Annotated in this window: 54 protein-coding genes and 1 pseudogene; 20 read left to right on the forward strand and 35 right to left on the reverse strand. The window is 60.7% G+C overall.

Going from position 1 to position 56,724, the window contains the following annotated elements; all coding sequences use genetic code 11:
* The first annotated feature begins 218 nt into the window (after positions 1-218).
* From FHT69_RS22705 to FHT69_RS22735, 7 genes are all read left to right on the forward strand, one after another.
* Positions 219-1,511, forward strand: a complete 1,293-nt coding sequence (locus FHT69_RS22705) for a flagellar hook protein FlgE (protein WP_127431839.1) — start codon at positions 219-221, stop codon at positions 1,509-1,511.
* Positions 1,512-1,524: 13 nt separating this feature from the next.
* Positions 1,525-2,985, forward strand: a complete 1,461-nt coding sequence (flgK, locus tag FHT69_RS22710; RefSeq protein ID WP_183906005.1) for a flagellar hook-associated protein FlgK — start codon at positions 1,525-1,527, stop codon at positions 2,983-2,985.
* Positions 2,986-2,987: 2 nt separating this feature from the next.
* Entirely contained in the window at positions 2,988-4,034 is a 1,047-nt protein-coding gene (locus tag FHT69_RS22715) for a flagellar hook-associated family protein (RefSeq protein WP_168333750.1), read from the forward strand.
* 10 nt (positions 4,035-4,044) lie between these two features.
* Entirely contained in the window at positions 4,045-4,419 is a 375-nt protein-coding gene (locus FHT69_RS22720) for a hypothetical protein (RefSeq protein WP_063473689.1), read from the forward strand.
* A gap of 153 nt (positions 4,420-4,572) precedes the next feature.
* Positions 4,573-5,466 (forward strand): DUF6502 family protein, encoded by an 894-nt coding sequence (locus tag FHT69_RS22725; RefSeq protein ID WP_168333749.1) that lies wholly within the window; start codon positions 4,573-4,575, stop codon positions 5,464-5,466.
* Complete coding sequence (locus tag FHT69_RS22730) at positions 5,463-6,536, forward strand: DUF5666 domain-containing protein (RefSeq protein WP_183906006.1); 1,074 nt, start codon at positions 5,463-5,465, stop codon at positions 6,534-6,536. Before FHT69_RS22725 ends, FHT69_RS22730 begins: the two co-directional genes overlap by 4 nt.
* 188 nt (positions 6,537-6,724) lie before the next feature.
* Positions 6,725-6,973 (forward strand): hypothetical protein, encoded by a 249-nt coding sequence (locus FHT69_RS22735; protein ID WP_047619707.1) that lies wholly within the window; start codon positions 6,725-6,727, stop codon positions 6,971-6,973.
* 181 nt (positions 6,974-7,154) lie between these two features.
* Here the strand turns inward: FHT69_RS22735 and FHT69_RS34330 are convergent.
* Positions 7,155-7,405: pseudogene (locus tag FHT69_RS34330) on the reverse strand (plasmid stabilization protein).
* Positions 7,406-7,621: 216 nt separating this feature from the next.
* Here FHT69_RS34330 and FHT69_RS22740 point away from each other — a divergent pair.
* Positions 7,622-9,439 carry a methyl-accepting chemotaxis protein gene (locus FHT69_RS22740; RefSeq protein ID WP_168333747.1) on the forward strand — a complete coding sequence of 606 codons (1,818 nt, stop codon included), beginning with the start codon at positions 7,622-7,624 and terminating at the stop codon, positions 9,437-9,439.
* A gap of 37 nt (positions 9,440-9,476) precedes the next feature.
* Here FHT69_RS22740 and doeB read toward each other — a convergent pair whose 3' ends face one another.
* The 10 genes from doeB to FHT69_RS22790 form a co-directional block, all read right to left on the reverse strand.
* Positions 9,477-10,484, reverse strand: a complete 1,008-nt coding sequence (gene doeB / locus FHT69_RS22745; protein WP_168333746.1) for a N(2)-acetyl-L-2,4-diaminobutanoate deacetylase DoeB — start codon at positions 10,482-10,484, stop codon at positions 9,477-9,479.
* Between the two features lie 7 nt (positions 10,485-10,491).
* On the reverse strand, positions 10,492-11,673 hold the full coding sequence (gene doeA / locus FHT69_RS22750) for an ectoine hydrolase DoeA (RefSeq protein WP_097596214.1): 1,182 nt from the start codon (positions 11,671-11,673) through the stop codon (positions 10,492-10,494).
* 32 nt (positions 11,674-11,705) lie between these two features.
* Positions 11,706-12,698, reverse strand: a complete 993-nt coding sequence (gene eutC, locus FHT69_RS22755; RefSeq protein ID WP_183906007.1) for an ectoine utilization protein EutC — start codon at positions 12,696-12,698, stop codon at positions 11,706-11,708.
* Positions 12,695-13,696, reverse strand: a complete 1,002-nt coding sequence (eutB, locus tag FHT69_RS22760) for a hydroxyectoine utilization dehydratase EutB (RefSeq protein ID WP_097596212.1) — start codon at positions 13,694-13,696, stop codon at positions 12,695-12,697. The genes eutC and eutB overlap by 4 nt, the downstream gene beginning before the upstream one ends.
* Positions 13,697-13,700: 4 nt before the next feature.
* Positions 13,701-14,480 carry an ectoine utilization protein EutA gene (eutA, locus tag FHT69_RS22765; protein WP_183906008.1) on the reverse strand — a complete coding sequence of 260 codons (780 nt, stop codon included), beginning with the start codon at positions 14,478-14,480 and terminating at the stop codon, positions 13,701-13,703.
* Between the two features lie 2 nt (positions 14,481-14,482).
* Positions 14,483-15,142: an ectoine/hydroxyectoine ABC transporter permease subunit EhuD gene (gene ehuD / locus FHT69_RS22770; RefSeq protein ID WP_097545047.1), complete on the reverse strand. Its 660-nt coding sequence runs from the start codon at positions 15,140-15,142 to the stop codon at positions 14,483-14,485.
* A gap of 4 nt (positions 15,143-15,146) precedes the next feature.
* Positions 15,147-15,806, reverse strand: coding sequence for an ectoine/hydroxyectoine ABC transporter permease subunit EhuC (gene ehuC, locus FHT69_RS22775; protein WP_047619689.1), 660 nt, complete (start codon positions 15,804-15,806; stop codon positions 15,147-15,149).
* 152 nt (positions 15,807-15,958) lie between these two features.
* Positions 15,959-16,807 (reverse strand): ectoine/hydroxyectoine ABC transporter substrate-binding protein EhuB, encoded by an 849-nt coding sequence (gene ehuB, locus FHT69_RS22780; protein ID WP_047619777.1) that lies wholly within the window; start codon positions 16,805-16,807, stop codon positions 15,959-15,961.
* 55 nt (positions 16,808-16,862) lie between these two features.
* Positions 16,863-17,648, reverse strand: a complete 786-nt coding sequence (gene ehuA, locus FHT69_RS22785; RefSeq protein WP_047619687.1) for an ectoine/hydroxyectoine ABC transporter ATP-binding protein EhuA — start codon at positions 17,646-17,648, stop codon at positions 16,863-16,865.
* 122 nt (positions 17,649-17,770) lie between these two features.
* Positions 17,771-19,156, reverse strand: a complete 1,386-nt coding sequence (locus tag FHT69_RS22790) for a PLP-dependent aminotransferase family protein (protein ID WP_063473764.1) — start codon at positions 19,154-19,156, stop codon at positions 17,771-17,773.
* Between the two features lie 101 nt (positions 19,157-19,257).
* Between FHT69_RS22790 and FHT69_RS22795 the strand changes: the two genes are divergently transcribed.
* From FHT69_RS22795 to FHT69_RS22815, 5 genes are all read left to right on the forward strand, one after another.
* Complete coding sequence (locus FHT69_RS22795; RefSeq protein WP_063473700.1) at positions 19,258-19,752, forward strand: Lrp/AsnC family transcriptional regulator; 495 nt, start codon at positions 19,258-19,260, stop codon at positions 19,750-19,752.
* A 120-nt stretch (positions 19,753-19,872) separates the two neighbouring features.
* Positions 19,873-21,369, forward strand: coding sequence for an NAD-dependent succinate-semialdehyde dehydrogenase (locus tag FHT69_RS22800; RefSeq protein ID WP_097596210.1), 1,497 nt, complete (start codon positions 19,873-19,875; stop codon positions 21,367-21,369).
* Positions 21,370-21,399: 30 nt separating this feature from the next.
* A complete protein-coding gene (locus FHT69_RS22805; protein WP_097596209.1) occupies positions 21,400-22,779 on the forward strand; it encodes an aspartate aminotransferase family protein in 1,380 nt (459 codons plus the stop codon).
* A gap of 13 nt (positions 22,780-22,792) precedes the next feature.
* Positions 22,793-23,866 (forward strand): alcohol dehydrogenase family protein, encoded by a 1,074-nt coding sequence (locus tag FHT69_RS22810; RefSeq protein WP_097545043.1) that lies wholly within the window; start codon positions 22,793-22,795, stop codon positions 23,864-23,866.
* Between the two features lie 171 nt (positions 23,867-24,037).
* Complete coding sequence (locus FHT69_RS22815; RefSeq protein WP_028758816.1) at positions 24,038-24,433, forward strand: DUF4112 domain-containing protein; 396 nt, start codon at positions 24,038-24,040, stop codon at positions 24,431-24,433.
* Between the two features lie 142 nt (positions 24,434-24,575).
* On the opposite strand, the gene FHT69_RS22820 is transcribed toward FHT69_RS22815, so the two are convergent.
* From FHT69_RS22820 to FHT69_RS22845, 6 genes are all read right to left on the reverse strand, one after another.
* Positions 24,576-25,613 (reverse strand): Gfo/Idh/MocA family protein, encoded by a 1,038-nt coding sequence (locus tag FHT69_RS22820; protein WP_047619775.1) that lies wholly within the window; start codon positions 25,611-25,613, stop codon positions 24,576-24,578.
* 161 nt (positions 25,614-25,774) lie between these two features.
* Positions 25,775-26,560, reverse strand: a complete 786-nt coding sequence (locus FHT69_RS22825) for a ThuA domain-containing protein (protein ID WP_132575455.1) — start codon at positions 26,558-26,560, stop codon at positions 25,775-25,777.
* Positions 26,561-26,624: 64 nt separating this feature from the next.
* Positions 26,625-27,650 carry an ABC transporter ATP-binding protein gene (locus FHT69_RS22830; RefSeq protein WP_047618987.1) on the reverse strand — a complete coding sequence of 342 codons (1,026 nt, stop codon included), beginning with the start codon at positions 27,648-27,650 and terminating at the stop codon, positions 26,625-26,627.
* Positions 27,651-27,661: 11 nt separating this feature from the next.
* Complete coding sequence (locus FHT69_RS22835; RefSeq protein ID WP_047618991.1) at positions 27,662-28,492, reverse strand: carbohydrate ABC transporter permease; 831 nt, start codon at positions 28,490-28,492, stop codon at positions 27,662-27,664.
* A complete protein-coding gene (locus FHT69_RS22840) occupies positions 28,492-29,478 on the reverse strand; it encodes a carbohydrate ABC transporter permease (RefSeq protein WP_097596090.1) in 987 nt (328 codons plus the stop codon). Before FHT69_RS22840 ends, FHT69_RS22835 begins: the two co-directional genes overlap by 1 nt.
* Before the next feature lie 69 nt (positions 29,479-29,547).
* Complete coding sequence (locus FHT69_RS22845) at positions 29,548-30,810, reverse strand: ABC transporter substrate-binding protein (RefSeq protein WP_097596091.1); 1,263 nt, start codon at positions 30,808-30,810, stop codon at positions 29,548-29,550.
* Between the two features lie 268 nt (positions 30,811-31,078).
* On the opposite strand from FHT69_RS22845, the gene FHT69_RS22850 reads away from it, so the two are divergent.
* Entirely contained in the window at positions 31,079-32,092 is a 1,014-nt protein-coding gene (locus tag FHT69_RS22850) for a substrate-binding domain-containing protein (protein ID WP_028758610.1), read from the forward strand.
* A 30-nt stretch (positions 32,093-32,122) separates the two neighbouring features.
* On the opposite strand, the gene FHT69_RS22855 is transcribed toward FHT69_RS22850, so the two are convergent.
* The 8 genes from FHT69_RS22855 to FHT69_RS22890 form a co-directional block, all read right to left on the reverse strand.
* Positions 32,123-33,088, reverse strand: coding sequence for an ROK family protein (locus FHT69_RS22855; RefSeq protein WP_097596092.1), 966 nt, complete (start codon positions 33,086-33,088; stop codon positions 32,123-32,125).
* Between the two features lie 14 nt (positions 33,089-33,102).
* Positions 33,103-33,804, reverse strand: a complete 702-nt coding sequence (locus FHT69_RS22860) for a ribulose-phosphate 3-epimerase (RefSeq protein ID WP_097596093.1) — start codon at positions 33,802-33,804, stop codon at positions 33,103-33,105.
* A 4-nt stretch (positions 33,805-33,808) separates the two neighbouring features.
* Complete coding sequence (locus tag FHT69_RS22865; protein ID WP_097543801.1) at positions 33,809-34,618, reverse strand: alpha/beta fold hydrolase; 810 nt, start codon at positions 34,616-34,618, stop codon at positions 33,809-33,811.
* The gene (locus tag FHT69_RS22870) at positions 34,615-35,460 is read right to left on the reverse strand and encodes a sugar phosphate isomerase/epimerase family protein (RefSeq protein ID WP_063473709.1); all 846 of its coding nucleotides are present in this window, start codon (positions 35,458-35,460) and stop codon (positions 34,615-34,617) included. The genes FHT69_RS22865 and FHT69_RS22870 overlap by 4 nt, the downstream gene beginning before the upstream one ends.
* The gene (locus FHT69_RS22875) at positions 35,460-36,536 is read right to left on the reverse strand and encodes a Gfo/Idh/MocA family protein (protein WP_097596094.1); all 1,077 of its coding nucleotides are present in this window, start codon (positions 36,534-36,536) and stop codon (positions 35,460-35,462) included. The genes FHT69_RS22870 and FHT69_RS22875 overlap by 1 nt, the downstream gene beginning before the upstream one ends.
* 27 nt (positions 36,537-36,563) lie before the next feature.
* Positions 36,564-37,709 (reverse strand): ABC transporter ATP-binding protein, encoded by a 1,146-nt coding sequence (locus FHT69_RS22880; RefSeq protein WP_063473711.1) that lies wholly within the window; start codon positions 37,707-37,709, stop codon positions 36,564-36,566.
* A 322-nt stretch (positions 37,710-38,031) separates the two neighbouring features.
* Positions 38,032-38,973, reverse strand: coding sequence for a PfkB family carbohydrate kinase (locus tag FHT69_RS22885; protein ID WP_047619006.1), 942 nt, complete (start codon positions 38,971-38,973; stop codon positions 38,032-38,034).
* Positions 38,974-38,976: 3 nt separating this feature from the next.
* Positions 38,977-39,777 carry a class I fructose-bisphosphate aldolase gene (locus tag FHT69_RS22890; protein ID WP_063473712.1) on the reverse strand — a complete coding sequence of 267 codons (801 nt, stop codon included), beginning with the start codon at positions 39,775-39,777 and terminating at the stop codon, positions 38,977-38,979.
* 231 nt (positions 39,778-40,008) lie between these two features.
* Here FHT69_RS22890 and FHT69_RS22895 point away from each other — a divergent pair, with 231 nt between their 5' ends.
* On the forward strand, positions 40,009-40,770 hold the full coding sequence (locus FHT69_RS22895) for a DeoR/GlpR family DNA-binding transcription regulator (protein ID WP_028758619.1): 762 nt from the start codon (positions 40,009-40,011) through the stop codon (positions 40,768-40,770).
* A gap of 92 nt (positions 40,771-40,862) precedes the next feature.
* On the opposite strand, the gene FHT69_RS22900 is transcribed toward FHT69_RS22895, so the two are convergent.
* Complete coding sequence (locus tag FHT69_RS22900) at positions 40,863-41,681, reverse strand: sugar phosphate isomerase/epimerase family protein (protein ID WP_097596095.1); 819 nt, start codon at positions 41,679-41,681, stop codon at positions 40,863-40,865.
* 259 nt (positions 41,682-41,940) lie between these two features.
* Here FHT69_RS22900 and FHT69_RS22905 point away from each other — a divergent pair, with 259 nt between their 5' ends.
* Complete coding sequence (locus FHT69_RS22905; protein WP_047619015.1) at positions 41,941-43,089, forward strand: Gfo/Idh/MocA family protein; 1,149 nt, start codon at positions 41,941-41,943, stop codon at positions 43,087-43,089.
* Complete coding sequence (locus FHT69_RS22910; RefSeq protein ID WP_047619017.1) at positions 43,086-44,021, forward strand: alpha/beta hydrolase; 936 nt, start codon at positions 43,086-43,088, stop codon at positions 44,019-44,021. The genes FHT69_RS22905 and FHT69_RS22910 overlap by 4 nt, the downstream gene beginning before the upstream one ends.
* 37 nt (positions 44,022-44,058) lie before the next feature.
* Here FHT69_RS22910 and FHT69_RS22915 read toward each other — a convergent pair whose 3' ends face one another.
* A complete protein-coding gene (locus tag FHT69_RS22915; RefSeq protein ID WP_047619020.1) occupies positions 44,059-45,093 on the reverse strand; it encodes a LacI family DNA-binding transcriptional regulator in 1,035 nt (344 codons plus the stop codon).
* A 545-nt stretch (positions 45,094-45,638) separates the two neighbouring features.
* Between FHT69_RS22915 and FHT69_RS22920 the strand changes: the two genes are divergently transcribed.
* From FHT69_RS22920 to FHT69_RS22930, 3 genes are all read left to right on the forward strand, one after another.
* The gene (locus FHT69_RS22920; RefSeq protein WP_063473714.1) at positions 45,639-46,886 is read left to right on the forward strand and encodes an ABC transporter substrate-binding protein; all 1,248 of its coding nucleotides are present in this window, start codon (positions 45,639-45,641) and stop codon (positions 46,884-46,886) included.
* Between the two features lie 89 nt (positions 46,887-46,975).
* Entirely contained in the window at positions 46,976-47,914 is a 939-nt protein-coding gene (locus FHT69_RS22925; RefSeq protein ID WP_028758669.1) for a carbohydrate ABC transporter permease, read from the forward strand.
* A 5-nt stretch (positions 47,915-47,919) separates the two neighbouring features.
* Positions 47,920-48,765 (forward strand): carbohydrate ABC transporter permease, encoded by an 846-nt coding sequence (locus FHT69_RS22930; protein WP_028758670.1) that lies wholly within the window; start codon positions 47,920-47,922, stop codon positions 48,763-48,765.
* A gap of 88 nt (positions 48,766-48,853) precedes the next feature.
* Here the strand turns inward: FHT69_RS22930 and FHT69_RS22935 are convergent, their stop codons facing one another.
* From FHT69_RS22935 to FHT69_RS22970, 8 genes are all read right to left on the reverse strand, one after another.
* Positions 48,854-49,648, reverse strand: coding sequence for an HAD-IIB family hydrolase (locus FHT69_RS22935; protein WP_183906009.1), 795 nt, complete (start codon positions 49,646-49,648; stop codon positions 48,854-48,856).
* Positions 49,645-50,430, reverse strand: a complete 786-nt coding sequence (locus FHT69_RS22940; RefSeq protein ID WP_183906010.1) for a DeoR/GlpR family DNA-binding transcription regulator — start codon at positions 50,428-50,430, stop codon at positions 49,645-49,647. The genes FHT69_RS22935 and FHT69_RS22940 overlap by 4 nt, the downstream gene beginning before the upstream one ends.
* A gap of 9 nt (positions 50,431-50,439) precedes the next feature.
* Entirely contained in the window at positions 50,440-51,189 is a 750-nt protein-coding gene (locus FHT69_RS22945; RefSeq protein ID WP_183906011.1) for a glycerophosphoryl diester phosphodiesterase, read from the reverse strand.
* 55 nt (positions 51,190-51,244) lie between these two features.
* Entirely contained in the window at positions 51,245-52,291 is a 1,047-nt protein-coding gene (locus tag FHT69_RS22950; protein WP_047619035.1) for a sn-glycerol-3-phosphate import ATP-binding protein UgpC, read from the reverse strand.
* A 1-nt stretch (position 52,292) separates the two neighbouring features.
* Positions 52,293-53,141 carry a sn-glycerol-3-phosphate ABC transporter permease UgpE gene (gene ugpE, locus FHT69_RS22955; protein ID WP_028758675.1) on the reverse strand — a complete coding sequence of 283 codons (849 nt, stop codon included), beginning with the start codon at positions 53,139-53,141 and terminating at the stop codon, positions 52,293-52,295.
* Positions 53,142-53,153: 12 nt separating this feature from the next.
* Complete coding sequence (gene ugpA / locus FHT69_RS22960) at positions 53,154-54,038, reverse strand: sn-glycerol-3-phosphate ABC transporter permease UgpA (RefSeq protein WP_048338469.1); 885 nt, start codon at positions 54,036-54,038, stop codon at positions 53,154-53,156.
* A gap of 65 nt (positions 54,039-54,103) precedes the next feature.
* Complete coding sequence (gene ugpB, locus FHT69_RS22965; protein ID WP_028758677.1) at positions 54,104-55,426, reverse strand: sn-glycerol-3-phosphate ABC transporter substrate-binding protein UgpB; 1,323 nt, start codon at positions 55,424-55,426, stop codon at positions 54,104-54,106.
* Between the two features lie 305 nt (positions 55,427-55,731).
* Positions 55,732-56,718, reverse strand: a complete 987-nt coding sequence (locus FHT69_RS22970; protein ID WP_183906012.1) for a sugar kinase — start codon at positions 56,716-56,718, stop codon at positions 55,732-55,734.
* Positions 56,719-56,724: the final 6 nt, after the last annotated feature.

Here is a 56,724-nt window from a genome sequence, read left to right on the forward strand (position 1 = left end):
AATATGGAAACGTTCGAAGTGTGCGCCGTCACAGGCGCACGGATAACCAGCGCGCGGATGAGCCGAAGCGCCTATCGCCATCACGGGGTCAGTCCAGACAATCAGATCATCGACCGGTGTCGGCTTTTGCCCGGCGCCAGCGATGTCGTGCGCCCGCCATCCGGGCTCTGGAAGCCTTTCGTCACATGGCATGTTCCCAAACCTTAAAGGATCGAGCCATGAGCATTTTTGGAAGCATGAAAACCGCCGTCTCCGGCATGAGCGCCCAGGCAAACCGGCTCAGCACGGTTTCCGACAATATCGCCAATGCCAACACCACCGGCTACAAGGCCGTTTCCACGTCCTTCTCGTCGCTGGTCCTGCCGTCTTCGTCGGGTAATTACAATTCCGGCGGCGTCCAGACTTCCGTGCGCCAGGCGATTTCCGAACAGGGCGACATCTCCTACACGACCTCCGATTACGACCTGGCGATCTCGGGAGACGGGTTCTTCATCGTGCAAGGTGCCGACGGCACGCCGGTGCTCACCCGGGCCGGCGACTTCTCTGTCGACAGCGACGGCAATCTCGTTAACGGCGCCGGCTACACGCTGATGGGATATTCCTATGATTCCGGCGTGCCGGCGGTGGTCGTCAACGGTTTTGACGGCCTGGTGCCGGTCAACGTGTCCCAGTCGGGATTGAGCGCCGTTGCCTCGAGCAGCGCCTATTTCAGCGGCAACCTGAACTCCGAAGCGACCGTCGTTACCGATACGACGACTTTGCCGAGCGCCAACACGTCGAGCGTTACCGACGACACGCAGAAAATGTCGCTGGTTGCCTATGACAGCCTCGGCGCTACCGTCCAATACGACTACTATTTCACCAAAACCGGTGTGACGACGGATTCGAGCGGCGCGGTCACCGGAAGCACCTGGGAGGTCGCGGTTTATCGCAATGCCGACGCAACCACCGGCGGCACGACGTCCTTCCCCTACTCCTCCGACGCCGTCAGCGTCGCGACGCTCTCCTTCGACGCCGACGGACAGCTCACCTCGGCGACCGACACGGATATCGTCGATCCGACGACGGCACAGACGATCACCATGGACTATTCGGATTTCACCCAGCTCGCCTCCGACTTCTCGGCGACGGGCTCGGCCGACGGCCAGGCCGCGAGCGCTGTGAGTGCGGTCTCGATCGGCACGGATGGTGTGGTGTCGGTCTCCTATGCCAACGGCACGACGAAGTCTCTCTACCAGATTCCTCTCGCGACGGTCGCAAGCCCCGACAATCTGACGCTGCTCAGCGGCAACGTCTACACCGCCAACGGAATGTCCGGCGTGACGGTCACCGGCTTCCCGCAGACCAACGGCCTCGGCTCCATCCAGTCCGGCGCTCTCGAAAGCTCGAACGTCGATCTCGCCGGCGAACTGACGGAGATGATCGAAGCGCAGCGCAGCTATACCGCCAATTCGAAGGTGTTCCAGACCGGCTCCGATATCATGGATGTCCTCGTCAATCTGAAACGATAGGGAGGGCGTCGGCATGTCGCTCACCTCCGCCTTAAACAGCGCACAAAGCATCTTCAACAATACCGGCCAGCAAAGCAGCGTCGTCTCGACGAACATCGCCAATGCAGGAAACTCCGACTATGTGAGACGGGAAGCGTCGATCACGACATCCCTGTCCGGCGCGCAGGTCGTCAGCATCAGCCGGGCGCAGGAAACCGCGCTTCTGTCTCAGTACCTGCAGACGAATTCCAAGGACAGCGCCCAGCAAACGCTGCTGACCGGCCTTGAAAGCTTGAAGTCGCTGGTGGGCGGCAATGACTACGAGACCTCGCCAAGCACTTATCTCGCGGCATTCCAGCAGGCGCTCCAGACGTTCGGCACCTCGCCGAGCAGCACGACCGCGGCACAATCGGCCGTCACCGCCGCGCAGGATCTTGCCAATTCGCTGAATACCGCAAGCGACGGCGTTCAGTCGATCAGAACAGAGGCCGACGCGGAAATCGCCACGCAGGTCTCGACGCTGAATACGCTGCTGTCGCAGTTCGAGACGGCAAACAACGCAGTCAAACTGGCGACATCGACCGGCGCGGATACATCCTCGGCGCTCGACGAGCGCGAAAAGCTCTTGAAGCAGATCTCCTCGATCGTCGGCGTCAATTCCGTCGTCCGCAGCAATAACGACATGGCGCTCTACACCTCGGATGGCACCGTGCTGTTCGAGACCGTACCGCGCACCGTCTCATTCACCTCGACAGCAACCTATGTCGCGGGAACGGAGGGCAATTCCGTCTACATAGACGGGGTTGCGCTCGACGCCGGCGAAGGATCGACGACCACTGCCTCGGGCAGCCTGCAGTCATTGCTGCAGCTTCGCGACGAGGTCGCCCCGACCTTCCAGGCCCAGCTCGACGAGATCGCCAAATCGCTCGTCCAGATCTTCTCCGAAACCGACGGCAGCACGAGCGCACCCGGACTTTTCGTGTGGACGACAGCATCGGGCGCAACCGGGACAACGCCGTCCGACACCGACGATATCACCGGGATCGCGTCCACCATCTCGGTCAATACAGCCGTCGTCACGAGCGAGGGCGGTGATGCGACGAAGCTGCGCGATGGAACGATCAGCGGCATCACCGATCTCAATACGTCGGGAGACAGCGGCTTCTCGGACAATCTCGACGCCCTGTACGAGGCATTGACGGAACAGCGCTCCTTCTCTTCCGATGCCGGCCTCTCCACGACGCAAAGCCTGACGGACTATGCCAGCGCCTCCATCGGCTGGCTCGAGCAATATCGCAGCGATGCGACGACGGCCTCCGAAACCACTTCGGCGGCCCTGTCGCGCTCCGACGAGGCTTATTCCAATGAAGCGGGCGTGAACCTCGACGAGGAGCTGACGCTGCTTCTCGACATCGAACAATCCTACAAAGCGGCGACGAAAATCCTGAACGTCATCGACGACATGTTCAAGTCGCTCCTCGACATAGCGAGCTAGTCATGAAAGCATCTTTTGTCTCATCATCGGCGATGCAAAACGTTCTCAAGCTGACCATCAGCCAGTCCCAGTCGAAGCTGCAGAGCGCTTCGACAGAGGCAACGACGGGAACCTACAGCGATATCGGCACGGCCCTTGGTGCCGGCGCTGCAAAGTCGCTCAACCTCACCAGCGCCATCAACCAGGCCGCGTCGTTTCAAACGAGCAATTCCGTCGTCGCATTGCGCATGGACGCGTCGCAGACGGCCCTTTCAAACCTCAAGGATGCCGGCGACAGCCTGGTTTCGAACCTGACCGCGCTTCAGGCGAGCCAGGATACGACGAGTATCGCCGTCGCCTTGCAGACAGCGAGCTCCACGGTCTCGCAACTGATCTCGACGGCGAATACGGCCGTCAACGGCGAGTTCCTGTTTGGCGGGACAAACCTCGACAGCCAGCCCGTGACGGACCAAACTTCCACGGTCTCGGATACGATCGTGACGGCGCTGAGCGACTATGCAACCGGCCTCGGAAAAGACGTGAACGAGCTGACGGGCGAGGAAATCGGCACATTCATCACCGACACGGTCGAGCCGATGTTTTCCGAGAGCGCCTGGACGGACTCTGCAGACGGCTGGTCGACTGCCTCGAGCACCGACATGACAAGCCGGATCAGCGGATCGGAAACCATCACCTCGTCCACCAACGCGAATTCGGAAGGCATGCGTTATCTCGCGCTTGCATCCGTCGTCGTGTCGTCCCTCTTCGGTCAGGATCTCGCATCCGATGCGCAGAGCACCGTTGCATCCAAGGCTATCGCTTATGCGGCGCAGGCAACGGCCGGCATCGTCACGCAGCAAAGCGAGCTCGGCCTCTCGCAGGAGCGGGTCGAAAAGGCAAATGACGCCCTCGACGCTCAATCAACCCTGCTTCAGGGAAAGCTCGTCGATCTCCAGGGCGTGGATGTCTATGAGGCGTCGACACTCGTCAACCAACTGCAAACGCAACTGGAAACGGCCTATACGCTCGTCTCGAAACTCCAGGGCCTGAGTTTGGTCAATTACCTCTGACGGATCTGACATGAAGGAGTTCAAGCGCTTGCAGATACCAGCCTTAAGCAAACAGCCGAGCACGGATTGCTCCGAAATCGTGACGGAAGCCGCCTTCGCGCTCGCTGCCGGCATCATCGATACAATCCCTTTCGTCGGCTGCAAACTCGACGAACAACAGCCGCGGGCATGGCCGCGATCAGGCGTTTTCACCGATGACGGCGTCGAGATGACCGGCACGCCGCCCGAAATATTCGAGCTTTGCGAGCTCTTGGCCGGCCACATCGAGAAAGGCGCGTCATTCGATGTCTTCGAGGTTTTCCACAAGATTGCACGTATCGACCGGCTGATCGACTGGCGCCATGGCGCGGTGCTTTCACCCGAGCCGCATCCGGTAACTCATTAACGGACCACGCTAAATCTCGTCTCGAAGGCGGCGTGACAACGGCCGCGCCGCCCGGGAGCATGGCATAGGCTGGTCTTGCATGTGGCTTGTCCGTTGCGGCAGTCTGGACTTTGCCATAGGGAGATGGAGGGCGACTGTCGAAGTCTGCCGGCAATGGTCTTTCAGGGACCGAGTGTATTGTTGATGTCAAAGCCGCGCGCGAAGCTTCCATTCTCCGAAGAGACCTTGCAGGCCATGCTCGTCCGCGTGCTTCGCCCGCTGGTCAAACTCGCTCTCGCCTCCGGCTTCAACTTCACTGCTTTTTCGGCCATTCTTCGCCGCCTCTATATCGAGGTTGCGGAGAACGAATTTACGCTGCCGAACAAACAGCAGACGGATAGCCGTATCTCGCTTCTGACCGGCATCCACCGCAAGGACGTCAACCGGCTGCGTGGACAGGCCCTGACGACATCCTTTCTCACCGTGAGCGTCTCGCAGACGAGCCGCATTCTGGCCAGATGGCTTGCCGATCCACTCTATTGCGATGCGGAGGATAGGCCGAGCGCCCTGCCCCGCACATCCAGCGATGGCGGTCCGTCATTCGAAAGCCTGGTGAGCGACATCACCAAGGACGTCCATCCTCGCTCGATCCTGGACGAGTGGCTGGACAGAGACATTGTCGTTGTCGATCAGAACGGTTGGATCCAGCTCAACCTCGCATCGATCGTCCCGAATGCCGGGGACGAAGCTCGCCGGCATTATTTTACCCGCAACCTTCGTGACCACGTCCAGGCTTCGGTCATGAATCTGATGAACGACCCTCCTCCCTATTTCGAACGCGCCGTTCATTATGACGGGATATCTCCAGCGCTGGCAGCCCGGCTCGACGAGATTGGGCGCAAGGAAGGGATGGCGCTGCTCCTGAAACTCAACAAGATCGCGCATCAGGCCATCAAGGACGATCCCGGCGGCAACAGCCGCTGGATCACGGGCGTCTATGTCATGACCGAGGAGGGTGACGCAGTTCCTCCGGCAGCCGCCGCTTCCGAGACGGAGACTGACGCATGAGCCCGTCAACGATCTCTAGAAGACAGTTTCTCCTGGGCGGAATAGCGCTCCAGGTTCTGATGCCAGCGATGACCGCCGCGCAGCCGACAGGCACCAGCGACCATGGCATCGGCGGCTCCGGTCTTTCCATTGCAGGTGGAGAGAACGAAGACCACGGTATCGGCGGAACCGGCATCGTCGGAACCATCCAGGGTTTTGGCAGCATCATCGTCAACAACATCCACATACCGTTCAGTGCGACGACGCCGATCGACATCGATGGACGACGCGCGCCTGCAAGCGCGATGAAGGTCGGTCATGTCGTCCGTGTGCTGCTGGCAGGAAAGCGTGCTGCCCGCATCGCGATCATCAGCGAGGTCCAGGGCCGCATCGACGAGATGGGTAAGACCGGGATGACCATCCTGTCGCAAACCGTCGACACGACCGGTTTGGTCACGAAGGGCTTACGAAAGGGCAAGCGGGTCGCCGTGTTCGGCATCCGCAAACCGGATGGCACCATCATTGCCAGACGCATCGAGCATCGCGCCGTTTCCGATGGCGCCCATGTTCGCGGTGTCCCCGTAAGGAGCGGCAATCGCGTCTTGCTCGGCGGCCTTTCGCTCGGGCAGGCGCAAGCACATTTGGTCGGCAAGCAAACCGTCGTGCGTCTCAGGACGGACGCCAATCGATCGGTCATTATACGCATTCAGGCCGAACCTGTGGTGCCGGGTCTGAAACGAGGCGTCGTCAACGTCGAGACCTTCAAACCCGCAGAAAAGGGCGGAGCTGGCGCAGGACCTGGGGGCTCAGCGCCTTACGGCTCGATGCGAATGTCTCCCGATGGCCATGGATTTGTCGACGTCACCGTTCGCGATTCAAGCAGAATGACGGGCTTTGCGGACAGGCAAGGCCCAGACGGCTTTGGTCCTCGCCCGCCGGATGGTCCTCCAGACGGGCCAGAGCGTGGCCATCCGTCTTTCGGCAGAGGCGGGCCTGGCGGAGATTATCCTGATCCGAACAGGCGGGGTCCGCCGCCGCAAGACCCCTTGCGCCGCGGTCCACCGCCTACGGATCCTCCAGTTCCGCGCTAACGCGCCATCAATCAGATTGACATATGGGAAAATTTCCCATTTATTGCTCTTGCGATTCCTGATTTGGGTTCCCAAGAAGGACTTGCCGATTGTCTATCGGGTTCGCCCCACACCCGACAGACAATCGTTTGATTTTCAATCGCTGCTGACTGCCGAACCAACCCGCCGTCGCCAAGAGGAATCAGGAATTGCTTTTGCTGGAACGCGAACCGGACGTGTCGATGGAAATGAACGAATCGACCGTCGTTGCAACCTGGGAAAACCGCGCGCAAATCATCGAAATCATGAGCAGCGCGCGCCAGACGAGCCAACAATTTCAACATCTTTGGCAGAGCAGCGCCGGAACGGGCCGGCTCAGCCAAGATGATACGGACAAGTTGGTCGAACTGCTCCGCCAGATCAGCGACCTGAATGAAATGCTCATGCGATTGGCCTGAAAGACGCTTGACGGCGCGCCGATCGACCCATTCAGAAGCTAATCGCTTGACAACGCTATCCGCGATAACCTCGACGCCGCGATAGGATATCCTTGGGCTTCGGTCTGCTCGACACCGCGGATGTCATCCCCTGAAGCGTTCAGCTTTCATGGAAACGCAGAACCGTTGGTATCGAGAAGATTCAAAGCTCGATGCCCATCCAATGCTGCCGGCCTTCGTTGATCGGGGCTTCAATACCGATGTCCGTCCCCGCGAAAGCCTGGCATGGAAGGACACCGCCGGTTCCCGTCCAGCTTCGCCTATCTCGTCCAATTCAAAGGTCCGCGTGACTATGGCGGCTATCGAGCCGTTTTCACGGCGAGCAAGATCACGCGCTTTTGCACTTCGTACGGAAAGCTGAGGGCAGCCAAGCTGATCTCCTTCACGATGAATGTGATGTCGCCTTGAGCCATCATGATGGCTGATGATGGTTTGATACCACCGCTTCAACCTATCAACCCAATTTTGGACGGTTGCCCCAGACCTGAAAGAGCTGGCTAAGCTCCGACCTCATAAGAATTAACCATATTTCAGTGTTCTTGCCAAATAATGCCGTACGTAGATCAGGTCTCTCGAAGTAGAGAGGCCAAAAGTTATTTGGAGACAGTCTTGGCATTCACCATCGCTCGCAGTCTGGTGGCGTTCGGCGTCGCCGTTTCAGTAGGTCTTTTCATGTCGATCGGATTGCAGCAGTCGGCGCTCGAACGGCTGAAGGTCAACGGTCCGGTTTACGAGCAGGTCGTCTACGGCAAGGATTTGATTGCCGATATTCTACCGCCGCCGCTGTTCGTGGTCGAATCCTACATGCTCTCCTTCGAGGCGAGCAAATTTCCCGAACTCACAGACACCAATCTTGCCAAGATCGCCAATCTCAAGGCTGCTTACGACGACCGCCGCGCGTATTGGAAAACCACCCGGCTGCCGCAGGCGTTGAAGGACGAGCTTGAAAACGATGTCATCGCCAAGGGCGATGCATTCTGGGGGGTGATGAACCGCGAGATCATCCCCGCCTTGAATGCCAAGGATGAAGACAAGGCGCATGGTGCGATCGAGCAGTTGCGCGTTGCCTTCCATTCGCATCAGGATGCGGTCGAGAAACTCGTTGCCAATTCCGACGCCTTCCTGAAGGGCGAGGAGCGCAATGCCGCTTCGGAAATCGTCACCTGGACGATCTATGCCGGTGCTGCGGGTTTCGGCTCGTTCGGCCTGCTGCTGATCGGCCTCTATCTCCTGCGCCGTCGCGCCATCGTGCCGCTCGACGGTATGAAGGCCTATATGGGCAACCTCGCCGAAGGCGATTTTTCGACCGAAGTTCCCTATGCCAACCGTTCCGACGAGATCGGCGCCATGTCCAAGGCCGTCGCGGTATTCCGCCGCAATGCGCTCGAACGGCAGGACGCGCAGAAGCGCGAGACCGCACTTCGCGACGCGGAATTCGAGCGCGAGCGCAGCCAGCTGGCCGAAAAGGCCGCTGAGGAACAGATCCGCGAAACGGTGATCGCCCAGCTGACATACGGCCTGGAACAGCTATCGAACGGCAATCTCGATTGCCGCATCACGACGCCCTTCGCCACGGCCTACGAAACTTTGCGCGCAAAGTTCAACGACAGCATGGATGCGCTTTGCGCTTCGATGGCCGAGATCGCCCAGACCTCCAAGCAAGTGGGCAGTTCCTCGGCCGGCATCACCGATGCCGCCGACAGCCTTGCCTCGCGCACGGAACAGCAGGCCGCGATGCTCGAAGAGGCCACAGCCGCGCTCGACGAGATGAATGCCAAGGCGAAAGACGCCTCCGATCATGCCGGCAAGGCAACCGGCATGATGACCGAGACCCGCACCAGCGCCGAACATTCGGCGGCCGTCGTTCGCGAAGCGATCGCCGCCATGGAACGGATCGAAGGTTCGTCCTCCCAGATCGGCGACATCGTCAATGTCATCGATGAAATCGCCTTCCAGACCAATCTTCTGGCGCTCAATGCCGGGGTCGAGGCGGCCCGCGCGGGCGACGCGGGCAAGGGTTTCGCCGTCGTTGCCCAGGAAGTGCGCGAACTCGCCATGCGCTCGGCCAACGCCGCCAAGGAGATCAGAGCGCTGATTTCCACCTCCTCGTCTCAGGTCTCCACCGGGGTGCAGCTCGTCAACCGCACCGGCAAGGCGCTTCTGGAAATCGAAGGACAGGTCGAGCAGGTTGCCGGTCTGATCGCCCGCATCGTCTCGGTGTCCTCCGAGCAGGCGGTGGCGATCGGCGAGATCAACGCCTCCGTCAACGCTCTGGATCAGGTCACCCAACGCAACGCCGCCATGGCCGTCGAAACCGCCTCGGCCTGCCGGGCGCTCGGCAGCCAGACGCAGACATTGGAAGGGGTCGTCAGCCGCTTTCAGATCGACGCGGCCGCCAGCCCGTCAAGATCGCAGAAAGCGGCCTGACGCGTCCGCGGCAAAGGGAAGGGCCGCCCTTCCCACCTCAGTCCGTAACGATCGCCACGACGGCAACGCAGTCGCCTGCTTTGACTAGCCCCGGGAAATGCCGGGCACAGAGAATGCCGTTCATGCCGGCGCGGATCTCGCGGGGCGCCATTCCGGTCCGGCGGATCGGATGGATGCGCGCGACGACGGCGTCTTCGGCCACGGCTTCACCGAGATCAATGACAGGCTCGATCAACCCGCCCTCCTCTGCGAAAGAGAAGCAGCGGCCGTCCGGCATATCGAGCCAGCTCGTCGGGCCGGTCTCGACGGCGCCTGCGACGATCCCTGCGTGGCGCAGCACATTGAAGGTGCCGCGTTTGGCAATCGCCGCGCTTTTGGCCGTGGCGGTGCCGCCGCCGCCGAGTTCCGTGGTGATGAAGATCTTGCCCATCTCCTCGGCGGCGGTGTCGTACATGCCGACCGCATCGATCTCAAGCATCTTCATCGAATAGGGGGCCGCAAAGGCCGTCACCAATTCGAAGGCCTTTTTCTCCTGTTGCTTGTTCGCCAGGATGTGGGCCGCGCAGAACGGCAGAAAATCGAGCGTCTTGCCGCCGGAATGGAAGTCGAGGACGAGATCCGCCATCGGCAGAAGCACCCGCTGGAAATAGTCGGCGATCTTCTCCGTCACCGTGCCGTCCGGCCGGCCCGGGAAGCTGCGGTTCATGTTGCCCCTGTCGATCGGCGAGGTCCTGGTTCCCGCCTGGAATGCCGGATAATTCATGGCCGGCACGATGATGACAGTGCCGCTCACCTCCTCAGCTTTCAGCGTGCGGGCAAGATCGAAGAGTGCGATCGGTCCTTCATACTCGTCGCCGTGATTGCCGCCGGTCAGAAGAGCCGTTGGCCCCTTGCCGTTCCTGATGACCGTTATCGGCACCATCACCGATCCCCAGGCGGAATCGTCGCGGCTGTAGGGCAGCCGCAGGAAGCCGTGCTGGACGCCCTCGGCGGCGAAATTGACCGTCGCGCTGATCGGTGACGGTCGCAAGCCAATCTCTGTCATCGCAGCCTCAATCCTTGACCATCAGCCTGCGCGGCACGTTCGCGAAGCACTCGACACCGCTCTCGGTGATGAGGATGCTCTCGGTCGTCTCGAATCCCATGTCGTCGAGCCAGAGGCCGGTCATGAAATGGAAGGTCATGCCGGGCTTCAGCTCCGTCCGGTCGCCCGGTCGCAGGCTCATGGTGCGCTCGCCCCAGTCCGGCGGATAGGAAAGGCCAATCGGATAACCGGTGCGGTTGTCCTTGACGATGCCGTATTTTTTCAGCACCGCGAAGAAGGCGTTGGCGATATCCTCGCAGCTATTGCCGGGTCTGGCGACCGCAAGACCGGCCTCCATGCCCTCCAGCGTCGCCTTTTCGGCATCGAGAAAGGCCTGCGTCGGCTTGCCGAGGAAGACGGTGCGCGACAGCGGCAGGTGATAGCGGTTGTAGCAGCCGGCGATCTCGAAGAAGGTGCCCTCGCCCGTCTTCATCGGCCGGTCGTCCCAGGTCAGATGCGGTGCGGATGCTTCGACGCCAGACGGCAGCAGCGGCACGATCGCCGGATAATCGCCGCCGATGCCGTCGACGCCGCGGGTGCCGGCATCATAGATTTCCGCGACCAGATCGCATTTGCGCATGCCGACCTCGATCTTGTCGAAGATGCGGGCATGCATCGCCTCGACGATGCGGGCGGCATTGCGCATATACTTGATTTCGGTCTCGCTCTTGACCGCGCGCTGCCAGTTGACGAGGGCGGTCGTATCGACGAAGCGCGCATTCGGCAGGTGCTTCTGCAGCGCCGCGAAGGCCGCCGCCGAGAACCAGTAATTGTCCATCTCGACGCCGATCGTCAGCTTGCCGAAGCCGCGTTCGGTCAAGATGCCCGAGAGATAATCCATCGGATGGCGTTCGGTCGATTGCACATAGTGATCGGGATAGCCAATGATGTTGTCATGCTTCAGATAGGCGGTGAACTTGGCGCCGTTGGCATCCTGGCCGCGGCCGAACCAGATCGGCTCTCCCTGTGGCGGCACGATCACCGCCTGGTGCACATAGAAGGACCAGCCATCATAGCCGGTGAGCCAGGCCATGTTCGACGGGTCGCTGACGATCAGCAGGTCGACGCCCTTCGCCTCCATGGCACGCCGTGTCTTTTCCAGCCGCGCGGCATATTCGCCGAGCGAGAATTTGAGGTTGGGCTGGGTCATGTCTCTTCCCTTCTTTTCCGGCGCCGCGCCGGTCAGCTTTCGAACGTGGTCCCGGCCTTCGCCGCGCCGGCTCGGGCAAAGGCGAGGGTGGCGATGGCGGTGTCCTGAATGCCGGTCCCGGTCAGGTCCGCAATGGTGATCTGGTCGTTATCCGTCCGCCCCGGCGCCCGGCCGGCGACGATCTGGCCGAGTTCGGCGAAGACCGCATCGGCCGCGACTAGGCCGGCATCGATTGCATGATGCAGCTCGCCGAGGCGCCGTGTCTGCTTCAGGCTGTCGGCGACGTAGAGGCCGGCACCGGCGATGGCGGCCGGATCGATCTCGTTCTTGTGTTCGGCATCCGAGCCCATGGCCGTCAGATGCTGTCCGGGTTCCAGCCACCCCGCCTTGATGATCGGCATTTCCGACGGCGTGGTGGTGACGATGAGGTCGACGCCGGTCACTGCTCCCCTGGCGTCCGATGTCGCGATTACGGGAAAGCCGAGTTTTCCGGCCAATTCCGCAGCCGTGGCTTGCGCCTTGGCGGCATCGCGCGCCCATATCCTTGCTTCGCGGATCGGCCGCACCAGCGTCAGCGCTTCGAGCTGCAGCCGCGCCTGCATACCGGCGCCGAAGATCGTGGCCACGGACGCATTTTGGCGCGACAGATGTTTCGCCGCGACAGCGCCGGCTGCTGCGGTGCGCACGTCGGTGAGATAGCCGTTGTCCAGCAGCAGTGCCTGCACCAGTCCGGTCCGGCTCGACAGCAGCACCATCATGCCGTTGGTGCTCGGCAGGCCGATCTGGGGGTTGTCGAAGAAACCGGGGCTGATCTTGATCGCGAAGCCCTCGATGCCGGGCACATAGGCCGTCTTCACATCGACTTCGCCCCGATATTCCGGAATGTCGAGCCGCAGGATCGGGGGCATGGCGACGGCCTTGGTCGCAAGCGCTGCGAAAGCCTCCTCGATGCAGGCGACCGCATCTCGGTCAAGCCCGATGACTTTCCTCAGTTCCGTTTCCGTCAGAATGATCATCCGGCTCATGGCCCCTCCTCGCCGTAGAGCGGCTGCGTCCCGTTGATCACCCGCAGGTGCTGCTCCATGTCGACATTCGCCCCGGACAAGATCGCGACGATGGGACCGCCGCCCCTGATTTTTCCGGCAAGCAGCGCGGCGATACCGACCGCGCCCGCGCCTTCGACGACCTGGCGTTCGCAGGCATAGGCATGGCGCATGCCGGCGGCGATTTCCGTCTCGGTCAGCAGGATGACGTCGTCGAGAAGTTCGCGGCACATGGCAAAGGTGACGCGGTTGTCGAGACCAATGCCGCCGCCGAGCGAGTCGGCAAGGCTCGCCACTTCCTCGACCTGCACCGGCTGCCCGGCATCGAGGCTTGCCTTCATCGCGGCACCCTTCTCCATCGTCAGGCCGATCACTTTGGTCGTCGGACTGATGGCTTTGACCGCGGCCGCAAGCCCCGCCGCAAGGCCGCCGCCCGAGAGCGGCACCAGCACGCTCGCCGCCTCCGGCAAGTCGTCGATGATTTCAAGCCCCAGCGTCCCCTGCCCGGCCACGACATCGGGATGGTCGAAGGGCGGCACCATCACCAACCCTTCCTCGCGGACCAACCGGTCGACTTCCTGCTGCGCCTCGTCCTGCGATACGCCGACGATGCGGACATCGGCGCCGAGACGGCGGATCTCCGAAACCTTGTTCTCCGGCACCAGCCGCGACATGCAGATGGTCGCAACGGCACCTTCGGCCTTTGCCGCATAGGCAAGCGCACGGCCGTGATTTCCGGTCGAGGCTGCGACGACGCCACGTAAGCGCTGCGCCGGCGACAAGGACAGCACCGCATTGGTCGCCCCACGGAGCTTGAAGCTGCCGGTCGTCTGATGATGTTCGAGCTTGAGATGCACTGGCACGCCGGCCAATTCGCCAAGCGACGCGGACTGCACCATCGGAGTGGTGGTCACGCGGCCGGCAATCCGTCGCGCCGCCGCACGGATGTCCTCCAGCGAAACGGGCAAGGTGCTCACCATGATCTCAGCCTTCCCAATAGGACTTGGTCATCAACTGACCGAGTTCGGGCCGCGCCCGATCATCGCCGCAAAGCCTCAGACAGGACCAGGCCGTCGCCAGATTGCTGGTCACCACCGGCTTGCCGGTCTCACTTTCGATGCGGGCCGCGACCTGGGCGGCGCGTAGCGCCGTACAGGAGATGAACAGCGCGTCCGATTGCGGCGCCAGCGCCTGGCGCGCAAAGGCAAGGATCTCCTCCGGTGCGATCCGCGCCATCTCGCGATCATCGGTCAGGCCGAGACAGGTGAAGCGGTCGATCGCAAAACCGAGATCCGAAAAATAGTCCGCCATCGGCCGGCTGGTCTCGACCGTATAGGGCGTCAGCACCGAGATCCGTCTGGCGCCAAGCGCTTTCAGACCTTTCGCGGCGGCGGCCGTCGGCGTCACGACAGGAATCCCGGGCTTGGCCGCATGGATCGCCGCCTCGATGTTGCGATCGCCGATCACCACTGAGGCGGAGGTGCAGGAATAGACGATGGCATCGAGCGCCTCGTCCGGCAGGAGCAGCGCCGCGCCTTGCGTCAGCGACGGCTGCATCCTCAGGAGGTTTTCGGCCGTGACCGGATTGGCGTAGTGGATGCGGCTGACATAGACGCCGAGGCGATCGCTGGCGACCATGCGCTGGAAGTCGACTTCCGTCGTGTGGTCCGTCGCCAGAATGATCAGGCCGATGCGCTTTTCCAGCGGCCGATTCTCCAGTCGCGGCAGCCTGCCGGCAGGGATGATCTCAATCTCTACGGTCATGGTCAGTCATCCATCCTGGCGTAGCGTTCCTCAAGCCAGCGCAATCCCACTACGGAGATCAGGCTGATGACGAGGAAGAAGACGCCGACCAGCGTCATCGGTTCGATGTAGCGGTAGTTGCTGTTGGCGATGCTCTTGGCCTGGTTCATCAGTTCGAGCACGGTGATCGCCGAAAGCAGCGGCGTCTCCTTGAACATGGCGATGAAATAATTGGCGAGTGCCGGGATCATCGGCGGGATCGCCTGCGGCAGGACCACGTGGATCCATGCCTGGCGCGTCGTCAGATTTGTGGCCTTGGCCGCCTCCCATTGTCCGCGCGGCACATTCTCGATGCCGGCGCGATAGACCTCGGCGGTATAGGTCGCATAGTGAATGCCCATACCGATGACGCCTGCGACCAGCGGCGCCAGCCGAATGCCGATATCGGGCAGCACGTAGAAGATGAAATAGAGCTGCACCAGCAGCGGCGTGCCGCGGATGAATTCCGAGACGAAGCCGACCGTGCGGGACACGCCGGCGACCGGTGATCGCCGGGCAATCGCAAGAGCCAGGCCGACGATCATCGCGACGGCAGCGCCGAGGATGGTCGCGAGAATGGTGATCTGGAACCCTTCGAGAAGGGTCGGCATGATCTGCCAGACGAAGTCCCAATCCCATTCCATCCGATCAGGTCCTTATGCCGTCGAGGCTGCGCGCCATACGCCGCTCCAGCCAGCGCATCGTCGCGGAGATCGCCGAGGCCATGAGAAAATAGAGGATGAGGATCGTCGCGAAGGGCACCAGCGTATTGCCGGTCTGCGCCCGCACCACCTGCGCCTGGAACGTCATATCCGTCAGCGAGATCAGCGACACGACGGCCGTGCCTTTGAGAAGTTCGATCGCATTGTTGCAGAAGGTCGGCAGCATCAGCGGCAGCGCCTGCGGCAGGATGACGTGGCGCATGCGCTGGTATCGCGACAGGTTGAGCGCGATGCAGGCTTCCGACTGTTCGCGCCCGACGGCCTTGACGGCGCCGCGCACCACCTCCGCCGCATAGGCACCGACATTCAGCCCGAGCGCCAGCACGCCCGCCTGCAGCGGCGTCAGGGTCAAACCCGCAAAAGGCAGCACAAAATAGACCCAGAAAAGCTGGACGAAGATCGAGGTGCCGCGGAAGAATTCGATATAGGCCGTCGCCAGAGCCCGCACGGCGAAGAAGCGCGACAGCCGGCCGAGGCCCGCCAGGAAGGCCATCACCAGTGCCAGCGCAGACCCCATGACCGTCAGTTCGAGCGTCACCAGGGCGCCCTCAAGGATCAGTGTCAGATAGCCGGACCATACCGACATCGGCAACTCACTTCCTAGAGCATGCCGCGCAAAACTGTGCAGCGGTTTTGCGATGACGACATGCGTAAAAACAAGGACCTAAAGCGCAACACGCTTTAGGAGATCGTTCGGGGACAACCCGGCCATGCCGATGGCATGGCCGGCTGCCACGATTACTTCGCCGCGGCGCAGAGCTTTTCGCGGCTCGTCGACATCGCGGCCTTGGCCGAGAAGCCGTAGGGCTCGATGATCTTGGCGAATTCGCCCGATTCCTTCAGCTTCTTCAGCTCGACGTCGAAGGCGTCGCGCAGGGCGACGTCCTGCTTGCGGAATGCAGCGCCATCGCAATAGACCGGCGCATTGACGACCGGAGCGACGGTTTCGAGGTTCGGATCGTTCGCCTTGGCCATCAGGTCATGGATCGACAGGACCGGCAGCGAGTAGACGTCGATGCGGCCGTCCTGCAGCATCTTGATGCCGCTCTGGCCATCCGGAACAACGATGACGCGGTCGCGCGGCACGCCGGCCTCAAGCGCCAGCTTCTCCTCGGTCCCGCCGCCCGGCGCGCCGATCTTGGCGTCCGGATTGTCGGCGATGTCCTTGTAGCTGGTCAGTTTCAGCGGATTGCCCTTCTTGAGAGCGAAAGCTTCGGCGTCGCAGAGGATCGGTTCGGAATAGGCGACGGCGGCGCAACGCTCGGGCTTCATGAAGAGGCCCGCGGTGATCGCATCGTGGCGGCCGGCCTGCAGGCCGGGGATCATCGCGCCATATTCCGAAATCGAGGCGACGACTTCCTTGACGCCGAGCTTTTCGAAGATGGCGCGCGCCACATCGGGTGCGGCGCCGGACACCTTGCCATCGGCGCCGACGGCGGTGAACGGCGGTTCGTTGGCAATGGCAATACGCGCAAAGCCCTGCTCCTTCAGCTGCTCGAGCTTGTCATCGGCAGCCGAGGCCGGGGCAGCTGCTGCAACCAGAAGCACCGACAGGCTGGCGGCGCTCAAAAAATATCCTGCTTTCATCGTTCCCAACTCCTCTGATTTTCCTTGAGTTTGTTCTTGCGGGCAATGTCTGAGCTCAGACGCGGTGCCCCGCCGCAATGATCTTGCGCAGGAAGGTCTGCGTCCTCTCCTGCGTCGGATTGCGAAAGATGTCGCCCGGCTTGCCTTCCTCGACGATCTTGCCGCGGTCGAAGAACAGGACACGGTCGGCGAAATCATGGGCAAAGCCCATTTCATGGGTGACGAGAAGCATGGTCATATCGGTCTCGGACGCCAGCCGCCGCATGACGTTCAGCACCTCCTCGACCAGCTCCGGGTCGAGCGCCGAGGTCACCTCGTCGAACAGCATGATCTTCGGCGACAGCGCCAGCGCTCGGGCAATGGCAACGCGCTGCTTCTGCCCGCCGGAAAGCTGCGCCGGGACACTTCTCGCCTTGTCGGCCAGGCCGACCATGTCGAGAAGCTCCATAGCCCGTTTTTCGGCCTGCGGCCGCTTGATGCCCTTGGTCAGCATCGGCGCCAGCGTCACATTGTCGAGCACGCATTTGTGCGGGAACAGATTGAAATGTTGAAAGACCATGCCGATCTTTTCGCGCATGCGGTGCAGATGCCGCTCATCGGCCGGCACCAGCCCACTGCTGCCGGGCATATGGTAGAGCTGTTCGCCGTCGACCTCGATATGGCCGCCGCTGATCGTCTCCAGCGTCATCAGAATGCGCAGGATCGTCGTCTTGCCGGAGCCCGACGGCCCGATCAGCGCCAGCTTCTCGCCCGGCATGACATTCATCGACAGGCCGTCGAGTACGGTCAGTGGGCCGTATTTTTTGACGATGTTGTCGATGCGGATGATGGGCGGAAGCATTCATGTCTCTCCCTGTTGAGACAAGCAATGTCCTAACGATGACCGTCCATCAAAATCATGTCAATTCGTAAAATAATATCATGACAATTATTCTGCGAATGCCCAAACGCAAGGCAGTTGCGTCAGATCGCAAGCAGCAGCTCTTCCGGATTGCCTTGCGCCAATGAGGCGACGATCCCAAGCCCGGTCCGCAACTCGCTTTCCGTCGTCGAACCAAGCGAGATGCGCACAGCCGGCGTCCAGCCCTGATCGGTGGTATGGAAGGATTTGCCGGGCGCGATCGCCACCCCGCGCAGCCTTGCCTGCGATACGAACCCGTCCTCCGTATGATTGCCGGAGAGCGGCAGCCAGACGTGCAGGCTTTGCGGATGCGCCCGGTAGGGAAGCCCGGCCAACATCTCCGCCGCGATCGCGTGCCGGCTCAAAAGGGCACGGCGCTGCCAGTTGACGAGTTCCATTGCCGTGCCGTCGCTGACCCAGCGGGTGGCGATCTCGGCCATGGCAGGCGTCGCCATCCAGTTGGACACGAGATGCCGGTTGGCGACGGCGGCGACATAGCGGTCGGGCGCGGTGAGATAGCCGATCCGCAGACCCGGAACGGTGATCTTGGTGAAACTCGTGACGTACAGTGTCCGTTCCGGCGCAAAGGCTGCCATCGGCGGCGCGCGGTTCTCGACCATCGGGCCGAGAATGTCGTTTTCGATGATTGCGATATCATGTTTGGCGGCGACGGTGGCGAGCGCCTGCCTGCGCTCCGCGCTCATCAGCGCCGCCATCGGATTGATCACCGAGGGCTGCAGGAAAATTGCCCGGATCGGTCCCTTCCGACAGGCTTCATCCAGCGCCTCGGGGATCATGCCCTCCTCATCGATCGCCAGCCCTTCGAGATGCAGACCGAGATAGGTGGCGAGCGGAACCAGCGTATGGTGGCTGATCGCTTCGGTCGCAATCGTCGAGCCGGGCGGGGCAACGCTCATCAGCGCCACCGTCATGCCCGACGTCGCACCGTTCGTCAGGCTGATGTTCAGCGGCGATATCTCCAGCCCGCAGCGCGCCAGCCATTCCGTGGCGACGGTACGGTGGCGCGGAAACACCATGTTCGGCCTGAAGGAAAGGGCCGAACTGGAGGGCAGGTTTTCCGAAAGCCAGCCGAAGGCCTGCCGCAGCCTTTCCAGATGGATCTGCTCGCAGACCGGTTTCAGGATCGACAGATCGATCAGCTCGCCCAGCCGTTCCGGCAGGTAGGGCGGTTCCGGCTCGCGCGGGCGCGTCTGGACGAAGCTGCCGCGTCCAATCTCGCCTGATATCAGCCCCCGGCGGATCAGCTCGTCATAGGCGCGGCTGACCGTCTGCACCGAGAGATGCAGATCATCCGCCATCTTGCGGTGCGGCGGCAATTGCGTGCCGTCGGAGAGCTTGCCGTCAGTGATCGCGTTTGCGATCTGCTCGGCAATCGAGAGATAGGCCGGCCGGCGGAGTTGCGAGGGATCGGGGCGCCACTTTGTCATGATTTCAACACTGCTGAAAATCAGTTCAATTGACAATGCCAAAATGCGCTTCCATTGTCTTTTCCCTGCGTTTGAAATGATTTCTTTCTAAAGAAAGCACCATGAAGCTCGACGCCATCGACCTGCGCATTCTCGACGCCGTCCAGCGCGACGGCCGCATCACCAAGCTGGCGCTGGCCGAAAAGGCCGGACTGTCGCCGACGCCCTGCTGGATGCGGTTGCGCAAACTCGAAAAGGCCGGTGTTATCACCGGTTATCACGCACGCATCGCTCCGCGGCGCATCGCGCCGGTCGCCAGCGTGATGATGGAAGTGACGCTCGCCAATCATCGCCAGGCGGATTTCGAACGCTTCGAACGCGCCATCAGCGCAACCCCGGAGATCGTCGCCTGCTGGTCGGTCGGCGGCGGCGTCGATTACATCTTGAAGATCATCGCACCCGATATCGACGCCTATCAGCGGCTGGTCGACGGGCTTCTCGACCGCGAACTCGGCATCGACCGCTACTTCACCTACATCGTCACCAAGACGGTGAAGGACGAAACAGTCCTTCCGGTCTCTTCGTTCACTGCGGCCGGCGAAGAGACCGCGTCGTAGACAATCTCTCTGCCAGGCCGCCGTTCTTTAGACCATCTCTCTCTTTTTGCATCCGCCAACAGACAATCTCTCGCCAGCTCCCGTGGAAGACTGACGTCAACCGCCACGAGGAGATTGGACATGAGCGCTGTTTTTGCCCGCCCCGCCTACCATGACGCGCTGGCTCGGCTCGCCGACCGTCATCTCCTGCGCGATCTGGCCTATGTCGGCGGCCGATGGGTCGCCGGCAAATCAGGGAAAAGCTTCGAGGTCACCGATCCCGCCTCGTCGGCGACGCTGGCCTGGGTGGCAAGCCTTGGCGCAAACGAGACGGCGGTGGCAATCGATGCAGCGTCGCAAGCTTTCGCCGCCTGGCGCGCAATGCTGCCGCAGAGCCGCGCGGCGATCCTGCGCAAATGGTTTGAGCTGATGCTCGCGGCCAGGGAGGATCTGGCCCTGATCATGACGCTCGAACAGGGCAAACCGCTCGCGGAATCACGCGGCGAGATCGATTACGCCGCCTCCTTCGTCGAATGGTATGCCGAGGAAGGCAAGCGGCTGAACGCCGAGAGCGTCACCAGCCACCTGCCCGACGCGGAAATGATCGTTCGCCGCGAGGCGCTCGGCGTCGTCGGCATCGTCACGCCCTGGAATTTTCCCTCTGCCATGCTCACCCGAAAGGCTGCGGCCGCGCTCGCCGCCGGTTGCACGGTCGTTGCTCACCCCTCCTCCGAGACGCCGCTTTCAGCACTTGCCCTTGCCGAGCTCGGCGAACGCGCCGGTATTCCGGCCGGCGTCTTCAATGTCGTCACCGGCCACGCCGCAACGATCGTCGGGCGGATGTGCGCCGACATCCGCCTGCGTGCCATGAGCTTCACTGGCTCCACCGGCATCGGACGTCTGATCGCCGCCCAGTGCGCGCCGACCCTGAAGCGGCTGGTGATGGAACTCGGCGGCCACGCCCCGCTGATCATCTTCGATGACGCCGACATATCAAAGGCGGTCGAGATCGCCGTCAACGCCAAGTTTGCCACGTCAGGCCAGGATTGCCTCGCCGCCAACCGCATTTTCGTCCAGCGGCGCATCGCCGATGCCTTCACCAAAGCCTTTGCAGACCGCATTGCCGAACTGAAGCTCGGTGCGGGGCTCGAGGATGGCGCCGAGATCGGGCCGCTGATGCATGAACGCGCCGTCGCCAAGGTCGAGGAGCAGGTCTCCGACGCGCTGGCGCGTGGCGCACAGCTGGTCACCGGCGGCAAACGCCACAAGACGGGCCGGCTCTTTTACGAGCCGACGCTGCTGACCGATGTGCCGGCGGATGCGCTGGTCATGCGCGAGGAGACCTTCGGGCCGGTGGCGGCGGTTGCCACCTTCGACACGGAGGAAGAGGTCATCGCCCGCGCCAACGATACCGAATATGGTCTCGTCGCCTATGCCGTCACGGAAAATGGCGCCCGCCAGCTGCGGCTCGGCCGCGCGCTGGAATACGGCATGGTGGCGATCAACCGCGTCAAGATCACCGGCGGGCCCATTCCCTTCGGCGGCTGGAAGCAGTCCGGCCTCGGCCGCGAGGGCTCCCGCCACGGGCTCGAGGCCTTCACCGAGCTCAAATATCTCTGCATCGACACGGCCGCCTGAGCCGCTCCATTTCAAGAAAGAGGCTACGACATGCTCGACAGAAGCAACGAACTCAACGCCTGGGACCGCGATCATTTCTTCCACCCATCGACCCATATGGGCGCGCATGCCCGCGGCGAGACGCCGACCCGTGTCATCGCCGGCGGCGAAGGCGTCTACATCACCGACACGACGGGCCGCAAAAGCCTCGACGCCTTTGCCGGCCTTTATTGCGTCAATGTCGGCTACGGCCGCCAGAAGATCGCCGACGCGATCGCCGAGCAGGCGAAGAACCTCGCCTATTACCACGCCTATGTCGGCCACGGCACGGAAGCTTCGATTACGCTGTCGAAGATGATCATCGACCGCGCGCCCGCCGGCATGAGCCGCGTCTATTTCGGTCTGTCGGGCTCGGATGCCAACGAAACCAACATCAAGCTCATCTGGTACTACAACAACATCCTCGGCCGTCCGGACAAGAAGAAGATCATCTCGCGTTGGCGCGGTTATCACGGCTCCGGCGTCATGACCGGCAGCCTCACCGGCCTGGCGCTCTTTCACAACGCCTTCGACCTGCCGCGCGCACCGGTGCTGCACACCGAAGCGCCCTATTATTTCCGCCGCCCTGACCGGTCGATGAGCGAAGAGCAGTTCTCGCAATATTGCGCCGACAAGCTCGAGGAGATGATCATCGCCGAGGGTCCGGAAACGATCGCCGCCTTCATCGGCGAACCCATCCTCGGCACCGGCGGCATCGTGCCGCCGCCGAACGGCTACTGGCAGAAGATCCAGGCCGTGCTCGACAAATATGACATCCTGCTCGTCGCGGATGAAGTGGTCACCGGCTTCGGCCGTCTCGGCACGATGTTCGGCTCGGACCATTACGGCATGAAGCCGGACCTGATCACCATCGCCAAGGGGCTGACCTCGGCCTACGCTCCCCTTTCGGGCACGATCGTCTCGAACAAGATGTGGCAAGTCCTGATACAGGGGTCCGATCAACTGGGGGCGATCGGTCACGGCTGGACCTATTCCGCCCATCCGATCTGTGCTGCGGCAGGCATTGCCAATCTCGAACTGATCGACGAACTCGGCATTGTCGAGAATGCCGGCACGACCGGCGCCTATTTCCGTTCGGAACTGGAAAAGGCGGTCGGCGGCCACCGCAACGTCGGCGAAGTCCGCGGTGACGGGCTGATGGCGGCCATCGAATTCGTCGAGGACAAGGACGACAGCACGTTCTTCGATGCCGGCCGCAAGATCGGCCCTCAGGTCGCATCCGCCCTGCTCGAACGCGGCGTCATCGGCCGCGCCATGCCGCAAGGCGATATCCTCGGCTTCGCCCCGCCGCTTTGCCTGACGCGCGAGGAGGCCGACATTGTGGTCAAGGCCGCAGCGGACGCCATCGAAACTGTCTTCAAGAATATCTGAGGAGCAGATCGGTATGACGATCCCCGAAAAGATGGCAGCCGTCTTGCTCACCGACCATGGCGGTCTGGACAAGCTCGTCTATGACAGGGACGTGCCCGTCCCGACGCCCGCCGATGGCGAGGTTCTGATCCGTGTCACGGCCTGCGGCATGAACAATACCGACGTCTGGGTCCGCCAGGGCGCCTACGGCACAGAGGACGATCCATCGGCGGTCTCCACGTGGCGCAGGCAAGGCAACACGCTGACGTTTCCACGCATCCAGGGCACCGATACGGTCGGTCATATCGTCGCCGTCGGCGCCGGCGTTGATCCCAAACGTATCGGTGAACGCGTCATGGTCGACTTTTCGATCTACAACCGGGACGACGACAGCCTCGCCGACATCGATTACATGGGCCATGGCCGCGACGGCGGTTATGCCGAATATATGGCGCTGCCGGCTGAGAATGCCCATGTCGTCGCAACCGATCTGACCGACATCGAACTCGCCACTTTCTGCTGCGCCTATCTGACTGGCGAGCGCATGCTGGAACGGGCAAGGCTGTCGGCCGGCGAAAGCGTGCTCGTGACCGGCGCTTCAGGCGGCGTCGGCTCGGCGATCATCCAGCTCGCGCGCGCTCGCGGCGCGATCCCGATCGCCGTCGCAGGTCCCGGCAAGGAGGCGGCGATGCTCGATATCGGCGCCGAGGCGGTGGTGACCCGCGGCAAGGGCGACCTGGTCGAAGCCGTCCATGCCGCCAGCCACGGCCAGCCGATCGATGTGGTCGCCGATCTCGTCGGCGGACCGCTGTTCAACGACCTGCTGAAGATCCTGCGTCCAGAAGGCCGCTACTCGACGGCTGGCGCCATCGCCGGCCCGGTCGTCCAGCTCGATTTGCGGACCATGTATCTGAAGCAGCTGGAACTGCATGGCTCGAGCCAGGGCAGCCGCGCCGACTTCCGTCGGATCGTCGGCTATATCGAAAGCCGGAAAATCCGGCCTCTCGTCGGCGGCGTCTATCCACTGTCGGAATTCCATCGCGCGCAGACCGATTTCATGGCGAAGAACTTCGTCGGCAAACTGGTCGTGGTTCCCGACGAGAGATGATCCTTGCTTTCGCGGGCGAACCTTATCGGGTTTGCAGCGTTTCACGGCAATGGAAAATCATGATGGCGCCGGCCCTTCGTTGCGTCGGACTATTTCGCGGCGATGCGACCAAATCGCTCCCACGCCCCCACTCGAGGGGGCGGAGCGATCGCGCGCGCCAAAAGGCTGCTGATGCCAGCTTCCGCCAGCGCGAAACACCTGACGTCTATCGAACTTGGACGAATTCGGCGCGCTGTCAGCATAGCGCGGCTGATGGATACCGCAGTCCGATTGCCTGTCATCGGCGTGCGTATCGGCGCGGACTCAATTCTCGGCCTTATCCCGGCCGTCGGCGACATTGCCGGATCCCTGATCGGCCTTTTCATCATCGATGAGGCGAGACGCCTCGGTATTCCCACCCATAAGCTCGCCCGTATGGCCGTCAATCTGGGGATCGACGCCGCCGGCGGAACGGTTCCCCTGATCGGCGATCTCTTCGACGTCTATTTCAAGTCTCATCGCCGAAACGTGGGTATCATCCTCGACCACTTTGGGATTAGCGAAGACGAGCTTAACCGGCGAGTCTGACGGCCGACGTCCCTTTGCAACTTCCCCTTCGAGGAATTTGTGCGAGCTGTCGGCGCTGGTTCCAACGAGGCCGCGCAGCCGGTGCTGTCGCCTTAAGACGACGAGCAACCAGCAAAAGTGGGCACTAGCTCGGCGCCTTCGCTTACAGTTCAGCCAGAACGCCTGCCGTCTTCACTGCGTGATCAAGAACGAATTGCAGCTTGGCGGCGTGGCCGAAACCAGGCTCATCCGGCTGCCCCTTTTGCACGGCATTTGCAAATCGCTGGAAATTGGTGATGACCGGTTCGACCTCGATCTTACGCCAGATTGCCTTGTCGGCATCGGGACCTTCACAGGCCCTGAGCGTCGAACCTTCCGGCGTGTGCACCACCTCCAGCGCGCCCTTGTCTCCATGCAGGCGCAGGCGCAATTCGTTCAGATGACCAGTCGCCCAGCGCGTTGCGTGGATGACACCGGCGGCACCGTTTTCGAGTTCAGCCATCATCAGGAAACTGTCATTTGCATCGAGCTCGTACTCCCCGATCCGATTTCCGGGGCTCTTGTCGAACACCTTGAGATGCGATGCGGCTGCCTTGACGTCACTTCCGGCGGCAAAAACCGCGAAGTCGAGAATATGAATACCGACATCGCCCAGCACGCCATTGGATCCGTGCTTTGTCGACAGCCGCCACAGCCATTGCGATTCCTTGGTCCAGTCGCCCCACGCCTTTGAGACCAGCCAGCTCTGGAGATAGGACGCTTCGAAGTGGCGGATCGCGCCGAGGCGTCCGTCCAGCACCATCTTGCGCGCTGCTTGCAGCGGCGCAACATTGCGATAGGTAAGGTTTACCATCGCAACCTTGCCGGACGCAGCAGCAGCGTCGGCCATCTCTTTAGCTTCGCGGTAGTTAACCGCCAGCGGCTTCTCGCAGAGGACATGCTTGCCGGCGCCGAGTATCTTCATTGTCGTGGAATAATGCGCGCGATCCGGCGTGACATTGGTCACGGCGTCAAACTCTCCCCAGGCAAGGGCGTCATCAAGTGACGTGAAAGTAAGTGGGATATCATGCCTGAGCGCAAAGGCCCGCAGCCGGACCTCGTCCGTATCGACAGCAGCAACAATTTTTACGTCGGCGATTTCGGAAAAATTCATGGCATGGGTGTTTGCCCATCCTCCGGTTCCGAGAATGATCAAGCGCATTTTGTCCTCATAGTCGTTTATCGAAATCATCAGCACCAAACCGTCGTCTTTCACGAGCGCCAGATGGTCTTGCCAAATGGTGAGCGACGGCTGTCAGCTCAGCGTTTTCCCGGGCCGAACGCACGCGTGGCGTCCGCGCCCAAGGAAGGTGTTTCAGGTCCTCAGCGGTAACCGGCTTCGCCGGCTTGGTGTAGTTTCGGGCCGCGTTCGACGATCGGCTCCAGTGCTTTTTCTACCGGCACATTTGGAGCGTCGGTGATACCCGTCAACGAGCCCTCAGGGTTATAGGCCCACTTCACGCCGTTGATCAGCACCTTCTGGACATTGACGTCGTGATAGGTCGGATAGGTCTCGTGGCCGGGGCGGAAATAGAAGATGTTGCCGGCGCCACGGCGCCAGGTCAGGCCCGAGCGGAACACTTCGCCGCCCTGGAACCAGGAGATGAACACCGTTTCGAGCGGTTCCGGCACCGAAAACTGCTCGCCGTACATTTCTTCGTTCTCGAGTTCAAAATGTTCGCCGATGCCGGCGGCGATCGGATGGCGCTGATTGATCGTCCACAGACGCTCGCGCTCACCCGCCTCGCGCCATTTCAGCGCGCAGGGTGTGCCCATCAGCCGCTTGAAGATCTTGGAGAAATGGCCGGAATGCAGCACGAGCAGCCCCATGCCTTCCCAGACGCGCTTGGCGACACGCTCGACGACGACATCGGAGACGGCGCCGTGATCCTTGTGGCCCCACCAGGTCAAGACATCGGTTTCGGCAAGGCGGGCTTCGCTGAGGCCGTGTTCCGGCTCCTGCAGCGTCGCCGTCGTCGCCGAGATGCTGGGGTCGGTATTCAGCGCGTTGGCGATCGTCGTGTGCATGCCTTCGGGATAGATGCCCCGGACGATGGCATTGGTATTCTCGTGGATATTCTCTCCCCACACAACGGTGCGAATGGTCACGTCGTTCTCTCCTTATAGTTAAAAAACGGATCGAGTCCTGGGAAGAACATCGACCTTGGGAACATCAGGCAGCCCGAATGGAGGCTCGCTCAAGCGAACGGCCCGACCGGTCGAAACGGTGGATGTGGCCGGCAAGCGGCGTAAGGCCAAGCGTTTGGCCGGGCGCATGGCGGGAGACTCCGGCTTCCCGCACGATGAGCGGCTCATCCGCCCCGATATCCACATAGACGAAGCTATCGGAGCCGAGGATTTCTGAATGGATGACCGTGCCGCTCCAAACGGGCGACTCGGGCGTGATGCGAACATGCTCGGCGCGCACGCCAATCGTATGGCTATCATAGGCTTGCGCCAGTTCGCCCGAGAGGAAATTCATTTTCGGCGAACCGATGAAGCCGGCAACGAAGACCGAATTTGGGCTTTCGTAAAGTTCCAGCGGCGTGCCGATCTGCTCGACGACGCCGTCCCTCAGCACGCAGATCCGATCGGCGAGTGTCATGGCCTCGACCTGGTCATGGGTCACATAGACCATCGTCGTGTTGTTCATGCTGCGATGAAGCTTCGCAATTTCCAGCCTCGTCGCGACTCGAAGCGCCGCATCGAGGTTGGACAGCGGCTCGTCGAAGAGAAAGACCTTGGGATCGCGTACGATCGCCCGGCCGATTGCGACGCGCTGACGCTGCCCGCCGGAAAGCTGTCGCGGCAAGCGGTCTAAGTAGGGTGAGAGCTGCAGCATACCGGCGGCCTGTTCGACACGCTGGCGGCATTCGCCTCTGGTGCTCCCGGAAAGTTTCATGCCGAAAGCCATGTTGTCGAAGACCGTCATATGCGGGTAGAGCGCGTAGGACTGGAACACCATGGCGATCCCTCTCTTCGACGGCGCGTGCTGGTTCACCGTCTTGTTGTCGAAGGAGAGGGTTCCCGAGGTGATGTCCTCGAGCCCGGAGATAAGCCGCAGCAGCGTGGACTTGCCACATCCCGACGGCCCCACGAACACCATGAACTCGCCCCGGCGGATGTCCATCGTCACGCCTTTGATCACCTCGAAAGCGCCGAAGCTCTTGCGGATATTCTCCAGTCGGATTTCTGCCATGTCCTACTCCCTCAACCCTTGACGCCGCCGGCGGTCAGCCCCGAAATGATCCGGCGCTGGAATATCAAAACAAGCACGACAACCGGCACGGTGACGATCACTGAAGCCGCCATGATGTTGCCCCAGGGGATCTCGAATTCGCTGTTGCCCGAAAGCAGGGCGATCGCAACCGGGACGGTTCGCTGCGTATCCGACGATGTGAACGTCAGCGCAAAAAGAAACTCGTTCCAGGCGGTGATGAAGGCGAGCAGTCCGGTCGTCACCAGCGCCGGCCACATCAACGGCATGAACACCTGGGTGATGATGACCCAAGGTGAAGCGCCATCGACGATCGCCGCCTCTTCGATCTCGATCGGCAATTCGCGCATGAAGGTCGTCAGCACCCAGACGGTGAAGGGGAGCGTGAAGATCATGTAGGAAAAGATCAGCGCGAAGGGCGTGTTGAAGATGCCGATCCAGCGGATGAGTTCGAAGAGGCCCGCAAGAACGGCAATCTGCGGAAACATCGACACCGAGAGGATGGTCAACATCAACAGTGCCCGCCCGCGGAAGTGTACCCGGGCCAAAGCGAACGAAGCGGTGATCGAAAGTAGCAGCGATGCTGAAACCACGACGCAGGCGATCATCGCGGAATTCGCCAGACTGCGGACGAAACCGCCCTGGCCCATCACGGACGTGTAGTTGCCGAAGGAGATCGAGGTCGGCCAATAATCGACTTTGAAAAGGGCCGTGCCGGTCTTCAGGCTCGTGAGGATCGCATAGTAGAACGGAAATACCGCAATGATGACGATGATTGTGACGAGCAGGTAGAAAAGCGTATTCTTGACGATCGAAAGCAGCATCAACGTTCCTCCCCGCCGAGCTTGACGCGACCGAGCCAGATATAAAGGACGGTTACGGAGGCAATGATGAGGAAAAGCACCGTTGACGCGGTGGCGCCGTAGGCGAACTTGTCGAAGTCGAACAGGTTCTCGCGCGCCATGACCGACATGGTCTTCGTCTGCGCATTGTTGGGCGTCAGAACATAGATCAGGTCGAAGATGCGCATCGCATCCAGCATCCGGAAGATCACGGCAACCATGATTGCCGGTCGGATCAGCGGCAGCGTCAGACGCCAGAAAACCTTGACCGGATTGACGCCGTCGATCTTGGCAGCCTCATAAATGTCTCCCGGAACCATCTGTAGTCCCGCAAGAATCAGAAGCGCCATGAAGGGCGTCGTCTTCCAGACATCGACGATCAGCACTGCGATCATCGCCGTTTCCGGATTGGCGGTCCAGGCAATCTTCTCACTGATAAGACCGAAGCCGAGCAAAATATCGTTCAGGATGCCGAACTGATCATTGAGCATCCAGGCCCACATCTTTGCTGAGACGATGGTTGGGATCGCCCAAGGAATGAGGATTGCGGCCCGTACGATCCCACGCCCGACGAACCGTGCGTTCAGCACCAAGGCGACGATCAGTCCGAGCACGGTCTCGATTACCACCGAAAGGACGGTAAACTTGGCAGTGTTCCAGACGGCGTTCCACCAGACCGGATCGGCAAGCAGTCCGCGATAGACGGTCCTTCCGCTCTTCAGCGTCACCCACGACAAATAATTGTCAAAGCCGACGAACTGCGCATCGCCAAGGTCGTTCAGCGACGCATTCGTAAAACTGAAATAGATCGTTCTGAACAGCGGCCAGCCAGCGACGATTGCCAAGATCAACAGCGTCGGCGCCAGAAACATCCATGCCGATCGGATGCGCTCGGACCGCAGCTCCGTGGAGGATCTGAAATGGGAAACCCTGGGCTTGACTGCTTGTGGAACTACGATTTCGCTCATGCAACGACTATCCCTCGCTAGCTCGTCCGAAGACCGGACCGGCGGCCTGACAGCCGCCGGTCGGAATACTCACCAAGCGTCGCCCTTGAGGGTCGTTAGGTCGGCTTCGAGAAGCTCGAGGTTCTCGGCAGCTGAGCCGCTGCCTGACAAGGTATTGTGCACTGCAGTCCAGAACTTCGAGGACACCTCGTTGTATTTCACCTTGGCCGTCGCCGAAGGGCGTGGCACCGCGTCCTGGAAAATGGGTTTCCAGTTCGGCATGAAGGGCTGCGCGGCAGCAACATCCTTGTCGTCATAAAGATCCGTCAGGGTCGGCAAATTGGACAGTTCGATGGCACGTGCCTTTTGAACGTCCTTCGACGCCAGGAATTTTACGAGCGCGATGGCTGCGTCCTGCTTTTCGGAATATTTCGAAACCGCCAGGTTCCAGCCGCCGAGTGTCGAAGACGGCTTATCGCCGACGGCCGCAACCGGTAGCGTCATCACGTCGAACTTGCCCTTCACCGCGCTGTCGGCACCGTTTCCGAGAGAATAGGCATACGGCCAGTTGCGCATGAAGACGGCGTTGCCGGTCTGCCAGACGCCGCGCGATTCTTCTTCCTGATATGCGAGCACCCCTGGCGGCGAGATCGTGCCGATCCAGCCCTTGGCCCGCTCGAGCGCTGCTGCCGCCTTCTCGTTATTGATCGAGATGGTCCCGTCCGGCTCGACGATCTGGCCGCCGCCGGACGACTTCACCCATTCCAGTCCGTTGCAGGTCAGCCCTTCGTAGGAATTGCCCTGGAAGACGTAGCCCCAGAGGTCCTTCTGTCCGGCCTGGCGTTCTTTATCCTGAACCTCTTTGGCTGTCGCAGCCATCTCGTCCCAAGTCTTCGGCGGCTGTTTTCCATATTTCTCTAGCAGGTCCTTTCGGTAAAACAGCGCCGGAGCATCGGTAAACAACGGCAACGCCACAAGCCGGCCATTGACAGTCTGAGACGCGATGATCGACGGGAAGAACTGGCCGACCACGTCCTTGGCTGCCTCCTTCAGATCGACGAACTGCTCGGCAAGCTGCGGCGCCCAGATGACATCGGTCTGATAAACATCGACGTCCTTGTTTCCAGCAGCAAGCCACAGGCGATATTGGGAAAACTGCTCGCTGCTCGATGACGGCATGGTGACGAGCTTGACATGATTGCCGGTATTCTTCTCAAAAATTGCAAGCTGCTTGTGAAGGAATTCGACGTTTTTGCCGGTGGTATTTGCGGCAAACGAAATTTCAGCGGCACAGACAGAGCCGGCAGCGATGGCGACGCTGAGTGCGGACAAGGCTAAAGCAAACTTTTTCATGATCTCCTCCCAGAAATTGAAATCGATTTGGCAACCAGACCATTGCAGAAGGCCGCAGAGGCGTCAAGCCATTACGATTGTCGATCTTCAGTTGTATTATGATGGGAAAATGCCATATATACAGCGATTAGAGGTACTTCTTGACCTCGCGAGCAAAGATTCAATGTCAAGAAATTGAAATCGATTTCAATTTTTGCCGGATTGGCACTTGCCCGTTGCGCATCGCCAACGCTTCGTCCATTGATTGCCGGGACAAAGAAGACATTCGATGAAACTTCGTGAATTTGCAAAGCAGCTTGGGCTCTCACCGACGACGGTCAGCCGTGCGCTCAGCGGCTATCCCGAGGTGAGCGAGGCCACGCGCGCCCGGGTTGCGGGCGAAGCAATGCGGCTTGGCTATCGCCCCGATATCAATGCCGTGCGGCTAAAGACCGGGAGAGCCGGGGCGATAGGCGTCATGATGGGGCGTTCGGGAGAAATCCATTTCGCTGAATTCATATCGGGGATGGCGCAGCGCTTGGAAACGGCCGATACCGATATTCTCATCACGCCTATTACCGCGCACAATGATGACGACGAAATGCAGGCCTACCGACGCCTGGTCGAAAGTCGCCGAGTGGATGCAGTGATCATTCATTCGCCGCGCCCCAAGGACCCGCGGATCGAGTTGCTGAACAGCTTGGGCCTGCCTTTCCTGGTTCACGGCCGCTCGGAGACCGAGCACGTTCACGCGTGGCTCGATATCGATAATGAAAATGCCGTGCGTAGAGCCACCGAACACCTGTTCGATCTCGGGCACCGGCGCATTGCCATGATCAACGGCCTGCGGGGCAAGACGTATTCGATCCATCGCGAACATGGTTTTCGGATTGCCCATCAGGAGCGTGGGCTCGTCGTCGATCCCAACCTGATGGTCTGCGATAAATTCTCCGACGAGAGCGGCTTTCGTCATGCCCGCTCTTTTCTGGAGAGCGCGAATGCGCCGACCGCCATCGTTGCCGGTTCCACGATGACAGCGCTTGGTGTCTACCGTGCCGTCCGTTCGCTTGGGATGACGGTGGGTCGGGATGTGTCGGTCATCGCCCATGACGACGTCTTCCCTTATCTGACGGCAGAAAGCATGGTACCGTCACTCTCGACAACCCGATCGTCCATGCGTGCCGCGGGCACGCGATGCGCTGAGCTAACGCTACAGCTTATCGCTGGACGTGCCGTGGATGAGGTTCACGAATTGTGGCCAGTCGAACTGATCCTGAGGGAAAGTACCACCCCGCCGCCCTGACGGAGAGCAACCTCTCGATACGGAAAGGCTCTAAAGCTGATCGATCGCAGGTACCTTGCCGGTCAGAAACGCCAGAGCCGCTGCGCCGACGAGGCCCGAGTTCTGATCCAATGCTGCCAGCATCACCTTGACATCTTTGAATGCCGGCATTGCCGATTGTGTGATGTAGCCTTGAATGCCGGGTTGGAGCCGGTCGAACTCGTGGGAAAGCCCGCCTCCCATCACAATGATATCCGGACTGAAAATGTGGATCAGGCTGGTGAAGCCTCGGCCGAGAATTTCCGCTTCTTCGTCAACCAGTTGATTTGCCAGACGATCGCCATTTCTCGCGGCTGCGAAGATGCTGCGGCTGTCGATGACACCGCCATCGCTGCCTATCGTCGTCCCGCTCGATTCCATCGCCCTTATTTGAGCGCGTCGTGCAAAAGCCGGTCCGGATCCGTAGGCCTCGAAGCAGCCCCTGTTGCCGCAAGGGCAGAGCTCTCCATTCGGCACGACCGACATGTGCCCGACATGGGCGGCCATGCCCTTGCGGCCGCGCACCACGCGACCGTCCGAAATAACGCCGCCGCCAATGCCGGTGCTGACGGTGACATAGACGAGATTATCAAATCCCTTGCCAATTCCGAACTGCCACTCGCCGATGGCAGCGGCAATAGCATCATTCTCGAGGTCGACTGCAAACGGGAACCGCTTCTGCAACTCCGCCTTCAGCGGAAAGTCGACAAAGCCCGGGAGGGTCGGGATATCGGTGGCGACGCCCGTGACCGTATCGAGCGGGCCTGGAGCGGATACTCCGACGCCCACCACCGAAGCCGGGTTCGATGCCGCGAGCAGTCCATCGGCCAGGCCACAAATCTGGGCGAGCACGCGGTCGGGGCCCGCCAGCGCATCCGTTGGTTCGGCTGCGCGCGCCAGAATCCTGCCGTGCTCATCGACAAGGGCAGCGCGGACCTGCGTCCCACCGAGGTCGATTCCAATGGCAACCTGCTGCATGTGAAGACCATGAGTTAGAGTGCGCGGAGCCATGCCATACGCTCGTCGAGCGATGGCGCATTGAAAGCCAGGGAGCCGAGAACGACCGTCTCCGCACCTGACTGGCGCAGGAGAGGCACGGTGTGCTCGCGAATACCGCCGTCGGCCGCAAGCACGATCCGATGCGCCGCACCGCAGCCGGCGATGATCTGCTTGGCCTGTTGCAGCCGGGCGCCGGCCTTTTCGTCGAGGCCCTGGCCCTTCACGCCGATCGCCGTGCCGAGCAATGTCACGAAACTCAGCCGGGAAACATATCTTTCGACCCGCTCGACGGGGGTATCTACCTTGAGAACCATGCCGGCTGCGACACCGCGACGGTCGAGAAGATCGAGAGCCTGGTCGGCGACGCTTTCATTTTCAACGTGAAGACTGATCAGGTCGCTGCCCGCATCGGCGAATTGCTCGATCTGCGACAGGATGATGCTGTCGGCGACCATCAGGTGAACATGGATCGGGCGCGCGGAGACTTTGCGCACCCCGGCAACGAGGTCGGGGAAAAACAACATGGCCGGCGCGAAATGGCCATCGGCGACATCGATATGCAGAATGTCGACGTGAGGATCGACACGCGCGAGATCATCCGCCAAATGCACGAGATCGGCCGACCAGACGGAGAATTCCGCGATCAGGCGATCCTTCGGAAGGTCTTCGATCCAGGTCCTGGAGGGGGTCGTCATTGTTTCAGAGCTCCTTCAGATAATTGCTCATGGCAAGCCGGAAGTCCGCGACATATTGCGGACGGCTCTCAGTCTTCGGGGTGATCTGCGCGAAGCGCGCGCCGGCAATCCGCTCGGCAAGCGCGCGCGCATAGGCGAGAGGATGAATGCTGTCCCGCTCATGGCCGATGACGAGCGTCGGCGTAGTGAGACCGCGGACTTCCTCTTCGGTCACATCAGGACCGTCATTTGAGATCCTGGTGAGCAGTTCGGCGGTCACATCCAAAGGCGTGCGGGAGAAAAAACCGGCAAGCGAGGCCAGATTGTCCGGCGCCTCGGCGGCGAGCCGCAGGCCCACCGGCCCGGCCAGGAATGCGGCCTTTGCCTCGCCCGGCGGCAGAGTTTTCACAAGCCGCCCGACTTCAGCATTGGGCGCCATATTCTCCGGCGCCGACGCCGTCAGCCAGGCCGGCCTTGCAATGATCAGAGCCTTGACAAGATCGGGCCGTTTGACTGCGAGCCGCAAGGCGATCGCAGCCCCCATCGAGATGCCGCCGATCACGACCGGCCATGCGAGGTTTTTCTCGATATAGGCGGCGATATCATCGCAGAAGGTCGCGATCGACATTTGCTCCGGATTGCCGGCTTGGGACTGGCCGTGGCCGCGCGCTTCGATCGTCACCCGGCGGAAACCCATGTCGGGCGGAAAGACCTCATCGGTCTGCGCCGCATCTCCGCATAGGCCATGCTGGAAGATGACGGACACGCCCTCGCCCGCCGTATCCACATTGAGAATGGTCCCGTCGCTGGTTTCGAACGGTTGACCTCGTCTCATCTTCCTGCCTCCGCAGAATTACCGTCGAGGCTATTCTTCAGGAAGGCCGCCACACCGGCCGCCTCCGAGGCCGAAAGACCATGCGTGACGAGACTGCCGTCAAAACCGATCGCCTTGAGACGGCCGAGATAATGCCCATAGTCGAGGACACCCTTGCCGGCGGTCGCGAAACGACCGTCAGGATTGCGGTCTTTCGCATGCGCCATGACGATCCGATCGGCCAGGAGGTCGATGGCGGAAGACACGATGCGCCGCTGCTCATCCAGCGTCGCGACCTCGAAGAGATTGGCCGGATCGAGCACGATCTTGATGCGGGGGCTCGTCAGTGCCGTGATCAGCCGATCGGCTTTCTCAGCCGAGTTGACGACATTGGCAAGCTCGGGCTCGATGCCGAGGTCCACATCATAGCGCTCGGCAATCTCGATGGCCGTCTCCATGGCTTCGAGGAGATCCCGCCACGCCTCCGGCGTGTCGTTGTCGGCGTGGGCCTTCCACTGGTCGATGGGGTCGCGCGTGCCGGTGCAGAGCGTAATCAGGTCGGTCGACATGCCGGCGCAACGCTCGGCCAATGTCGCCAGATTGCGAAGGCCGGCCTCGCGCACGGCGGGATCCGGATGGATCATGTTAAAGGTGCCGGAAACGGCAACGATCTCGACGCCGCTGCTCAGCGCAGCGTCGGCGACCGAGCGGGCCTGGGCTTGCGTGATGATCTCCGGCATCGGCGGAAGGCCAGAACAGGCCATATTGTATTGGGTGCAGGTGAACCCGGCCGCAGCGACCGAATTCAAAACGGTCAAGGGCTCCGTTCCCTCGAAGGTCTTTGCGAAGATCCCGAGCTTCATCACACGCCGCCCGTGACGTCAGCCAGCGCAACCGCCTTGCCGCTTTCGGCCGAACGCGCGACGGCGACCATGGCTCGTACGGATGCCACGCCATCATCGATGTCAGCGCCTTCCATCACCGCGCCGTCCAGAATGGTGCGGGCGAAGCCTTCGACCTGGCGGCGGTAGAAATGGCCGTCGGCGCCGAGAACGCGATGGGTGGCGCCGTCCGCTTCGCGGAAAATGTCCACCTCGCTGCTCTTGTAGTACCATGGGTTATAAGTCTTGCCCAAAATGCTGCCATTTCGGCCATAGATCTGGAAGCCTTCGTGCCAGTCCATGCGCACCTGGACGGTGAGATCGAGATGGCCGAGCGTGCCGGAGGCAAATTCCACGTCCACGAACCAGCACCAGATGCCCGCGCGCTCGGACAGGCGCGCGTTGACGGAAACGATGTCGCCGGCGAAATAACGTGCGGTGTCGATCAGATGGCAGCCGTGCGCAAGCATGTAGTAGCGCCGCAGGTCGGCTTTCGGATTGGCCGAGGGCTTTTTCGCATTGGCGCTGGTGACGATCAGGGGCTGGACCGCATCGGTCATCGGATAGCGGTGCGTGCTGTCGCAATACCAGGCTTTCAGAGCGACCATCTCGCCCATTTCATCGCGGATGAAGGATTTGGCAGCCTGGAGCCCCGCGTCGAAACGCTTCATGTGCCCGACCTGAAACACCTTTCCCGACGTCTCGACAGCGGCCTTCAGTTCAAGGCATTCCTCAATGGTGACACCGACGGGTTTCTCGCACAGGACATGCTTGCCCGCCTGAAGAGCGCGAATGGAGGCCGGGACGTGAAACGCATCGGCGGTGGCGATGATCACGGCATCGAGGTCGGGATCGGCCAGCATCCTGTCGTAGTCGTCATAGGTTTTTTCCGCTCCGTGGGTGATTGCCATACGTTCGCGGAGATCCTCGGCAACGTCGCAAATCGCATAGAGGTCGGCATTGGCCGCCTTGGTGCAGCTCTCGAAGTGCGCGGCCTGGGCAATCTGGCCCGCTCCCAATACGCCGATGCGGAGACGTCGTTCCTGTTTTGCTGGCATCGATGAGCCCTTCTTTCGCTCGTCACTTCAGAGCGCCATATGCGTTTGAGGATGGAAAAAGTGTAGTTTCGCCGGGTCGATTGCCAGATCGATCGATTGACCTGTCTCGACCGCACTGACCGCTTCGAACCGCGCGACGGCGTTGGCGGCCCCGCTCAGGTCTTCGACGGCATCGGGATCGCCCGAGTCGATCCGGACCGCGTCGATCTTCAAATGCACGATCAGCTCGGAGCCGAGCTCCTCGATCGACTTCACGACCACCGGGATCGTCGGATACGAAGCACCGGACGGCAACCGGCTGTCATAGAGATCCTCAGGCCTGACTCCAAAGATCACGGAATTTCCCTCGAAGGCGGAAAGACCGGGCGCGCGTTCGAAGGCGCCGTCGGTCAAGGGAATGGAGAAGCCCGGCAGATGAATTCGCCGGCCTTCCAGACGCCCCTCGAACAGGTTCATCGATGGCGAGCCGATAAAACCGGCGACAAAGGCGTTGACCGGGCGGTGATACAAAGCCTTGGGCGTATCCACCTGCTGAAGCACGCCGCCCTTCAGCACCGCGACCCGATCGCCCATGGTCAGCGCTTCGGTCTGGTCATGCGTCACGTAGATCGTCGTCACGCCCAGCTGTCGCTGCAGGCTGGCGATCTCCGCCCGCATCTGCACGCGCAGCTTCGCATCGAGGTTCGAGAGCGGTTCGTCCATGAGGAATGCCGCCGGCTCGCGGACCATGGCGCGGCCCATCGCAACACGCTGGCGCTGGCCGCCGGAAAGCTGTGCGGGCTTGTTGCCCAACAAGGCTTCCAGCTGCAGGATCTTGGCGATCTCATGCACGCGCTTGGTGCGTTCGGCCTTGCTCTTTCCGGCCAGCTTCATCGAGAAAGCGATGTTGTCGAACACGGTCATGTGCGGGTAAAGCGCATAGCTTTGAAAGACCATGGCAATGTCCCGGTCCTTGGGCGCGAGATCCACCACGTCCTGGCCGCCGATGCTCAGGGTTCCGCTGCTGATTTCCTCGAGCCCGGCAATCATGCGCAGCGCAGTCGATTTTCCGCATCCGGACGGACCGACCAGGATCAGAAACTCGCCGTCATGGATCGTCAGGCTCAGATCCTTGATCGCATGGTAGCTGTTGCCATAGGTCTTGCAGATTTTGTCCAGTACAACCACGGCCACGTCTCGTCCTCCCGTACCAGTCGGATCACATCTTCAGACGGCGCTCCCCGCCGTCTCCGATCCTTTCGACAAGAAGGCTCAGGACTGCGCCTCAAAGTCAACAAAAGAATCGAGGTATGACTCGCCAGAAAGTGCCGATAATTCGGTATATATATCTGAAAAATATATCTATTTATGATGTTTAGTTGCGAGATTTTATTTTTTATCGCGCGTAATTTTTATGGCCGTGCTGCAGGTGTTGAGATCTCGCCGTGCGATCAATTATCCACCAGAGAGGTTTCACTCGACCGATCGGCCAGCGTCGACATCAGGCACCCCGCGCTCATTCCCGGCATTGGGGCAAAGCGAGCGGCACCGGCGCATTCTCCGCCGCCATCCATGCCAGGCATGTCCGGTTGTCCGGCAGGCCCCGGCGCCCTCCCCGTGCGGTCACGGAAATGGCGGCAGCCGCCGTAGCATAGGCAACGCAATCCAGCGGGCTTTTCCCTTCCGCGAGGGCAAGAGCGTAGGCCCCGTGAAAACAGTCCCCGGCGCCTGTGGTATCGACCGCTTGTACTGGATAAGCCGGCACATGCCACCGGACGGCATCGCCACTCTGGCGGAGGTAGGTCCCCCGTTCGCCATCAGTGAGGACAACAGCGGACCGATCCGCAGACCAGAGCTTGTCCAGGATCATCGTCGGATCACGCTTGCCGGTATATTCCTGCCCGAAGGCGAGCGGCAGCACCAGATGGTCAGCGAAAGCCAATATCCGATCCGTCGTGGCACCGACCGTCCATTCGATATCGGCAATCACGGCTAGGCCCAAGGCACGTGCGCGGGCCACGACGCTTTCCGAGTGCGTGGCATAACCGTCGATCAGCAGCACCGGGGCCTGCAGCAGAACATCGTCGGGCAGCGCATCCGACGTGCCGTGCAGCACATCGTCGTCATAGGCAATGAACCGGTCGCCGTCGGGACCGACCGTGATCACGGAGCGGATCGGAGCGGCATCCGCATGGCGGGGAGCCAGCGATATGTCGACGCCGTCACGCTCGAGTTCGCTGCCGGCCACATCAGTCGCGGGCTCATCGCCGAGCCAGCCGATGAAGCCGGCGCGCCCGCCCAGCCGGGCGACGGCAACAAGGGCCGTCGCCACGTTGCCGCCATGGTCGGTGGCGCGTTTCGTCACCTTCCCCTTGCCGGCCGTCAGCCCCCGATCGACATAGATGATGTCATCGATTGCCAGGGCGCCGAAGCCCAGAACCTGGAAAGGGCGCGACACGCCTCAAGCACCGGCCGCCGCCAGCGCGTCCTCTGGCGCCATCCCCTTATGAATGACGAGCTTGAAGGCGCGCGCGGCCATGGTCGTATCGCCATGACCCCAAAGGTTGCGACCGACAACCGCGCCTTTGGCGCCAGCGCGCAACGCTTCGGAAGTCTGGACGAGCGCTCCGAGCAGCGTATCGGTCTTCGGGCCGCCGGCGATCACCACCGGAATCGGGCAGGTCGCAACGGTCTCCCTGAAGGACTCGAAATCGCCGGTATAGCCGACCTTGATCACGTCGACGCCGGCCTCGAAGCCGATGCGCACCGCATAGGCAATCTCATCCGGCGTGAACACGATCTTGCCGCCGTCGGAGAAATCACGGGGATAGACATGGGCGACGACCGGCATCTCGAAACGGGCGGCGGCGTTGACCGTATCGGTGAGCCAGCGGATATACTCTCCTTCGGTGGCGCCGCGCACGGGAATGGCGACCGCCAGAGCGTCCGCACCATAGCGCACGGCATCCTCCGGGGTGGCAATGAGCTGGCGAATGCGGTCGTCGGCGGTGAAGCAACCGCCCTGAATGACGAGCGCTGCCTTTCCGGCATATTCCGACCAGAGGTGACGCGCCGCACCAGGCTGGATGCTGATGTAGTCCGGCCCCCCCGCCATGACGCGCCGGAGCGCGCCCGGCAGGTCGGCAAGCCCGCCCTCACGCACATTGCCATAACCGACAAAATGATCGACGGCGCCTCCGAACAAATGACCCGAGGGGTTCGAGAACAGGCGTGCGAGGCGGACTTTGGTTCCGAGACCCATGGCGAGACTTCCCTTTGTGATGGCTGGTTTTTCAATTGTTGGAGAACCTAACTCGAAAACAAACAAACATTCAATATTTCGATTTCTTTCGTTTTTACGTGGCGAGGGAATTTTTGACGTGCATTTTCGTCGTTCAACGGCTAGTTTTGCAGCAGAAGCCGTGAGCTGAGAGCTCATGCTTTCGTTTTTCAAAAGTCAGATAGTCGCAAAAAGCGACAGTCGGGATCACATATGCTTGCAGAACAGAGGCGGCAGCAGATCATGCTGGAACTTCAGCGGGTGGGTCAGGCACGCACCCGCCAGCTGGCTGAATTCTTCGAGGTCTCGGAAGTGACGATCCGCTCCGATCTCGAAATCATGGACGCGAAGAAGCAGCTGATCAAAACGCATGGCGGCGCGATCGCCCTGCCGTCCGACTCGCCGGCGGCGGCCTTCGAGGAACGCATGCAGCGCAATTTCGATGCGAAACGGCGTATCGCCCAGATGGCTGCGCGGCAGATCATCGACAACCAGTCGATCGTCTTCGACAGCGGCTCGACGCTGCTGCAGGTTGCCATGCAGATGCCGCCGGTCAACAACGTCGTGGTTGCGACGACGGCGATGAACATCGCACAACATCTGATGTACCGGCCAGGGCTCGACGTGCACATGATCGGCGGCCGCGTGTTTCCGAGCACCGTGAGCACGATCGTTTCGGACTCCGACAAGGCGGTCGGTGGCCTCGTCGCCCACCAGGCCTTTGTCGGCGCCCACGCGATCGATCAGGCCTTCGATGTCGTCGACGTCTCCGAGGACATCGCCCGGACCAAGCGCAACCTGGTTCGCATGGCCCGGCGTGTCGTCCTCGTGGCGGATTCGAGCAAATTCGACATCGGCGCCTCCTCGAAAGCCTTCTCGCTGTCGCGTGTCGATCTGATCATCACCGACAGCAACATGCCGCACAGCATCCGCCACCGGCTGGACAAGCTCGGCGTGGAGGTCCGCTACGCGTGACCTGCCGTCCACCTCTTCGCTGCGTAAGAACGCCAGCAGAGACTTGGGCTCCGATCGACGGTTCAGGCCGACAGCGGGGAAAACGAGGCCGGCTAAAATCCGAGACGTCGAAGCGTCTCGCGGTTCACGCGAACCGCCGCGGCGGGATCGGTTCCGGCGTGGTCCGATTCTTCCTCGACCACGATCCAGCCGGTAAACTTCGGCGCATCCCGAACGGCCGAAATCACGGCAGGCACGTCGCAGACGCCGTCGCCCAGCATCGCCCAGACGCCACCGGCGTCGACATCCTTCAGATGCACGTAGCGGATACGCTCCCAATAGGCCGCCAGCGTATCGCCGATCTGCTGGCCGCCACGCAGGATATGGCCGGTATCAGGCACCCAGCCCGCGCGCGAATCCAAGAGAGCAAACAGGCGGTCATAGTCCTCGCGGGTGAAGAGGAGCGTGTTGTGGTGCGAGGAAGGATGGACGGCAACGGCGACACCGGCCGACTGCCCAATCTCGGTCGCACGATTGTAGCACTCGGCCGCAATGGCGAACTTCTCATCGCGCGGGCCATCCGAAACGACCGTCGCCGATCCCATCGAGACCATCGCACCGGGAAAGTTCGCCGCGAAATCGACCCATCGCCGCGCCGTGTCGAGATCGGAGGCAATCTTTTCCGCCACCGTGAAGCCGCTGGCGGAGCCGAAGGCAAAGGAAACCAGCGTCAAACCGGCGTCTGTCAGAGTACGGGCAAAATCGGCAGGATTGAGCGCGTAGTGACCGATCATCGTGTCGGTGATTTCGATGCCGGTATATCCGCCATCGGCGACGGCGCGCACCAGATCGTCCGGGCCGCCGCTCCAGCCTGCGCCGAGCATCTCCCAGGTGAATGTCTGGCAGCCGATCTGCAGCTCAGCATTTTTCATATCTTGGTCCTGACCTATTTATTGATAACAGCCGATACCGAAGTCCTCGGGCCATTTCGCCTCGCCGGCCGAAAGCCCTTCCGCAGGGAGTGCGGATCGAAAACCGGAAGGGCGGCTCTTCTTCGGAGATTGCGACCCCAGTGTCTTGTCATTACGTACGGTCAAATGTTACCGTGCGTCAATATAATTTATTCCCTGCGCTTAAAACGTAACGCACCCTCAACTCTCCGCAGCCGCAACGGCAAAATCAGGTTCCTCGATGACACAGACCAATGGCATGAAACTCAGGATCGGCGTTGTGGGATGCGGCAACATTTCGCTCGCCTATATGCGCAACGCGCCGCTGTTCCGCGGCGTCGAAATCATTGCCTGTGCAGATCTTAACGCCGACGCCGGCAAGCGCCGCGCGGCGGAATTCAATCTGCGCGCGGCCGACGTCGATAGCCTCATTGACGACAAGGACATCGACCTCATCCTCAATCTGACGATCCCGGCTGCGCATTTCGACGTTTCGATGCGGGCGCTGTCGGCAGGCAAGCATGTCTTCACCGAGAAGCCGCTCGGCGTCACGGCCGCGGAAGGACGCCGGCTGGTGGATGCGGCCGCCACCAAGGGCCTTATGCTCGGCTCGGCGCCGGACACGTTCCTGGGGGCAGCCGGACGCCATGCCCGGCGGCAGATGGAAGCCGGCGCCATCGGCAAGCCGGTGACGGGAACGGCCTTCATGATGGGGCGCGGCATGGAGCACTGGCATCCCGATCCCAGCTTTTACTACCAGGCCGGCGCCGGCCCGGTCATGGATATGGGGCCTTACTATCTGACGATGATGGTCAATCTCATGGGGCCGATCCGCCGTGTGCAGGCGGTCGCCACAAGCGGGCAGGAAGAACGGCTCATCACCGCCGAGGGGCCGAAACAGGGCACCACGTTCAAGGTCGGCACGCCGACCAGCGTGCTGTCGCTGCTGGAATTCGATTGCGGCGCCACCGTCACCTTCGGCACCTCCTGGGACGTCTTCCGCCACTCCAACCACCCGATCGAGCTCCACGGTACCGAAGGCTCGCTGCGCCTGCCCGACCCCGACAATTTCGGCGGCTCCGTCGCGCTCTCCAGCCGTGGCGCTCCCTGGCAGGAAACGGATACATCAGGCGAACTCTTCGGGGCCGTCAACTGGCCGATCGCCGCGCCTGATCGCGCCAACTACCGCATGCTTGGCCTTGCCGATCTCGCGCGCGCAATCATCGAAGGCCGCACGCCACGCGCTTCGGGCGATCTCGCCCTGCATGTGCTCGAAGTCATGGAAGCGATCCTGCGTGCGGGTGAAACCGGCGTCGCGCAGACCATTGCGGGTATCGTCGCGCAGCCGAAAGAATTGCGGGAAGACGAAGCAAGGAGCTTGCTCGCATGACGCAACTGGACGAATCCGCCAAACGCGCCCTGGCATGGCCTGGCGATCCGGAAACGGCGGTGGAAAGCTGCACTCCGGCGCAGGCGCGGCAGCAATATCTGGACAGTTTCGCAGGCATCCAGTGGCCACTCGAAGAGGTGGCAGAGATGTTGGAAAGACGTGTGGGCGCCATCAGGGTGAAGATATGGCGCGGCCAAGCAGCGCCGCGCCAAGGGGCGCCGGCCCTGCTTTATCTCCATGGTGGCGGCTTTGTGATCGGCGCGCCGGAAACCCATGAGGATATCTGCCGGACGCTTGCCAATATGGCAGGCGCCGTCGTGGTTTCACCCGATTATCGCCTGGCACCGGAACATCCGTTTCCGGCCGCGATCGACGATTGCGCTGCCACACTTGTTTGGATGACGGAGCAGGCCGATGCACTCGGTATTGATCCCTCGCGCATTATCGTCGGCGGCGATAGCGCCGGCGGCAATCTGGCCGCCGTCGTTGCCCTCCTGGCGCGGGACGGACAGGTGCCGGCCGTCATCGGCCAGGTGCTGATCTATCCGGTGACCGACCAGTTGCAGGCCGCAGACAGCTACTCACGTTACGCAGAGGGTTTCGGCCTGACGGCAGCGGCGATGAAATGGTTCCGGGACCACTATCTGCCGGAAGCCGCGAGCAGGTCGGACTGGCGGGCTTCGCCGCTCAGCGCGATGTCGTTGGCCGGTGTGGCGCCGGCCTTCGTGATCCTTGCCGGACACGACGTGCTGGTCGACGAAGGGGCAGGCTATGCCGAGCGGCTCAGCCGGGAAGCGCAGGCCACAAGCCGGACCTGGCCCGGACAGATCCATGGCTTCGTATCGAAGAGACGGGCCATTCCGGAGGCGCAAGAGGCGCTTGAGGCCATTGCAATGGCGTGGCGCACCATGGACCCCGCGCTTACCCGCTGAGGCCGTAACCCTCGCCGGATCTCAAGCCGACCGGATCTCAAGCCGAGTCGCGCATGACAAGCGTTGCCTCAAGGATCACCTTGTTCGTGGCGGGGGTCGTTCCGTCATCCTCGCTCTCGATATGCGCGAGCAAAAGCTCCACGGATTTCGCGGCGATCTCGGATGCGTTCTGGGCCATCGTCGTCAGCGACGGGCAGGTATATCGGCTCAGCGGGTGGTCGTCGTGCCCGGCGATGCGCACGTCGCAAGCCTCGTTCCGGCCGATTTTCAGTCCCGAGGCGAATGCCGCCGCCATCGCGCCGAAGGCGAACCGGTCGTTGGCGCAGAGGAGCGTTTTGCCGGGAAGTCCGCCATTCGCAAGCATCCTCTGCATCTGCTCGTATCCGAGACGCTCGAACTCCCAGGAAGGCGGCGCGTCGCAATCGATGACGAGCGGGGAATGCCCTTCCCTCGCCATGGTCGCGCGATAGCCCGCCTGCCGCTCGCCGGCATTTTCGGTCATATGCGGAATTTCCAGGAAGATCGGCGGCTCACCGGATCGGCAGAGATATTGCACAATGGCTGCCATGCTTTGCGCGTTGTCGTTGCCGACATAGGGAAGGTCACCGCTGGCAGGATTGTCGAAGCAAACGACGGGGATTGCATCCCTTAGTCTTTCCAGCGCGGAACGCCGCGAACCGGCGCCCAGCGGCGCCACGATCGCACCCGCGACCTTCAGCGAGAGCAAGGTCCGCACGGCCTCCGCCTCCAGCTCGGGCCGCGTGTGCGAGGAGATCTGGACAGGCCAGAATCCCCTTTCGCGCAACTCCAGCTCGATCAGCGACACGACCTGCACATAAAAGGGATCCGACATGGTCGGGACCAGAATCCCGATATTCCTGGTCCGCTTGCGATTGAGATGCCGCGCGAAAAGATTCGGCTCGAAGTTCGACTTCTTGAGAGCCGCCTCGATACGCTTGCGGGTCACTTCCTTGATCTGCGAGGGATCATCGAAATATTTCGACAGCGTCGGACGCGATACGCCGGAGGCGGCCGCAAAATCGTCCATCGATTTATAACTTTTCTTGGCCATTCAGTTCCTTAATCGGCGGCGCGACGGTGCGCTGAATCGAAAATGATGTCGCATCACACGCATTCGGCAATTTGTACAGGGTGGTCTTCGTTTTCCGGAATCGGGGAAAATCAACGGGCAGGCCGGCATGACTTTTCGCTGCGGACCCGGCTCTCTTTCGAAAAACGAAATATTCTCCTCTCTTGCGACGTCAGGTGCTCGCGCCGCATGGTTGCAAAAACGCTTGTTTCAGGCCCCGAATTCGAAAATTTGCGGTGAGGACGGCGGGCGTCTCCGCTTTTCGTTTTGTTGGGCAGACTTTCATTTGTTTACGAAAGTAAAGAAAAAAAGCGTCACAAGCAACACAAATGCTCCGAAAAAATTCGGACGATAGCGAATAATTTTGTTATTATATTTCAATTAGTTGTGTGCGAACTCGCCATGAATACGGGCCTCCCATCTTTTCTCGATCGCAGTTCTTCATTGACAGATAGGCGCCTTAGGGAACCTACTTTGCCTACGATCTTGAGGAGGATCGATTAACTGAAAATCTATGGGAGGCACACATGAATATCAGAAAATTCAGCGTGACGATGCGGGCTGCCGTGGCGGTATGGGCGCTCTGCGCCACATCGGCGTTTGCCGACACCACCATCGAATTCATACAATGGTGGGAACCCGAAATGCCGTCCGGGGCGCTGCGCGGCATCATGAACGATTTCGAGGCCGCCAACCCCGGCATCAAGGTGACGCTGGTCAGCGGCCCCTATGCCACGACGCGTGACCAGATCGTCGTCGGCGCCGCCTCCGGAACGCTGAGCGACGTGGTGGGCCTGGATGGCGCCTGGGTAAACGGGCTGGCCAAGCAGGGCGCAATCGCCTCCATGGACGAACTGATGGACAAGGCGAAGTACGACAAGAGCCAGATCACCGATATCGTCAAGGTCGATGGCAAGAGCGTGATGTTCCCGCTCGCTTCCTTCGTCTATCCCGTCTTCGTCAACCTCGATATCGCCAAGGCATCCGGCGTCGACAAGTTGCCGACCACACGCACGGAATTCGCTGAAGCCGCGAAGAAGATGACCGATGCGCCGAAGAACCAGTATGGCTGGGTCCTGCCGCTGTCGCTGCAGTCGCCGAGCGGAATCCAGAACGACGTCATGTCCTGGGTCTGGGCCTCGGGCGCCTCGATGCTGAAGGACGGCAAGCCGGATCTCGAAAATGACGCTGTCGTCGGCACGCTCGATTATATCGCGTCCCTCAACAAGGAAGGCGTTATTTCGCCCGGCATTTTCGCCAAGAAGGAACAGGACAAGGTCGAGGAATTCGTCAACGGCCGCGTCGGCATGATGGTCGACTCGCTCGCCCACGTGAACCTCATCCGCGAGCGCAATCCGAAGCTCAACTTCGGCATCTCCGCCTTGCCGGCCACTGACGGCTACACCGGCAAGCGCGGCATGCCTTATGCCTCCTGGGGTATCGGTATCAGCGAAGGCAGCCAGCACAAGGAAGAAGCCTGGAAGCTTGTGGAATATCTGATGAGCCCAGACGTCAACGGCCGTCTGGTTTCGATTGCCAACGCCTTCCCCGGCAATGTCCACGCCAAGCCGGATTTTGTGGCATCGGACCCGATCTTCGCCGAAGCTTTCAAAATCTTCCAGAGCGGCTATCCTGCCAATGAATTCGTCGGTCTTCCGGTTGCCGAAGAGCTGATGCGCGACATGAACGTCGAAGTTCAGAAGATGTTCGACGGCGGGCAGTCGGCCAAGGACGCGGCTTCCAATACCCAGAAGGCCTGGCTCGCGAAGTTCTAAAGCACGTCGCTTTCACGAATCACCGGCAGCGCCAGATTGCGCTGCCGGTGCAAGTCGTCAAATCTCGGCAGAATGGGAACTCACAGCTCATGAATCATTCCGCTCCGGCTCTGGTCGCTGCGCACGCCAAAGCGCCAAGAAAAGGATGGCTTCGTTACAGCACCTTGAGGAAGCTGGTGCCGTATTTCTACGTGTCGCCCGCCACTCTGCTGCTTGTTCTGCTGATGCTGTTCCCGATGGTGATGGTCTTCAAATATTCGCTGATGGACGGCGCCATCATGAAAAAGGATGCGGCGTTCGCAGGCGTCCAGAACTACCTGACCATCTTCGAGAATCCGGTCTTCTGGCAGTCGGTCGCCCAGACGCTTTATTTTACCATCATGAGCGTCGTCTTCCATTTCATCATCGGCCTGGCCTTCGCGCTGCTGTTGAACACCAACCGCGTCGATCCGCTCATTCGCAGCATCCTGCGCGTGCTCTTCATCCTGCCCTGGCTGTTCACCGCCGTCATCATCGCCATCATCTGGCGCCTGCTGCTCGATCCGAACGGCGTCGTCAACAGCGTGCTGATGGCGCTCCATATCATCAACTTCAAGGTCGAGTGGTTCTCTTCGACGCGCACCGCCATTCATGCATTGACCTTCGCAAACATCTGGGCGGGTTACCCGCTCTACATGGTCAGCCTGCTCGCCGGCCTCCAGGGCATTTCGAAGGAGCTTTACGAGGCAGCCGGTATCGACGGTGCCAACGAACTCGAAAAATTCTGGTACATCACCATTCCGCAATTGATGCCGATCATCATCAGCATCGCGCTTCTCGACTTCATCTGGACGATGCAGGTTTTTCCACTCGTATGGATGACGACGGGCGGCGGTCCGATCTATTCGACGGAAGTGCTCTCGACTTTCACCTACAAGCTCGCCTTCTCCCAGTATGAGTTTTCCCTGGCTTCGGCGAGCGCGATGATCATCCTCATCATTTCGATGAGCGTCACCTACTTCTACATCAAACACCAGCAGCGCAGGTGACCGCCATGGCAAAGCGTTCCTTCAAAAGCTCGGCATTGCCGACCATCCTGACCTATCTCGGCCTGGCGATCGGCCTGGTCTTTTCGACCTTCCCGATCGTCTGGATGTTTTTCAGTTCGCTGAAATCGAATACGGAAATCTTCGCCCTTCCGCCGCGGCTGCTGCCGGATGACTTTACGGTGGCCGCCTATCTGACGATCTTCAACGATCCGGTGAAAGTGCGCTTCTTCATCAACAGCTACTTCGTCGCCGGCGTCGTCACCTGCCTGACCCTGGTTATCGCCATCCTGACCGCCTACGGATTCAGCCGCTATCAGTTCCGCTTCAAGAACACTTTGAACATCTTCATCATCAGCACCCAGACCGTTCCGCCGATCACCCTTCTCATCCCCTATTTCGGCATGGTGGTCGCCTTCAGGATCTTCGATACCTATCTGGCGCTGATCCTGACCTACATGGTCTTCACGCTGCCTTATGCCATCCTGCTAATGACAGGCTATCTCAATACCTTGCCGAAAGAGCTGGACGAGGCCGTCCTTGTCGACGGCGGCTCGAGCTGGACGGCGCTCTGGCGCGTCATCGTTCCGGTCTCCATCCCCGGGATCGTCGCCACGGCGGTCTACACGTTTCTGCTGGCCTGGAACGAATTCCTCTTCGCGCTAACGCTGACGAAATCGATGGATCTCAGAACCGTTCCGATCGGTATCCAGCTTCTGATGGGCCAGCACGCCTTCGAATGGAACGAGATGATGGCGATGAGCGTGCTTGGTTCCCTGCCCCTTCTGGTACTCTACCTGGTTGCCCAACGCTATTTCCTGGCAGGCATGACCGCCGGCTCGGTCAAAAGCTGACGGCTGGTGGCCACGGCTGCGCAGTATGATTTCGCGGAATTATTTCTCTAGAGCCGTCACCCCGCCATGACACGAAGTCGATCGTCGTTCATTCACCTGCGGCTGCTGCTTGCAAGATCGTTCTCGCAATATCAGCAAAACCAAGGCCGGCGGGCTGCAACGAGACCCACTTCGGTGCGTACTGCAATTGCGGAAGGACGGGAATGATATTGTTGACGCCGAAGGAGTTGCGGATAAAGCCGAACATCGGGGCATCGTTTCGAGAGTCGCCGACGAAGGCGGTAACGGCGGGAGTTTCAGCCGGGTCGATACCGAATATCTCGGTTAAGATGCGTTCGCTCATCGACCGCTTGTCGTAATTGCCGATCCACGTGTTGATGTGAATGGAGCTGATCGCAACCGTTCCGCCAATGGCTTTTATGCTGGACGCGAGATCCTCGACCTCATGCGGGTCGTAACCCTGGATATCGATCGCGACGTCCGCCAGCCGGAAGACCTGATCGTGGGCAATTCTGAACGTCTTGCCCCTTCGCGAAACCAGCTCTTTCACTGACTGGAGATGCAGGCGTTGGCGCTCAGCCTGCAGGGTGGCATCTTCCCAATAGTCGAAGACGACTGCGCCGTCCCTACGGGTGACACAATATGCGCCGCTTTCGCCGACGACCGCGGCCACCGGCCAGGCACGAACGATGTGTTCGCACCAACCGGCGGAGCCGCCCGTAACCGGCACGACGGCAATGCCTGCCCGGCTGAGATCCCAGAGAGCTTGGTAGGTTTGCGGAAGTAGCTTGCCTTCGGTGGTCAGGGTATCGTCGATGTCGGTGAACAGGTAGCGCACGTCCCGTAACTCACGAGCTGATGGCGCAAGGTCTACATAGCTCATGCCATATCCTCGCTGCATGTCACCACGTCCAAGCCGCTCTCGGAGAGGGCATTGGTGGCGGCCGCTTCGCCAGGCAGCCGATCCGTATAAAAGCGGGTGAGTTTGCTGAATGGCGCCACACGCACGGAAGCGTTTCGCGTCCACTTGCTGACGTCTGCAGCCAGAATCTGCGTTTGTGAATTCTCAAGGAGGGCATTGGTGATTTGGGCTTCGCTATAGCTGAAATCCATCAGACCGTTGAGCGGGCTTAGAGCGCCTGCGCCGACGACGGCGTAAGTCGCATAGAATTTTTCGACGAACCTGATCACATCCGTGCCCACCACGTCGCGATCGTCGTGACGCAAAAGGCCGCCCGTCAAATGCACCTCGACACTCGGTGCATCGCAAAGGCTCAAGGCGACGTGGATGTTGTTGGTAATCACCGTCAGGCCCTGGTGATCACGCAGCGCCTCGGCAACGAACCGAACCGTGCTGCCGATCCCGAGGAACACTGTCGCGTCGCCCCCTATGTCGGCGGCGACGCGCTTGGCGATAAGCCGCTTGGCCCTTCGGTTGAGCTGGGCGCGAGCGTTGAGCGAGATGTTGCTGCCCTCGACCGGCAGGTCGACGCCACCGTGGAAGCGGCGCGCGTGCCCGAGATCGCACAATGCATTGATATCGCGACGGATCGTCTGCGTCGTCAGATCGTACCGACGTGCCAGTTCCTCGATGTACTGAACACCGTCCGTTTCGATCAGCGCAAGGATCTCACGTTGTCGGCTCGATATGATCCGCTGCCCCATCGCCGCTCCTTACGTGAGGTAGACACTGGGGTCGTCTGTTATCACCCCAGTCAAACCCACCTCCCAGAAAGACGCGAGCAGCTTGGGATCATTGCAAGTCCATGCCCGCACCGCGATGCCGCGACGCACGGCCTCCTCGAGAAACCCGATACTCAGAGCCTTGTAGTCGAGATGGATGGTCTTTGCGGGAATTGACCGAAGGATATCCAACCAATCCGCGGGCAGGTTGCTCCACAGCATGGCGAGCTCGTAGCTTGGATCGACTTCGTGCATTCCCTTCAGCGCAGCGGCATCAAAGCTCGAGATCATGATCTTGGTGTGCGCCGGCCGCCCCTTCAAATGTTCATCAACGACTTTGACCAACTGGTCGAGTGATTTGTGATGAGCATGCTGCTTGATCTCGACGTTGGCATTGAGACCGAGTTCGCCCAAGGCGGAAACGACACGGGCCAGCGTCGGCAGCGGTTCGCCTTTGAATTTTGGGCTGAACCACGAGCCAGCGTCGATTCTCGCGAGATCCGACGCGTTGAGGTTGGCCAGATTTCCCTTTGACGAGGAACAGCGGTCGATGGAAACGTCGTGGATCACGACCGGCGTACCGTCGGCAAGAAGTGCAACGTCGAGTTCGACCCATTCCGCGCCCTGGTCCGCGGCCGCTCGGAAGGCAGCAATCGTATTTTCAGGCGCGACGGCAGAGGCGCCTCGATGTGCCTGAACTTCACCGCGTCTCGGCCCGGATCGCGACTCTACGGTCGTCATCGTCTCATCTCTTTCGTCTTCTTCGAAGGTTGGATGGAGAAATAATAAACTGGAGTCAATCTGTGCGTTTTCCCGTATCGCTATTAAAAGGGTGCATCGCGTCAACACGTGCAAAGATGTCGATATTCGCATTCTCGGCAAAGTCCGGACGACCCGGTACGGTCAGGACAACCGTCTGCTGGCCCCCCCCCAATCGCACATGCAGATGGCTTTCTCCCCCGATTGGCTCGAGCAACTCGACGGTTGCGTTGAGACGGACGGAAGGCTCTGCCGGCCTGGCAACAAGTAACGCGTCCGGGCGGAGCCCGACCATGTCGGTACCGGCAGGCAATGCCAGGGTCCCAGCGCCGTCGGCCGCCCTGAGGACGTCGATCGGTACCAGATTCATCGGCGGCGAGCCGATGAAGCCTGCGACAAACAAGCTTGCCGGACGGTCGTAGACTGCCACTGGCGTTCCGACCTGTTCGACAAGTCCGCCGTTCATGACGACCAATCGGTCTGCGAGGGTCATCGCTTCAAGTTGGTCATGGGTGACGTAGATGCTGGTCGTCTTGAGACGCCGTTGCAGCCGACGAATTTCAACTCGCATCTGCACGCGCAATTTGGCATCGAGATTGGACAGCGGCTCATCGAACAGGAAGGCGGCCGGCTCGCGAACGATGGCGCGCCCCATCGCAACCCGCTGGCGCTGCCCGCCGGAGAGTTCGCGAGGTTTACGATCCAACATCGGTCCGATTTCGAGGATCTCGGCGGCTTCCGCCACACGACGGTTGATTTCGGCCCGTTCGGTGCCGCGATTTTTCAAACCATATTCGAGATTTCCGCGTACCGTCATATGCGGATAAAGCGCATAGTTTTGAAAGACCATGGCGATATCGCGATCGGCCGGCTCTGCCTTATTGACATTGCGGCCCGCAATCTCGACCTGGCCTTCGCTGATCGTTTCCAACCCGGCAATCATGCGAAGCAGGGTGGATTTGCCACAGCCCGAGGGGCCGACGAGGACGATGAGTTCGCCGTCTGCAACGGATAGGTTGATGCCTTTGACAGCTGGAACGGTACCATAATTCTTCTTGACGTCGATGATGTTGATCGTTGCCATTTCATTTCTCCGTTTCGACCAGGCCTTTGACAAAAAGGCGTTGCATGGCGACGATGACGAGGACGGGTGGCAGGGCGGCGAGAATGACCGCTGCCATCACGAGGTTCCAGCGGGGCTCGGCATCGGCAACCGCTGCCATGCGCTGGATTCCCATCACGACTGTGTAGAAGCTCTGGTCGGTCGTTATGATGAGCGGCCAGAGATACTGGTTCCAGCCGAGTACGAAGAGGATGATGAAGAGCGCCGCGATATTGGTGATCGACAACGGCAGCAGAATATCCCGGAAGAACTTCATCGGTCCCGCTCCATCGACGCGGGCGGCCTCCATCAGTTCGTCAGGGACGGTCAGAAAGAACTGACGAAACAGGAAGGTTGCCGTTGCCGAGGCGATCAGCGGGATGATGAGGCCGCTGTAATTGTTCAGCATTCCAAGATCGGCGACGACTTTGTAGGTCGGCACGATACGCACCTCGACCGGCAACATCAGGGTGATGAAGATCATCCAGAATGCCAGGGTCCGGAACGGAAACCGGAAATAGACGATGGCAAAGGCCGAAAGGATCGAGATGACGATCTTGCCGACGGCGACGCCAACCGCCATGATCAACGAGTTGATCATCATCGGCCCGATCGGCGGCGCCCCGGAGCTCGTCATCCCGGATGAGAGCATCGTCGAATAGTTCTCGATGATGTGGCCACCTGGTGTCAGCGGCACGACGCCTGACAAGAAGTCGTTTGGGCCATGGCTTGATGCAATGAAAGCCACGTAGACCGGAAACACCACGATCGTCACGCCAATGATGAGGACAAGGTGCGCCAGGAAATTTAGGAAGGGGCGATTCTCAACCATCCTTGGAATTCCTCAATATTGTACGCGGCGTTCGATAAAACGGAATTGGACGGCCGTCAGAGCGACGACGATCACCATGAGAATGACCGACTGTGCCGCCGACGAGCCCAAATTCAGCCCGATAAACCCGTCGAAATAGACTTTGTAGACAAGGATTTCCGTCGCGCGCGCCGGTCCGCCTTGGGTGGTTGCATGAACGATGCCGAAGGTGTCGAACATCGCGTAGACGATATTGATGACGATCAGATAGAAAGTCGTCGGTGAGATCAGCGGGAACACGATCGTCCAGAAACGCTTCATCGGACCGGCTCCGTCGATGGCCCCGGCTTCCTGAAGCGAGCGTGGGACGGATTGCAGCGCAGCCAAGAAGAACAAGAAATTATAGGAAATCTGCTTCCACGTCGCCGCGATCACGATCAGGACCATGGCATCGTCGGGATTGATCAGATGATTCCAATTGATTCCCATTGCCCGCAACATATAGGCGACGATGCCGATCGACGGATTGAACATGAACCACCAAAGAATGCCGGCGATCGCGGGGGCGACGGCATAGGGCCAAATGAGCAAGGTCGAATAGATTCGAGAGGTGCGCAACACGCGCATTGCCGCTGCAGCCAGGAGCAGCGCAATCGACGTTGATAGGACCGTCACGAGTATGGCGAAGATGAGCGTGTGGCCGAAGGCATTGATGTAGATCGGATCGGCAAAGAGCCGACGGTAGTTTTCAAACCAGACGAAGGTCGTTTTGAAACCGAAAGCGTCCTGACGCAGGAAAGATTGCCAGAATGCAGTTCCCGCAGGCCAAAGGAAAAATACCACGGTCACGAAAATTTGGGGAGCGATGAGCAGGTAAGGCAAAAGCTTGTTGGGAAATACGGTCCGTTTGGTTTGCATGGGCCCTCACACTGACGGATGGGAAACGGGGGCCGGTCTTTCACCAGCCCCCGTCACGGAGCCCATTAGTTGGCGGACTGGAAATCGCGAAGCTGTTCGTTGCCTCTTGCGACCACGGAATCAACTGCTTCCTTCGCCGTCTTCTTCCCGCCCAGCAAGGCCGCAAACTCATCGTCGATAATGCCACGCACCTGGACGTAGTTGCCGAAACGGATGCCCTTGGAATTGTCGGTGGGTGTCACCCGCGTCAGTTGCTTGATGCCGATATCTGCTCCGGGGTTCTTCTCGTAATAGCCCTGATCCTGGCCCAGCTTATAGGCAGCCTCCGTTATCGGCAGGTAGCCCGAGAACTGATGCCAATCGGCTTGGACTTCCGGCTTCTGCAGGTAGGTGAAGAACTTCGCGACACCTTTGTACTCCTCTTCCGGGCGACCTTTCAGTGTCCAGAGAGTGGCGCCGCCGATAATCGAGTTGAGCGGCTGCGGAATAACGTCGTCATAGTAGGGAAGCGGCGCAAAACCGACCTTGAAAGCCTTTGCGTTGTTGATGACCCCTGCCCGACCGGCGGACGAATTCATGTACATCGCGCATTCCTGAGAATAGAACATCGGAGGAGCGTTATCGCCGCCGCCAGGTCCTCCAAATTTGAAGAGCCCCTCGTCCTGCCACTTCTTCAGATTGCCCCAATGGCGGATCGTGAGATCATTGTTGAAGGTGAATTCTGCGTCCAAGCCGCCAAAACCGTTGGCCTTGGTAGAATACGGCTTATCGTGCAGGGCATTCAGGTTCTCAGTCTGGATCCAGGAGATCCAGGCGCTGGTGAAACCGCATTTAGCTGCGCCGGACTTCATGATCGTCCGCGAAAAGGCTTCAACGTCCGCCCATGTTTTCGGCGGCGTTTCCGGGTCAAGCCCTGCTTTCTTGAAGATATCCTTGTTGTAATACAGGATCGGCGTCGAGGAATTGAACGGCAAGGACAGAACGTTGCCGCTGGTGTCAGAGTAGTAACCGACGACCGGAGCAATGAATTTGCTCTGGTCCCAGGCCTCACCTTCGTCCTTCATCAACTGGTAAACGGGATAGACCGCACCCTGTGCTGCCATCATGGTGCCGGTACCAACTTCATAGACCTGTACGATTGCGGGCTGCTGGTTGGCGCGGAACGCAGCAATGGCGCCCGTCAGCGTCTCGTCATAGGTGCCCTTGAATACCGGAACGATCTCATAGTCAGATTGAGATGCGTTGAACCCCTTGGCGATCTGTTCAAGCTTCGCGCCATTCTCGCCGCCCATTGCGTGCCACCACTGGATCTTCGTGGCTGCCATTGCCGGAACGGATAACGATAGGCTGGTCAATCCTGCGGACAGGAAAAAAGCGATCTTGTTCATCCTCACTCCCACTTGTTGTCGGTCCGAAGCCTCCCGCTACGAACGTGAGCCCGATGGTAACAGGCGACGTTCACTTTGCAAGAATGAAATGTTCAAATGAACATTTGCGGCCGGCGATCACCTGCGGACTGGCGCAATGCTGGCGACAGCATCAGGTTCGAGGTGGGCGGTTCTCGGGCCGAGGATATGGGATTGAGGGCCGTGACCCGGCGGCATGGGCTTGGTCGCCTTTGGGTGGCAGCACAAGCGTGATCAAGTGAACACCTCCATGGCGTTCACCATTAACGACGTTGCTGCCTGGATTGTCACAACTCTTCCGGTGTGATCACTTTCATCGTCGCCACCGCCGGGCGCCAATCTTGAAGCACCTTGCAGACTTCGGCTCTGGTCGGCGCGCCGGTGCGACCGCCGAAGACCTGGCACTTGAGCGCCGCCGCCATAGACGACAGGCGCATCGTCTCTTCGATCGGCATGCCTTCCGCGATAGCCAACACGAAAGCGCCATGGAAGATATCCCCGGCTGCAAGCGTATCGACCGCTCTCACCTTTGGAGCGGCAAGATGGCAGACTTCGCCGGTTGCGTCATCGAACCAGAAGCAGCCATTTTCGCCAGCCGTGACGCTGATGAAGGCATGCACGAACTTTTGCTTCAGCAGGCCGACGACTGTCACCGGGTCGGCCGTTCCCGCAAGCCGCTCAGCGGCTGGTTGCGAGAACACGATATGGCTCGCCGCCGGCGCAAGCATCTCGACCACGCCATCGCCGGCAACGTCGCCATCGAGAATGGCCGGCTTGCCCGCCTCTCTCGCTGCCAACAGCGTCCGCAGCGCAAGCTTCGGCCAGCGGACGTCGACCAGCACCGCGTCGAAGGAGGAAATGTCCTGTTTTGTGACCGGCTTGACCGTCTCGTGCAGGCCAGCATCGTAGAAAGGCACGATCAAGCGTTCGCCCTGATCATCGACAAGGATCGTCGAGACGGCCGAGCGGGCGCCTGCCACACGCACCATACCGCTCGTGTCTATGCCGCTCTCGCCGAGGTCGGCAATGATGCGGTCGCCGGTGGCGTCATCGCCGACCGCGCCCCAAAGGCTGGCATGGCCGCCAAGCCGGGCAACGGCAAAGGCGGCGCTCGATGCCATGCCCTCGGCAATCTGCAGCATATCATAGGGCAGAAATTTGCCCTGGCCGGTCGGTAACGAGCGCACACGAAACAACGTATCCATAACCGCCGCGCCGACGCACAAAACGCGGCGCGCCTGACCGGGAGGCGGGTCGAAGGCAGAAGTCGTCAAAACCGT

Origin of the sequence: Rhizobium sp. BK008 (genome assembly GCF_014197345.1) — a bacterium.
In the GTDB taxonomy this organism is placed as follows: domain Bacteria; phylum Pseudomonadota; class Alphaproteobacteria; order Rhizobiales; family Rhizobiaceae; genus Rhizobium; species Rhizobium anhuiense.

Bases quoted from the DNA above. Each gene is read 5' to 3' on its own strand.
- FHT69_RS22720 (WP_063473689.1), top strand. From the start codon at position 4,045: ATGAAGGAGTTCAAGCGCTTGCAGATACCAGCCTTAAGCAAACAGCCG.
- FHT69_RS22900 (WP_097596095.1), bottom strand. From the start codon at position 41,681: ATGAAAAATGCTGAGCTGCAGATCGGCTGCCAGACATTCACCTGGGAG.
- FHT69_RS22715 (WP_168333750.1), top strand. From the start codon at position 2,988: ATGAAAGCATCTTTTGTCTCATCATCGGCGATGCAAAACGTTCTCAAG.
- FHT69_RS22930 (WP_028758670.1), top strand. From the start codon at position 47,920: ATGGCAAAGCGTTCCTTCAAAAGCTCGGCATTGCCGACCATCCTGACC.
- FHT69_RS22840 (WP_097596090.1), bottom strand. From the start codon at position 29,478: ATGAGCGAAATCGTAGTTCCACAAGCAGTCAAGCCCAGGGTTTCCCAT.
- FHT69_RS22865 (WP_097543801.1), bottom strand. From the start codon at position 34,618: ATGAGACGAGGTCAACCGTTCGAAACCAGCGACGGGACCATTCTCAAT.
- FHT69_RS22800 (WP_097596210.1), top strand. From the start codon at position 19,873: ATGAGCGCTGTTTTTGCCCGCCCCGCCTACCATGACGCGCTGGCTCGG.
- FHT69_RS22905 (WP_047619015.1), top strand. From the start codon at position 41,941: ATGACACAGACCAATGGCATGAAACTCAGGATCGGCGTTGTGGGATGC.
- FHT69_RS22870 (WP_063473709.1), bottom strand. From the start codon at position 35,460: ATGAAGCTCGGGATCTTCGCAAAGACCTTCGAGGGAACGGAGCCCTTG.
- eutA (WP_183906008.1), bottom strand. From the start codon at position 14,480: ATGACCGTAGAGATTGAGATCATCCCTGCCGGCAGGCTGCCGCGACTG.
- FHT69_RS22830 (WP_047618987.1), bottom strand. From the start codon at position 27,650: ATGGCAGAAATCCGACTGGAGAATATCCGCAAGAGCTTCGGCGCTTTC.
- FHT69_RS22810 (WP_097545043.1), top strand. From the start codon at position 22,793: ATGACGATCCCCGAAAAGATGGCAGCCGTCTTGCTCACCGACCATGGC.
- FHT69_RS22860 (WP_097596093.1), bottom strand. From the start codon at position 33,804: ATGACGACCCCCTCCAGGACCTGGATCGAAGACCTTCCGAAGGATCGC.
- FHT69_RS22895 (WP_028758619.1), top strand. From the start codon at position 40,009: ATGCTTGCAGAACAGAGGCGGCAGCAGATCATGCTGGAACTTCAGCGG.
- ugpA (WP_048338469.1), bottom strand. From the start codon at position 54,038: ATGCAAACCAAACGGACCGTATTTCCCAACAAGCTTTTGCCTTACCTG.
- ugpE (WP_028758675.1), bottom strand. From the start codon at position 53,141: ATGGTTGAGAATCGCCCCTTCCTAAATTTCCTGGCGCACCTTGTCCTC.
- FHT69_RS22915 (WP_047619020.1), bottom strand. From the start codon at position 45,093: ATGGCCAAGAAAAGTTATAAATCGATGGACGATTTTGCGGCCGCCTCC.
- flgK (WP_183906005.1), top strand. From the start codon at position 1,525: ATGTCGCTCACCTCCGCCTTAAACAGCGCACAAAGCATCTTCAACAAT.
- FHT69_RS22935 (WP_183906009.1), bottom strand. From the start codon at position 49,648: ATGAGCTATGTAGACCTTGCGCCATCAGCTCGTGAGTTACGGGACGTG.
- FHT69_RS22850 (WP_028758610.1), top strand. From the start codon at position 31,079: ATGAAACTTCGTGAATTTGCAAAGCAGCTTGGGCTCTCACCGACGACG.
- FHT69_RS22925 (WP_028758669.1), top strand. From the start codon at position 46,976: ATGAATCATTCCGCTCCGGCTCTGGTCGCTGCGCACGCCAAAGCGCCA.
- FHT69_RS22705 (WP_127431839.1), top strand. From the start codon at position 219: ATGAGCATTTTTGGAAGCATGAAAACCGCCGTCTCCGGCATGAGCGCC.
- eutB (WP_097596212.1), bottom strand. From the start codon at position 13,696: ATGGTGAGCACCTTGCCCGTTTCGCTGGAGGACATCCGTGCGGCGGCG.
- FHT69_RS22725 (WP_168333749.1), top strand. From the start codon at position 4,573: ATGGTCTTTCAGGGACCGAGTGTATTGTTGATGTCAAAGCCGCGCGCG.
- FHT69_RS22910 (WP_047619017.1), top strand. From the start codon at position 43,086: ATGACGCAACTGGACGAATCCGCCAAACGCGCCCTGGCATGGCCTGGC.
- FHT69_RS22890 (WP_063473712.1), bottom strand. From the start codon at position 39,777: ATGGGTCTCGGAACCAAAGTCCGCCTCGCACGCCTGTTCTCGAACCCC.
- FHT69_RS22805 (WP_097596209.1), top strand. From the start codon at position 21,400: ATGCTCGACAGAAGCAACGAACTCAACGCCTGGGACCGCGATCATTTC.
- doeB (WP_168333746.1), bottom strand. From the start codon at position 10,484: ATGACAGAGATTGGCTTGCGACCGTCACCGATCAGCGCGACGGTCAAT.
- FHT69_RS22820 (WP_047619775.1), bottom strand. From the start codon at position 25,613: ATGCGCTTGATCATTCTCGGAACCGGAGGATGGGCAAACACCCATGCC.
- FHT69_RS22875 (WP_097596094.1), bottom strand. From the start codon at position 36,536: ATGCCAGCAAAACAGGAACGACGTCTCCGCATCGGCGTATTGGGAGCG.
- FHT69_RS22835 (WP_047618991.1), bottom strand. From the start codon at position 28,492: ATGCTGCTTTCGATCGTCAAGAATACGCTTTTCTACCTGCTCGTCACA.
- FHT69_RS22855 (WP_097596092.1), bottom strand. From the start codon at position 33,088: ATGCAGCAGGTTGCCATTGGAATCGACCTCGGTGGGACGCAGGTCCGC.
- FHT69_RS22920 (WP_063473714.1), top strand. From the start codon at position 45,639: ATGAATATCAGAAAATTCAGCGTGACGATGCGGGCTGCCGTGGCGGTA.
- ehuC (WP_047619689.1), bottom strand. From the start codon at position 15,806: ATGTCGGTATGGTCCGGCTATCTGACACTGATCCTTGAGGGCGCCCTG.
- FHT69_RS22815 (WP_028758816.1), top strand. From the start codon at position 24,038: ATGCCAGCTTCCGCCAGCGCGAAACACCTGACGTCTATCGAACTTGGA.
- doeA (WP_097596214.1), bottom strand. From the start codon at position 11,673: ATGACCCAGCCCAACCTCAAATTCTCGCTCGGCGAATATGCCGCGCGG.
- ehuA (WP_047619687.1), bottom strand. From the start codon at position 17,648: ATGCTTCCGCCCATCATCCGCATCGACAACATCGTCAAAAAATACGGC.
- FHT69_RS22790 (WP_063473764.1), bottom strand. From the start codon at position 19,156: ATGACAAAGTGGCGCCCCGATCCCTCGCAACTCCGCCGGCCGGCCTAT.
- eutC (WP_183906007.1), bottom strand. From the start codon at position 12,698: ATGAGCCGGATGATCATTCTGACGGAAACGGAACTGAGGAAAGTCATC.
- FHT69_RS22730 (WP_183906006.1), top strand. From the start codon at position 5,463: ATGAGCCCGTCAACGATCTCTAGAAGACAGTTTCTCCTGGGCGGAATA.
- FHT69_RS22845 (WP_097596091.1), bottom strand. From the start codon at position 30,810: ATGAAAAAGTTTGCTTTAGCCTTGTCCGCACTCAGCGTCGCCATCGCT.
- FHT69_RS22945 (WP_183906011.1), bottom strand. From the start codon at position 51,189: ATGACGACCGTAGAGTCGCGATCCGGGCCGAGACGCGGTGAAGTTCAG.
- ehuD (WP_097545047.1), bottom strand. From the start codon at position 15,142: ATGGAATGGGATTGGGACTTCGTCTGGCAGATCATGCCGACCCTTCTC.
- ugpB (WP_028758677.1), bottom strand. From the start codon at position 55,426: ATGAACAAGATCGCTTTTTTCCTGTCCGCAGGATTGACCAGCCTATCG.
- FHT69_RS22950 (WP_047619035.1), bottom strand. From the start codon at position 52,291: ATGGCAACGATCAACATCATCGACGTCAAGAAGAATTATGGTACCGTT.
- FHT69_RS22795 (WP_063473700.1), top strand. From the start codon at position 19,258: ATGAAGCTCGACGCCATCGACCTGCGCATTCTCGACGCCGTCCAGCGC.
- FHT69_RS22940 (WP_183906010.1), bottom strand. From the start codon at position 50,430: ATGGGGCAGCGGATCATATCGAGCCGACAACGTGAGATCCTTGCGCTG.
- ehuB (WP_047619777.1), bottom strand. From the start codon at position 16,807: ATGAAAGCAGGATATTTTTTGAGCGCCGCCAGCCTGTCGGTGCTTCTG.